Annotated in this window: 50 protein-coding genes and 1 other RNA gene (1 of these 51 only partly in view); 38 read left to right on the forward strand and 13 right to left on the reverse strand. The window is 61.2% G+C overall.

The window, feature by feature from the left end:
* The 10 genes from uidA to WMO44_RS06160 all read left to right on the forward strand — a co-directional run.
* On the forward strand, nt 1-675 hold the final stretch of the coding sequence (gene uidA, locus WMO44_RS06115; protein WP_349152080.1) for a beta-glucuronidase. It extends 1,122 nt beyond the left edge of the window; the window shows 675 of its 1,797 coding nt (coding positions 1,123-1,797); its start codon lies beyond the left edge, outside the window; its stop codon occupies nt 673-675.
* 5 nt (nt 676-680) lie between these two features.
* A complete protein-coding gene (locus WMO44_RS06120) occupies nt 681-1,841 on the forward strand; it encodes a glycoside hydrolase family 88 protein (RefSeq protein ID WP_349152081.1) in 1,161 nt (386 codons plus the stop codon).
* The gene (locus WMO44_RS06125) at nt 1,841-3,529 is read left to right on the forward strand and encodes a DUF2264 domain-containing protein (protein WP_349152111.1); all 1,689 of its coding nucleotides are present in this window, start codon (nt 1,841-1,843) and stop codon (nt 3,527-3,529) included. The genes WMO44_RS06120 and WMO44_RS06125 overlap by 1 nt, the downstream gene beginning before the upstream one ends.
* A gap of 95 nt (nt 3,530-3,624) precedes the next feature.
* Nucleotides 3,625-6,645 (forward strand): beta-galactosidase, LacZ type, encoded by a 3,021-nt coding sequence (lacZ, locus tag WMO44_RS06130; RefSeq protein ID WP_349152082.1) that lies wholly within the window; start codon nt 3,625-3,627, stop codon nt 6,643-6,645.
* 211 nt (nt 6,646-6,856) lie between these two features.
* Entirely contained in the window at nt 6,857-8,233 is a 1,377-nt protein-coding gene (gene mgtE / locus WMO44_RS06135) for a magnesium transporter (protein WP_118658129.1), read from the forward strand.
* 660 nt (nt 8,234-8,893) lie between these two features.
* Nucleotides 8,894-10,270, forward strand: coding sequence for an MATE family efflux transporter (locus tag WMO44_RS06140; protein WP_349152083.1), 1,377 nt, complete (start codon nt 8,894-8,896; stop codon nt 10,268-10,270).
* Between the two features lie 16 nt (nt 10,271-10,286).
* Nucleotides 10,287-11,039 carry an exodeoxyribonuclease III gene (locus WMO44_RS06145; RefSeq protein WP_349152084.1) on the forward strand — a complete coding sequence of 251 codons (753 nt, stop codon included), beginning with the start codon at nt 10,287-10,289 and terminating at the stop codon, nt 11,037-11,039.
* A 15-nt stretch (nt 11,040-11,054) separates the two neighbouring features.
* Complete coding sequence (locus tag WMO44_RS06150; RefSeq protein WP_055185843.1) at nt 11,055-11,540, forward strand: COG2426 family protein; 486 nt, start codon at nt 11,055-11,057, stop codon at nt 11,538-11,540.
* Nucleotides 11,541-11,662: 122 nt separating this feature from the next.
* Nucleotides 11,663-13,051 (forward strand): Sapep family Mn(2+)-dependent dipeptidase, encoded by a 1,389-nt coding sequence (locus WMO44_RS06155; RefSeq protein ID WP_349152085.1) that lies wholly within the window; start codon nt 11,663-11,665, stop codon nt 13,049-13,051.
* An 8-nt stretch (nt 13,052-13,059) separates the two neighbouring features.
* Nucleotides 13,060-13,479 (forward strand): DUF3842 family protein, encoded by a 420-nt coding sequence (locus WMO44_RS06160; protein WP_349152086.1) that lies wholly within the window; start codon nt 13,060-13,062, stop codon nt 13,477-13,479.
* Between the two features lie 61 nt (nt 13,480-13,540).
* Here WMO44_RS06160 and WMO44_RS06165 read toward each other — a convergent pair whose 3' ends face one another.
* The 9 genes from WMO44_RS06165 to WMO44_RS06205 all read right to left on the reverse strand — a co-directional run bounded on the left by WMO44_RS06165 (nt 13,541) and on the right by WMO44_RS06205 (nt 21,966).
* Complete coding sequence (locus WMO44_RS06165; RefSeq protein WP_223452008.1) at nt 13,541-14,128, reverse strand: hydrolase; 588 nt, start codon at nt 14,126-14,128, stop codon at nt 13,541-13,543.
* Nucleotides 14,125-14,346, reverse strand: coding sequence for a YdbC family protein (locus WMO44_RS06170; RefSeq protein WP_015536721.1), 222 nt, complete (start codon nt 14,344-14,346; stop codon nt 14,125-14,127). Before WMO44_RS06170 ends, WMO44_RS06165 begins: the two co-directional genes overlap by 4 nt.
* Before the next feature lie 101 nt (nt 14,347-14,447).
* Complete coding sequence (locus WMO44_RS06175; RefSeq protein WP_349152087.1) at nt 14,448-14,849, reverse strand: hypothetical protein; 402 nt, start codon at nt 14,847-14,849, stop codon at nt 14,448-14,450.
* Nucleotides 14,850-14,891: 42 nt separating this feature from the next.
* Entirely contained in the window at nt 14,892-17,696 is a 2,805-nt protein-coding gene (locus WMO44_RS06180) for an AAA family ATPase (protein WP_349152088.1), read from the reverse strand.
* Nucleotides 17,693-18,835: an exonuclease SbcCD subunit D gene (locus WMO44_RS06185; protein ID WP_349152089.1), complete on the reverse strand. Its 1,143-nt coding sequence runs from the start codon at nt 18,833-18,835 to the stop codon at nt 17,693-17,695. The genes WMO44_RS06180 and WMO44_RS06185 overlap by 4 nt, the downstream gene beginning before the upstream one ends.
* Before the next feature lie 242 nt (nt 18,836-19,077).
* A complete protein-coding gene (locus WMO44_RS06190; RefSeq protein WP_349152090.1) occupies nt 19,078-19,548 on the reverse strand; it encodes a peptidoglycan-binding domain-containing protein in 471 nt (156 codons plus the stop codon).
* Nucleotides 19,549-19,597: 49 nt separating this feature from the next.
* Nucleotides 19,598-20,233: a stage II sporulation protein R gene (locus tag WMO44_RS06195; RefSeq protein WP_349152091.1), complete on the reverse strand. Its 636-nt coding sequence runs from the start codon at nt 20,231-20,233 to the stop codon at nt 19,598-19,600.
* 71 nt (nt 20,234-20,304) lie between these two features.
* Nucleotides 20,305-21,666, reverse strand: coding sequence for a PFL family protein (locus WMO44_RS06200; protein ID WP_044960914.1), 1,362 nt, complete (start codon nt 21,664-21,666; stop codon nt 20,305-20,307).
* Between the two features lie 30 nt (nt 21,667-21,696).
* Nucleotides 21,697-21,966 (reverse strand): ACT domain-containing protein, encoded by a 270-nt coding sequence (locus WMO44_RS06205; protein ID WP_005928182.1) that lies wholly within the window; start codon nt 21,964-21,966, stop codon nt 21,697-21,699.
* Between the two features lie 238 nt (nt 21,967-22,204).
* On the opposite strand from WMO44_RS06205, the gene WMO44_RS06210 reads away from it, so the two are divergent.
* The 4 genes from WMO44_RS06210 to WMO44_RS06225 are packed head-to-tail and all read left to right on the forward strand — an operon-like array spanning nt 22,205 to nt 25,031.
* Nucleotides 22,205-22,684, forward strand: coding sequence for an Lrp/AsnC family transcriptional regulator (locus WMO44_RS06210; RefSeq protein ID WP_015536725.1), 480 nt, complete (start codon nt 22,205-22,207; stop codon nt 22,682-22,684).
* On the forward strand, nt 22,684-23,868 hold the full coding sequence (locus WMO44_RS06215; protein ID WP_097778699.1) for a pyridoxal phosphate-dependent aminotransferase: 1,185 nt from the start codon (nt 22,684-22,686) through the stop codon (nt 23,866-23,868). The genes WMO44_RS06210 and WMO44_RS06215 overlap by 1 nt, the downstream gene beginning before the upstream one ends.
* 12 nt (nt 23,869-23,880) lie before the next feature.
* Nucleotides 23,881-24,765 (forward strand): 4-(cytidine 5'-diphospho)-2-C-methyl-D-erythritol kinase, encoded by an 885-nt coding sequence (ispE, locus tag WMO44_RS06220; protein ID WP_113621398.1) that lies wholly within the window; start codon nt 23,881-23,883, stop codon nt 24,763-24,765.
* A 59-nt stretch (nt 24,766-24,824) separates the two neighbouring features.
* Complete coding sequence (locus tag WMO44_RS06225) at nt 24,825-25,031, forward strand: DUF378 domain-containing protein (protein ID WP_055185854.1); 207 nt, start codon at nt 24,825-24,827, stop codon at nt 25,029-25,031.
* Between the two features lie 127 nt (nt 25,032-25,158).
* Here WMO44_RS06225 and WMO44_RS06230 read toward each other — a convergent pair whose 3' ends face one another.
* The 3 genes from WMO44_RS06230 to WMO44_RS06240 form a co-directional block, all read right to left on the reverse strand.
* The gene (locus tag WMO44_RS06230; RefSeq protein WP_349152092.1) at nt 25,159-25,803 is read right to left on the reverse strand and encodes an AhpC/TSA family protein; all 645 of its coding nucleotides are present in this window, start codon (nt 25,801-25,803) and stop codon (nt 25,159-25,161) included.
* A gap of 92 nt (nt 25,804-25,895) precedes the next feature.
* A non-coding RNA gene (ssrS, locus tag WMO44_RS06235) (6S RNA) lies at nt 25,896-26,100 on the reverse strand.
* 25 nt (nt 26,101-26,125) lie between these two features.
* Nucleotides 26,126-26,443, reverse strand: a complete 318-nt coding sequence (locus tag WMO44_RS06240) for a DUF1292 domain-containing protein (protein WP_055185856.1) — start codon at nt 26,441-26,443, stop codon at nt 26,126-26,128.
* Between the two features lie 248 nt (nt 26,444-26,691).
* Between WMO44_RS06240 and WMO44_RS06245 the strand changes: the two genes are divergently transcribed.
* Entirely contained in the window at nt 26,692-27,414 is a 723-nt protein-coding gene (locus tag WMO44_RS06245) for a peptidylprolyl isomerase (protein WP_349152093.1), read from the forward strand.
* A 49-nt stretch (nt 27,415-27,463) separates the two neighbouring features.
* On the opposite strand, the gene ruvX is transcribed toward WMO44_RS06245, so the two are convergent.
* Nucleotides 27,464-27,895: a Holliday junction resolvase RuvX gene (gene ruvX / locus WMO44_RS06250; RefSeq protein ID WP_015536729.1), complete on the reverse strand. Its 432-nt coding sequence runs from the start codon at nt 27,893-27,895 to the stop codon at nt 27,464-27,466.
* Between the two features lie 138 nt (nt 27,896-28,033).
* Here ruvX and WMO44_RS06255 point away from each other — a divergent pair, with 138 nt between their 5' ends.
* The 23 genes from WMO44_RS06255 to WMO44_RS06365 all read left to right on the forward strand — a co-directional run bounded on the left by WMO44_RS06255 (nt 28,034) and on the right by WMO44_RS06365 (nt 57,632).
* A complete protein-coding gene (locus WMO44_RS06255) occupies nt 28,034-31,396 on the forward strand; it encodes a PD-(D/E)XK nuclease family protein (RefSeq protein WP_349152094.1) in 3,363 nt (1,120 codons plus the stop codon).
* Nucleotides 31,393-35,079, forward strand: a complete 3,687-nt coding sequence (locus tag WMO44_RS06260; protein WP_349152095.1) for a UvrD-helicase domain-containing protein — start codon at nt 31,393-31,395, stop codon at nt 35,077-35,079. The genes WMO44_RS06255 and WMO44_RS06260 overlap by 4 nt, the downstream gene beginning before the upstream one ends.
* Before the next feature lie 229 nt (nt 35,080-35,308).
* Nucleotides 35,309-35,887, forward strand: a complete 579-nt coding sequence (infC, locus tag WMO44_RS06265) for a translation initiation factor IF-3 (protein ID WP_055185860.1) — start codon at nt 35,309-35,311, stop codon at nt 35,885-35,887.
* A gap of 18 nt (nt 35,888-35,905) precedes the next feature.
* Entirely contained in the window at nt 35,906-36,109 is a 204-nt protein-coding gene (rpmI, locus tag WMO44_RS06270; RefSeq protein ID WP_005928215.1) for a 50S ribosomal protein L35, read from the forward strand.
* A gap of 55 nt (nt 36,110-36,164) precedes the next feature.
* Nucleotides 36,165-36,515 (forward strand): 50S ribosomal protein L20, encoded by a 351-nt coding sequence (gene rplT, locus WMO44_RS06275; RefSeq protein WP_005935552.1) that lies wholly within the window; start codon nt 36,165-36,167, stop codon nt 36,513-36,515.
* 183 nt (nt 36,516-36,698) lie between these two features.
* Nucleotides 36,699-37,481 (forward strand): TrmH family RNA methyltransferase, encoded by a 783-nt coding sequence (locus tag WMO44_RS06280; protein ID WP_349152096.1) that lies wholly within the window; start codon nt 36,699-36,701, stop codon nt 37,479-37,481.
* Nucleotides 37,478-38,605, forward strand: a complete 1,128-nt coding sequence (gene dprA, locus WMO44_RS06285) for a DNA-processing protein DprA (protein ID WP_349152097.1) — start codon at nt 37,478-37,480, stop codon at nt 38,603-38,605. The genes WMO44_RS06280 and dprA overlap by 4 nt, the downstream gene beginning before the upstream one ends.
* 113 nt (nt 38,606-38,718) lie before the next feature.
* Nucleotides 38,719-40,803 (forward strand): type I DNA topoisomerase, encoded by a 2,085-nt coding sequence (gene topA / locus WMO44_RS06290; RefSeq protein WP_349152098.1) that lies wholly within the window; start codon nt 38,719-38,721, stop codon nt 40,801-40,803.
* Between the two features lie 12 nt (nt 40,804-40,815).
* On the forward strand, nt 40,816-42,192 hold the full coding sequence (trmFO, locus tag WMO44_RS06295) for a methylenetetrahydrofolate--tRNA-(uracil(54)-C(5))-methyltransferase (FADH(2)-oxidizing) TrmFO (protein ID WP_349152099.1): 1,377 nt from the start codon (nt 40,816-40,818) through the stop codon (nt 42,190-42,192).
* Between the two features lie 29 nt (nt 42,193-42,221).
* Nucleotides 42,222-43,238: a phosphate acyltransferase PlsX gene (gene plsX / locus WMO44_RS06300; RefSeq protein WP_349152100.1), complete on the forward strand. Its 1,017-nt coding sequence runs from the start codon at nt 42,222-42,224 to the stop codon at nt 43,236-43,238.
* Between the two features lie 18 nt (nt 43,239-43,256).
* Nucleotides 43,257-43,931: a ribonuclease III gene (rnc, locus tag WMO44_RS06305; RefSeq protein ID WP_055185866.1), complete on the forward strand. Its 675-nt coding sequence runs from the start codon at nt 43,257-43,259 to the stop codon at nt 43,929-43,931.
* Nucleotides 43,932-47,489: a chromosome segregation protein SMC gene (gene smc, locus WMO44_RS06310; RefSeq protein ID WP_349152101.1), complete on the forward strand. Its 3,558-nt coding sequence runs from the start codon at nt 43,932-43,934 to the stop codon at nt 47,487-47,489.
* A 35-nt stretch (nt 47,490-47,524) separates the two neighbouring features.
* Complete coding sequence (ftsY, locus tag WMO44_RS06315; protein WP_005928244.1) at nt 47,525-48,463, forward strand: signal recognition particle-docking protein FtsY; 939 nt, start codon at nt 47,525-47,527, stop codon at nt 48,461-48,463.
* A 143-nt stretch (nt 48,464-48,606) separates the two neighbouring features.
* Nucleotides 48,607-49,242, forward strand: coding sequence for an RdgB/HAM1 family non-canonical purine NTP pyrophosphatase (rdgB, locus tag WMO44_RS06320; RefSeq protein ID WP_349152102.1), 636 nt, complete (start codon nt 48,607-48,609; stop codon nt 49,240-49,242).
* Nucleotides 49,243-49,498: 256 nt separating this feature from the next.
* Entirely contained in the window at nt 49,499-49,795 is a 297-nt protein-coding gene (locus WMO44_RS06325) for a YhbY family RNA-binding protein (RefSeq protein ID WP_005928250.1), read from the forward strand.
* A 1-nt stretch (nt 49,796) separates the two neighbouring features.
* On the forward strand, nt 49,797-50,435 hold the full coding sequence (gene nadD / locus WMO44_RS06330) for a nicotinate (nicotinamide) nucleotide adenylyltransferase (RefSeq protein ID WP_349152103.1): 639 nt from the start codon (nt 49,797-49,799) through the stop codon (nt 50,433-50,435).
* Entirely contained in the window at nt 50,436-51,014 is a 579-nt protein-coding gene (yqeK, locus tag WMO44_RS06335) for a bis(5'-nucleosyl)-tetraphosphatase (symmetrical) YqeK (RefSeq protein ID WP_349152104.1), read from the forward strand. It begins immediately after the preceding gene.
* A gap of 146 nt (nt 51,015-51,160) precedes the next feature.
* The gene (locus tag WMO44_RS06340; protein WP_349152105.1) at nt 51,161-52,534 is read left to right on the forward strand and encodes an LCP family protein; all 1,374 of its coding nucleotides are present in this window, start codon (nt 51,161-51,163) and stop codon (nt 52,532-52,534) included.
* Nucleotides 52,535-52,594: 60 nt separating this feature from the next.
* Nucleotides 52,595-52,978: a ribosome silencing factor gene (rsfS, locus tag WMO44_RS06345; RefSeq protein WP_015536738.1), complete on the forward strand. Its 384-nt coding sequence runs from the start codon at nt 52,595-52,597 to the stop codon at nt 52,976-52,978.
* Between the two features lie 200 nt (nt 52,979-53,178).
* Complete coding sequence (leuS, locus tag WMO44_RS06350) at nt 53,179-55,728, forward strand: leucine--tRNA ligase (protein ID WP_112121657.1); 2,550 nt, start codon at nt 53,179-53,181, stop codon at nt 55,726-55,728.
* 221 nt (nt 55,729-55,949) lie between these two features.
* Complete coding sequence (gene rpsU, locus WMO44_RS06355; RefSeq protein ID WP_005928271.1) at nt 55,950-56,126, forward strand: 30S ribosomal protein S21; 177 nt, start codon at nt 55,950-55,952, stop codon at nt 56,124-56,126.
* A gap of 136 nt (nt 56,127-56,262) precedes the next feature.
* Nucleotides 56,263-56,766, forward strand: a complete 504-nt coding sequence (locus tag WMO44_RS06360; RefSeq protein ID WP_005928274.1) for a YqeG family HAD IIIA-type phosphatase — start codon at nt 56,263-56,265, stop codon at nt 56,764-56,766.
* Nucleotides 56,763-57,632 carry a TIM barrel protein gene (locus WMO44_RS06365; protein WP_349152106.1) on the forward strand — a complete coding sequence of 290 codons (870 nt, stop codon included), beginning with the start codon at nt 56,763-56,765 and terminating at the stop codon, nt 57,630-57,632. Before WMO44_RS06360 ends, WMO44_RS06365 begins: the two co-directional genes overlap by 4 nt.
* The last annotated feature ends 39 nt before the right edge of the window (nt 57,633-57,671 follow it).

The raw sequence follows: 57,671 nt of genomic DNA on the forward strand, positions 1-57,671 counted from the left end.
GTGAATCCTTACAAGGAATACCCCCTTGCGGAGCATCACCGGCAGGTGCTTGCTGAGATGATCCATCGGGACAAAAACCACCCCTGCGTGGTGCTGTGGAGCCTTGGCAACGAGCCGGATCTGGAGCACTTCCCGCAGGATGCCTACGATTACTGGCACCCGCTGTATGAGCTGGCGCATCAGCTGGACCCGCAGAACCGCCCGGTCACCCTCGTCTGCTGCCAGAACGACTATACGAAGGATATCACCACCCGCACCATGGATATCGTCTGCATCAACCGCTACTACGGCTGGTACAACCTTTCCGGCGACATGGACGCCGCCTGCTACGGTTTGAATCAGGAACTGGATTTCTGGGCAGAGCAGCACAAGCCCGTGATGATGAGCGAGTACGGTGCAGACACTGTGGCAGGTCTGCACACTGCCGGAGCCGAGATGTTCAGCGAGGAGTTTCAGGTGGAATTCTACCGCCGTCTGGATGCAGAGTTTGACAAGCGCCCGTGGTTTGTGGGAGAATTTGTCTGGAACTTTGCAGACTACGACACCGTGCAGGGCCCCATGCGGGTGGACGGCAACAAAAAGGGTCTGTTCACCCGGGACCGCCGCCCCAAGCTGGGTATGCACTTTCTGCGCCAGCGCTGGCACGATATCCCGACCTTTGGATTTAAGGAGTGACTATAATGAAAACCTACCAGAACCACGCCATGACCGATGCCGAGGCACGGCAGGCACTGGTCGATGCCTGCAGGCAGGTGGAGACCAATCTGCCCCTGTACACCTACCAGTGCCAGAACCATTCCAGCGTCAACAATATCTACCCCGGCTGCGCCAATAATCAGTGGACCTGCGGCTTTTGGCCGGGGGAGATCTGGCTGGCCTACGAAGCCACCGGGGAGGAAAAATTCAAGACCGCCGCCCTCATTCAAGTGGACAGCTTTGCGGACCGCATTGCCCGCAAGGTGGAGGTGGACCACCACGATATGGGCTTTTTGTACAGCCCCACCTGCGTGGCAGCGTGGAAGCTGGTGGGCAGCGAAAAGGGCAAAAACGCCGCCATTGCCGCCGCCGACCAGCTGCTGACCCGCTACCAGCCCAGCGGCCGCTTCTTGCAGGCATGGGGCACCATGGACGACCCCGGCAACTACCGCTATATCATCGACTGTATGCTCAATGTGCCGCTGCTGTACTGGGCGGCGCAGGTGACCGGCAGCGACCACTACCGCGAGATCGCCGCTGCCCACACCGCCACCACGCTGGCGAACTCCTTCCGGCCGGACGGCAGCACCTACCACACCTTCTTTATGAATCCGGACGGCACCCCCAAGGGCGGCCGCACCTGTCAGGGCTATAAGGACGACAGCTTCTGGGCGCGGGGACAGGCGTGGGGCGTGTACGGCAGCGCCATTGGCTACACCTACACCCACGACGAAAAGTTTTTGGATGTGTTCCGCAAGGCGCTGGCGTTTTACCTCTCCCGCCTGCCGGAGGATATGATCCCCTGCTGGGATATGCTCTTTGCCCCGGAAAGCGGCGAACCCCGGGATTCCTCCTCTGCGGCCATCGTGGCCTGCGGCCTGCTGGAAGCGGCAAAATATGTGGACGAAACAGAGGCTGCCCAGTGGCGCACACTGGCACGGCAGATGCTGGCCAGCCTTGCCGCAAACTACGCAGTAAAACCCGGCACCCTCGGCTCCGGCCAGCTGCTGCACGGCACTTACAGCAAAAAAAGCCCCTACAACACCTGCACCCCGGAGGGCGTGGATGAATGCACGAGCTGGGGCGATTATTTCTACATGGAGGCGCTGACCCGCCTGACCAAAGATTGGGAGATGTACTGGTGATGAACTTGCAGACCAAAGCGGATTTTACCGCACTGATGCACAAATTTCTCGACCCGCTCAAGCCTTATTATTCCGCAGGCTGTGCCCGGCTGCATCTGGGCGAGACGGGCGTGACCTACAACCAAAATGCCATTGAGCTGGAAGCCTTCAGCCGCCCGCTGTGGGCGCTGGTGCCCTTCTGGGTGGGCGGCGGTTCCGACCCGGAATTTGAAAAAATCTATCGCAAGGGTCTTGCTGCCGGTACTGACCCGGAAAACCCCGAATACTGGGGCACCACCGGGGAGTACGACCAGTGTTATGTGGAGATGGCTGCCATTGCCTGCGGCATCCTCACCGCACCGGAAAAGCTGTGGGTGCCGCTTTCTGATGCCGAAAAACAGAACCTTGCTGCATGGCTGGGGCAGATCAACGCCCACACCATCCCGGATTGCAACTGGCAGTTTTTCCGCATCCTTGTAAATCTTGCCCTGAAAAGCGTGGGGATGCCTTTCAGCCCGGAGCTGCTGGAGGACGGCCTTTGCAAGATCGACAGCTATTACAGCGGCGACGGCTGGTCCACCGATGGCGCCTCCGTGCAAAAGGATTACTACATCCCGTGGGCCATCCAGTATTACGGGCTGCTCTACTCTAAATTTGCCGCAGACATCGACCCCCGGCGTGCTGCACTCTACCGCCAGCGCGCCCAGCTGTTCGCGCAGCAGTTCGTCTATTGGTTCGATGCCAATGGCGCAGCGCTGCCCTTTGGCCGCAGCCTGACCTACCGCTTTGCTCAGAACAGCTTCTGGGCGGCCTGCATCTGGGCAGGGCTGGAGCCGCTGCCCCTGCCGGTGATGAAAGGGCTCATCGTCCGCAACTTCAACTGGTGGCTGGGGCAGAAAATGTTCGACCGGGATGGCATCCTGACCATCGGCTACTGCTACCCGCAGATGTACATGGCTGAGCGGTACAACGCCCCCGGCAGCCCTTACTGGGGCATGAAGAGCTTTTTGCTGCTTGCTTTGCCGGACGACCACCCCTTCTGGTCTGCCGAAGCCGCGCCCATGCCCGCATTGGAGCGGCTCAAGCCCATGCCCTACGCCAATATGCTGGTGCAGCGCCGGGCGGGGCGGGTAACGGCCTATGCCGCCGGTGTCAACGAGGGGCACGGCCACGGACAGTTCCCGGAAAAGTACGCAAAATTTGCCTACGATACCCGCTTTGGCTTCTGCGCCTCCCGCAGCCGGGAGGTGCTCAATCAGGCCGCGCCGGACAGTATGCTGGCCTTTGTCATGGACGATAACGTGTTTGTGCGCAAGGTGAGCAAAACGTGGAAAATTGAAGCCGGGGCTGTGACCGCGCAGTGGTCGCCCTTCCCCGGCATTGAGGTCACCACCACCATCACCCCCATTGCCACCGGTCACCGCCGCCATCACGAGATTGACAGCAGTTTCGACTGCGAAGCCTACGACTGCGGTTTTGCCGTGCCCAATTTTGCACCGGGCTATGCCGAAAGTGTGGAAAATGACACCGCCGAAGCCCATTGCGACACCCTGCGCTGCACCGTGCGCGGCAGGGGAGAGGCAGTGGTCATCGGCTGCGACCCCAACACCAGCTTGTACTTCACCAACGTCCATCTGCCCGCCGTGAAGTACCACATCCCCAAGGGGCACACAGAACTGGACACCGAGGTCTTTGACGAAGCAGACTGATGCCGCTTCTTTCCAGAAAAACAGTCGTTTTGTGCGGCTGTTTTTCTTATATCCTGTGCTATAATAAAAGCAGAAAATGCTGCGAGGTGACATTTATGCCTTTGAATCATCCCATTACCCCGGCGCTTCTGGCCGACCCGGAAATTTTCCAGCAGAACCGTCTGCCCTTCCACGCCCACTTTGCCGACCAGACCAGCCCCGAACTGCCCCTGACCGTCAACTTGGACGGCGAATGGGCTTTCCGCTATGCGGAAAACCTGACAGCGCCCTTCTCGGAGTGGGACACCCTGACCGTACCCGGCTTCATCCAGATGCAGAGCCTGCAAAAGCCCGGCCAGCCCTACGGCGCGCCCCATTACGTCAACACCCAGTACCCGTGGGACGGCCACGAAAAGCTGCACCCCGGTCAGATTCCGCAGGATTATAACCCCATCGGAGAGTACCAGCGTAGTTTCGCCCTGCCGGAAAGCTGGGCAAGCTGTTACTTGCGCCTGAACGGTGCCGACAGCGCCGCCGCCGTCTGGTGCAATGGCGTTTACATCGGCTACTCTGAGGATACCTTCACCCCCGCTGAATTTGACATGACTGCTGCCGTCCACCCCGGCGAAAATACCCTGACGGTACAGGTGTACCGTTTCTCCTCCGGCAGCTGGCTGGAGGATCAGGATTTCTGGCGCATGAGCGGCTTATTCCGCTCCGTGGAGCTGTTCACCAAGCCGGAGCTCCATCTGGAAGATGTCTTTGTGAAGCAGAGCTTTGCAGAGGAATTTTCCAGCGCTACTGTCACCTTTGATTGCAGAGTCAGCGGTGCTGGTCGGGTGTCGGTGGTGTTCAATGGGCAGGAACAGTCTGCCGAGGTGGGCGAGCCCGCCGAATACGATAGCGGTGTGGTGTTCGGCAAGGGCGAGGCCGATCCGGACGTGGAGGAGGACGTGCAGGACGTTTCCTTCACCTTTGCGGTGGAGCATCCCGCCCTGTGGAGCGCCGAGCAGCCGAACCTGTACGAGGCCGAAATTGCCCTGCTGCGCAAGGGTGCTCTCATGGAGCGCACCGGGTTGAAAGTCGGTCTGCGCAGGTTTGAGCTGAAAGGCCGCCAGATGCTTTTGAACGGCAAGCGCATCGTGTTCAAGGGCGTCAACCGCCACGAGTGGAGCTGCAAAACAGGCCGCACCGTCAGCCGGGAAGAGATGCTGTGGGACGTGAAAAACCTGAAAGCCCATAATGTCAACGCCGTGCGCACCAGCCACTACCCGGACGACCCGTATTTTTTACAGCTCTGCGATGAATACGGCCTGTATGTCATCGGGGAGACGAATCTGGAGACTCACGGCACATGGCAGAAGCTGGGTGCGGACGGTTCGGACGAATGGACGCTGCCCGGTGCACGCCCGGAGTGGCGGGAAAATGTGCTGGCCCGGGCCGAAGCCATGCTGGAACGGGACAAAAACCACCCCGCTATCCTCATCTGGTCTTGCGGCAACGAGAGCCACGGCGGCAAGACCCTGTGGGAGATGAGCGAGTATTTCCGCCGCACCGACCCCAGCCGCCTTGTGCACTACGAGGGCATTTTCTGGAACCGGGAATACCCTGCCACCTCCGATATGGAAAGCCAGATGTATACCCCGGTGGCAGACATCCAAAAGTTTTTGGCAGAGCACCCGGAAAAGCCCTTTATCATGTGCGAGTACAGCCACGCCATGGGCAACAGCTGCGGCGGCATCACCGACTACACCGAGTATGCCTACGAAGAGCCGCTGTATCAGGGCGGGTTTATCTGGGAGTACATGGACCACGGCATCGCGGTCACTGACCCGGACGGCAAGCCCGGCTTTGCCTACGGCGGCGACTTTGGCGACCGCCCCACCGACCGGGAATTCTGCGTGGACGGCCTTGTGCTGCCCGACCGCCGCAACACCCCTAAAATGGACGCCGTCAAGGCGGCCTACGCACCGCTGAAAATCACCCTGACCGACACCGAAGCCGTGATTGAAAACCGGAATCTTTTTACCGACCTGAGCGCCTACGACCTTGTGTTTGCGTCCTCGGTCAACGGCAAGCCGGAGCGCCGCGCGGTGCTGCGGGCAGACGGCAAGCCCGGCAAGACTGTGCGCATTCCGTTCCCGTTTGCTCTGCCGGAGACAGGGCTTGCCTGCATGACCGTTACCGCTATCCAGCGGGCTGCAAAGCCCGGCATCCCGGCGGGCTATGAAGCTGCCTTTGGGCAGGTATGGCATAACCACGCTGCCGCCCGGCTGACCCTGCCCGCCCCGCAGCTGGTGGCAATGGACTGCAACATCGGCGTGAAGGGCAAGGGTTTCGAGTATATTTTCGGCCGCGGCAAGGGGCTTGTGTCCATCCGTTATAACGGTGTGCAGCTGCTGGACGATAATGTGCGCCCCAACTTCTGGCGTGCGCCCACCAACAACGACGAGGGCTGCGCAGAACCCTTCGAGTTTGCCTTCTGGAAAACTGCGGGTCTCTACGCCCGGTGCGATAATCTGACTGCCGAAGCAAAGGATGAGTTCGTCATCGTCCGCGCAAACTACACCCTGCCAGATGGGCAGACGCTGCCCATTGATTTTGCCATTGACGGCGCAGGCCGCTGCGACATCACCATGACATGGCAGGGCGAACACACCGAGCTGCCGGAGTTCGGTCTGCTCTTCCCGCTGCGCCGGGAGCTGACGGAGGTCTCTTATCTGGGTCTTGGCCCCCAGGAGACCACCGCCGACCGCACCGCAGGCGGCAAAATGGGCGCTTGGAGCTACAATGTCCGGCAGGACTTTGCCCAGAACAGTCCCGTCTACCCGCAGGAGTGCGGCAGCCGTACCGGCGTGTACCGCGCAGTGCTCACCGGCAGCGGATTGAATATAGGCATCGGCTTTGCAGGGGACGGCATGACCTTCTCGGCGCTGCCCTACACCCCCCATGAACTGGAAAACGCCCGCCATCTCTATGAACTGCCCCGGGATGATAACAAGACTGTCGTCCGGTGTGCTGCTTTCCAGCGCGGCGTGGGCGGCGACAACAGCTGGGGCGCAAAGCCCCATGCAGACGACTGCTTTGCGGTGGAGAAGGGCATGACCTTTGCATTTACCATCCAGAAGCAGGGATAAATAGCTTTTTGACCAAAGCGGTGGGTACCGTAAGGACTGCCGCTTTGGTCTTTTTTGCTTTGGCGGGGATTTTTGCGCCCGATTTTTTTACAAAAAATTCACGCGGGCAGGGTTGCCGCCGCATACCGGATGTGCTATGATGAGGTGCAAAATTTGAAGCGGAGCGATAGATTTTGATTTGTCGAGCTCGCGGAATCAGGAGGAACTACCCATGCAGAAGAATTATGTACAGGAAATTCTGAGCATCATTCACAGCGGTCTGCCCAAGGCAGAGCTGGCCGAAAAACTGTCGGATTACCATGAAAAGGATCTGGCGGATGCGTTGGAGGTACTGACCCCCGCTGAACGTCAATCGCTCTATTCCATTCTGGGCGTGGATACCGTTGCCGAGATCTTTACCTATCTAGACGATGCCGAGCCGTACCTGAAGGAGCTGCCCAGCCACGAGGCTGCAAAGGTCATTTCCAACATGGACTCGGACGATGCGGTGGACGCACTGGAAGACCTTGACGATACCGATAAAAACGAGATCGTCAACAAGCTGGACAAAGACTCGGTGGAAGATGTGAAGATGCTGCTCTCTTATGACGAGGATGAGATCGGCAGCAGAATGACCACCAACTACATCTCCATCAAAAACGATATGACCATCCGGCAGGCGATGAGCGAGCTGGTAAAGCAGGCCGGAGAAAACGACAACATCTCCACCCTGTATGTGGTGGATGAAAACGAGCACTTCTACGGTGCCATCGACCTGAAAGACCTCATCATTGCCCGGGCAGAGGAGAGCTTGGAAAGCCTGATCGTCCGCTCCTATCCCTATGTCACCGACCGGGAGCAGATCAGCGATTGTATCGACCGCATCGTGGACTACGCGGAGCGCAGTCTGCCCGTGCTGAACGATGCCGGTAAGCTGGTGGGCATCATCACCTCGTCCGATGTGGTCGAGCTGGTCGATGATGAGATGGGCGATGATTACGCAAAGCTGGGCGGTCTGACCGGCGAGGAAGATCTGAACGAAAGCGTATTTGAAAGTGTGAAAAAGCGTCTCCCGTGGCTGATCGCTTTGCTGTTCCTCGGGATGCTGGTCTCCTCGGTCGTCGGCGCGTTTGAATCGGTGGTAGCGGTGCTGCCGGTGGTCATCTGTTTCCAGTCCATGGTGCTGGATATGGCCGGTAATGTTGGCACCCAGTCGCTGGCTGTGACCATCCGCGTGCTGGTGGACGAAAACCTGACCCTTTCCAAAAAATTGCAGCTGCTCTGGAAGGAGACCCGCGTGGGTCTTTTGAACGGTGCTATTCTGGCTGTGATGGCCTTGGGCTTTCTGGGCTGCTACATCCACTTTTTCAAGGGCTATGTCTGGACCTCGGCCTTTTTGCTGTCCGGCTGTGTCGGGCTGTCGCTGATCGTGTCCATGGTCATTTCCAGTCTGGTGGGCACGCTGATCCCGATGCTGTTCCACAAGATCCATATCGACCCGGCGGTCGCTTCCGGCCCGCTGATCACCACGATCAACGATCTGGTGGCGGTCGTGGTCTACTATGGTCTTGCCATGGTTGTGCTGATCGATCTGTTCCACCTTGCATAACGGGGTGCATCCAGCAGGGCGTTCCCGACGAGGGAGCGCCCTGTTTTGCGTTAAGATGTTTTTCCGCTGAAAATGCTCAGAGGGCATTCAGGCTCGTCCCAGACAAAAGGACAGTCGTGAACAAAAGAAAAAGCGACGACCCGTGCAGGTGGGTCATCGCTTTTCTCGTCCCTTGCGGGACAGGCAGGGTAAATGATAAGAAGGTAAATGAAGAAAATAGCAAGGTGAAAAACAAAAGCGTGTGCGGAGCCGAAGTTGCTGCTCCAAAGTGAAGATGTATCCAAGTTTCACTTTTGTTGGATACAACATACCACTTTGGAACAGAAATTGCAAGAGGTTTTTTAAAATTTCTCCCCAAAAATACGCGGGAAATCGCATTTTTGTAGAAACGCACAAATTTTATGGAAAGTTCCCGGCAAACTGACGAACAAGCATAAAAACGGAAAGCCTGCCGGAAAACCGTGCAGGATACCTTTATAAAACCGGCGGGCAATGGGAGATAGGCATGGAAAGCGGATTTTCGTGGGATATAGCCTGCACCGCTTTACAAGCAGCCGGTGGTGTGTTAAGATGGACACATCTGCTGCAACCGGAAAAATGCACGCGCCGGGCAGCGGCGGCGTACCGGAAAAGTGCTCGGTGCCGGGAGGAGAGAAACGGATGACAAAGCTACTGCATGGCAATGAAAAAAGCAGCCTGAACGGCGGGCGGGAGCCGCTGTTCAGCCAGAAGGAACTGCTGGTATTGGCCGTTCCGCTGCTGGTGGAGCAGCTGCTGGAAGTGACGGTGGGCATGGCCGACACCATGATGGTGTCCCGCTGCGGCGAGGCGGCCATCTCCGGCGTCAGTCTGGTAGATATGATCAATAACCTTATCATCGTGCTGTTTGCAGCGCTGGCTACCGGCGGCGCGGTGGTGGTAAGCCAGTATCTGGGGGCAAAGGATCGCCCGGATGCCGACAAAAGCGCCGGTCAGCTGCTGCTGCTCAGCGGACTGTCCGGCGTGGTGATCGGCGCAGTATGCTTTGTGCTGGCACGCCCCATGATCCGGCTATTCTACGGCTCTATTGACGCTGACGTGCTGGACGCGGGCGTGAAGTACCTGCAGATCATCGCCCTCAGCTATCCGTTTCTGGCGCTGTACAACGGCGGTGCGGCACTGTTCCGCAGCATTGGCAACTCCAAGATCTCCATGCAGATCAGCTTTCTGATGAACATTATCAACATCGTGGGCAACGCGGTGTGCATCTTCGGCTTCAAAATGGGGGTGGACGGTGTTGCGTGGCCCAGTGTGGCATCCCGCGTGGTGGCTGCAGCGCTGATTTTACGTAAGTGCTACCGGGAGGATGCGGTGCTTACCGTGCCCAAGACCCTGCGGCTGGACGGCGGCATGGCAAAGCGCATTCTGGGCATCGGTATCCCCTCGGCCTTTGAAAACAGCCTGTTCGAGGCCGGACGCATTCTGGTGGTGAGCATGATCTCCACCTTCGGCACGGTGCAGATCGCAGCCAACGCCGTGGCCAACAATCTGGACGGCATGGGCGTCATCCCGGGCAAGGCCATCAGTCTTGCCATGATCACGGTGGTGGGGCGCTGCATCGGTGCCGGCGACCACGAACAGACCGTTTACTACACCCGCAAGCTGCTGTTGTGGGCTTACATTACGATGGGGCTTTCCAATGGCGCGATCCTGCTGTTCCTCCGGCAGCTGGTGGGCATCTACGCCCTTTCCGGCGAGACCATGGAGCTGGCTATTACGCTGGTCACCATCCACGCGGGCTGCGCCATTATCTTCTGGCCGCTGTCCTTCGTGCTGCCCAACGCCCTGCGCGCGGCCAACGACGTAAAATTTACCATGGTGGTGTCCATCCTCAGCATGGCGTGCTGGCGGCTGGGCTTCAGCTATCTGCTGTGCGTCCGCATGGGCTGGGGCGCTGTGGGCGTGTGGGTGGCTATGGTCATCGACTGGACCTGCCGCGTGACCTGCTTTGTGCTGCGCTTCCGCAGCGGTGCATGGAAAACAAAATATCAGGCATAACAATAAGGAGAAAAGCATGAAACTGATCAGCTGGAATGTGAACGGCCTGCGCGCCTGCCTGACCCACGGCTTTGCCGAAAGCTTTGCCGCGCTGGACGCGGACATCTTCTCGGTGCAGGAGACCAAGATGCAGCCGGGACAGGCAGATTTTGCGCCGGAGGGCTACACCGAATACACCTATTCGGCCGAGAAAAAGGGATACTCCGGCACAGCCTGCTGGTGCAAAATGGCACCGCTGGCAGTGACCACCGGCATCGGGCTGGAACAGCACGACCACGAGGGGCGGGTGCTGACGCTGGAATACCCCGGCTTTTATCTGGTAAACTGCTACACCCCCAACAGTCAGGACGGGCTGAAGCGGCTGGACTACCGCATGGAGTGGGAGGACGCTTTCCGGGCGTACTTGCTGGCGCTGGACGCAAAAAAGCCGGTGATCCTGTGCGGCGATCTGAACGTAGCACACACTGAGATGGACATCAAAAACGCCAAGACCAACCGCATGAGCGCGGGCTTTACCGATCAGGAGCGTGCTAAAATGACCGAGCTGCTGGCGGCGGGTTTTGCGGACAGCTTCCGGGTGGTGCACCCGGACGAGGTGAAGTACAGCTGGTGGAGCTACCGCTTCCACGCACGGGAAAAGAACGCGGGCTGGCGCATCGACTATTTTATCGTTTCCCGGCGCATTGCCGACCGCATCCGCGCCGCCGAGATCCACAACGAGATCTTTGGCTCCGACCATTGCCCGGTGGAGCTGCAGATCGACCTGTAATATAAGGAGAAGCCAATGCTGAAAAATTATCTTCTGATCTTCCTTATCTCCATGGTGCCCATCATCGAGCTCCGCGGGGCCATCCCCATCGGGCTGGGCATGGGGCTGCCGGTGCTGCCCACCTACCTTTTGTGCGTGCTGGGCAACATGATCCCGGTGCCTTTCATCTACCTGTTTGCCCGCAAATTCCTCATCTGGGGCTACTACAAGCCCCTCATCGGCCCCATCTGCCGCTTTTGCATCAATAAGGGCGAAAAGGGCGGCCGCGCACTGGAAGCCAAGGCAGGCAAGGGCCTGACCGTGGCACTGCTGCTGTTCGTGGGCATCCCGCTGCCGGGCACCGGTGCGTGGACGGGCACGCTGGCAGCCTCCATTCTGGATATGAAGTTCAAGGACGTGCTGATTGCCTGCATGGGCGGTGTGTTGCTGGCGGGCATCATCATGGGCTTGGCAAGCGCCGGGCTGCTGGGTGCGCTCAGCGGGCTGTTTGCGGCAGGCTGACAAAACGCGGACGCTTTTGTCGTGAAAAATGCCGGTAGCTTTTCCGCCCGGAGTGTGTTAAACTAAGTAACAGTTGTGTAAAGACAGGGATCTGCTCCCGGTCAGAAAGGACGTTATAGAACATGGATCAGGCACTGAATCAGAAAATTGACGCATATATTGCGGAAAATAAGGAGCAGCTGCTGCAGGACATTGCAGCGCTGGTCGCCATCGACAGCGTGGAGGGCACCCCGGAGGAGGGCGCACCCTTCGGCGCAGGCCCTCGGGCCGCGCTGGACAAGACGCTGGAGCTGGCAGCAGGCATGGGCTTTGCCACCCGCAACTGCGAAAACTACATCGGCTATGCCGAGCTGGCCGGTGCAGACCCGGAAAAATATCTGGCCACCATCTGTCATGTGGACGTTGTGCCCGTGGGCAACGGCTGGACGGCAGACCCCTTTAAGATGCGCATTCAGGACGGCTGGCTGCTGGGCCGCGGCGTCTCGGACGATAAGGGCCCGATGATCGTTACCCTGTACGCGCTGAAGTTCCTCAAGGAGCAGGGCTACCAGCTGCGCTACCCTATCCGTGCCATCGTGGGCGACAACGAGGAGACCCACATGAACGATGTGAAGTACTATCTGGAGAACTACCCCGCCCCGGTGTTCTGCTTTACCCCGGATGCGGAGTTCCCGGTGTGCAACGGCGAAAAAGGCCACTTCGGCGGCAAGATCGTCAGCCCGGTGTGCAACGGCGTCATTGCAGAGTTTGAGGGCGGTGTTGCCAACAACGCGGTGCCGGACCGCGCCAGCGCACTGGTCAAGACCGATATCCGCAAGCTGAAGAACGCCCCCAACATCACGCTGGAACCGGAAGGGGATGGCGTGCGGGTGCGCGGCTGGGGCAAATCCGGCCACGCCGCTATGCCGGAGGGCACGGTGAATGCCATTGGTCTGGTGGTGGAGTATCTGCTGGACAACGGCCTGTGCAACGATGTCGAGCGCGCTTATCTGGAGGCACTGCGCAAACTGCACAGCTCCACCGCAGGCACCGGCCTTGGCATCGACTGCGCCGATGGCCCCTTTGGCCCGCTGACCATCATCGGCGGCCGCATCTATATGGAGGACGGCAAGCTGGTGCAGACCATCGACAGCCGCTTCCCCACCTGCACCGACGGCGAAAAGCTGACCGCACAGATCACCGCTGCGCTGGGTGATGGCGCAAAGCTGGAGGATGTGGACGCAGCCGAGCCTTTCTACATCGAGGCCGACAGCCCCGCCATCCGCGCCTGCATCGACACCTACAACGAGGTGACCGGCGAGAATGCCACCCCCTTCACCATGGGCGGCGGCACCTATGCCCGCCACTTCCCCTATGCCGTCAGCTTCGGCCCGGAGCATGAGGATGTGAAGCTGCCGGAGTTCGGCGGCCCGATGCACGGTGCCAACGAGGCTGCCCCCATCGACAAGCTGCTGGAGGCCGTCAAGATCTACATTCTGGCGCTGCTGCGTCTGGAAGAGGTCGACTTCTGAGGTACAGCATGAACGTGCTTGTCATTGACGGGCAGGGCGGGGGACTGGGCCGCCAGCTGGTGGCGGCTCTCAGCGCCCAGTGCCCGGACATCCGGCTGGTGGCCGTGGGCACCAACAGTGTGGCTGCGCAGGCCATGCACAAGGCCGGGGCGCAGCGCGCCGCCACCGGTGAGAACGCCGTGGTGGTGAACTGCCGCAATGCGGATATCATCGTGGGGCCCATCGGTATCGTCATTGCAGATGCGCTGCTGGGAGAGATCACCCCCGCCATGGCCACGGCGGTGTGCCAGAGCAGCGCCACCCGGGTGCTGATCCCGGTGAACCACTGTGAAAACTATATCGTCGGCGTGCCCGACCAGCCCATCGGCAGCCTTGTAGCTGCCGCCGTGCAGAAGGTGAAAGCCCTCTGCACCGGGGAAGGCTGCTGAAAATTTCTACAAACAAACAGGCGGCTGTACAAAATGTTGTACAGCCGCCTGTTTTGTTTATTCAGCGCATATTGCTGGTGCGGTGCTCCATCAGGTAGGTAGCCTGCAGGTCTGCGATGTGCAGCTTGACCGCCAGCGGGTACTTGTCGTAGGCTTCCGAGATGGCAAAACAGCCGCCCCGGGCAGCATCGTCAAAGCCGCCCATGTGCCAGCGGATGGCAACCGCTTCCTCCACCTTCAGCTTCATGAACCGCTCGATGAGAAACACGCTCTTTTCGCCGTGACCGTAGGGAAACAGATCCTCTACACTGTAAAAGGGCGCTTTTTCCCACTGTCCGGTGGCTTCGTTCTTCACGTTGCGGGTGCCCAGCTTGTAGTAGTTGGCCTTGCACAGATCGTGCAGCAGGGCACAGATGGCGTAGCTCTCCTCGCTTTCGCCCTCGGTGAAAAAGCTGTCGTGCAGCGCGTGGTAGACGTTCAGGCTGTGCATACACAGCCCGCCCTCACAGGCTCCGTGAAAGCGAGTAGAAGCCGGTGCGGTGAAAAAATCCGTCTTTTTGTCCAGCCAGTCCAACAGCTTTTCGCTGCCCGGGCGGGTGACGTGCTGCTGCCACACGTCCAGAAACTCTGCACGGTCGCCCCCGCTCACAGCTCCATGTCCTCCAGAATGCCCTTGAGGATGGCCAGCTCGTCGTGGCTCAGGGAGATACCCTTGCCCATGCGGGTGCCGTCCGGGGACCAGTCGCGGATGTCGTACTTGGGCTCGCCGTCGTTCCAGCTGATAAGGTTCAGCTGGCGCTCCCAGCCGCGGGGACGCTGGCTCAGCACGGCCACACGCTGGACAACTTCGTATTTGATCTCTGCCATATTGCAAAACCTGCCTTTATGTTTGTATGCTACCATAATAAGGGAAGTGCGGCGAGATTTCAACAGGTAAACTGAAATATTTTAAAAAATTTTTGTTACACTCAGCCGTAAGGGGCGTCCTCGCGCCATTCCACCAGCTCCAAAACGGCGGTCGTGTCCTCGTCCGGGGCAGGATGGCGGCTGTGCAGCTTCTGCTTTGTGCTGAACAGTTCCGGTGCGTAGTGTGCCATTACGCTGGTCTGCACGTCCCCAGCCAAAAAGGCGGCGGCGTTCTTCTGGCGGCAGGCCATGGGGGTGCCGTCGGTCATGGGGACGCCGGGCTTTTCCGGCTGCGGCTCCTCCGGCGGGGGCAGCTGGGTGCCGGGTGTGTCCGGCGCAGCAGGGGGCTGCAGGGGCATACTGCCCAGCGGCGGGGCGATGCGGGTGCTGTTTGCCTGTGGGGCGGCAGCGGTGCCGGACTGGTTTTCCAGTTCGTGGCGGATGAAGGGTTCCAGAGAATTCATCAAAATTCACCTCCGCCCCTAGTGTGCCCCGTCGGCGGCGTTTTACACCCGCAGCTCTACGGTGGAGCCGCCGGTACGGGCCTTGTGCACCACCACCTGCCGGTCGATGCGGTCCTTGAGCGCCCCCACATGGGAGATGATGCCCACCAGCCGGTCGCCCTCGGTCAGGCCGGAGAGCACCCGGATGGCCAGCTCCAGCGATTCCTCGTCCAGCGAGCCGAAGCCCTCGTCGAGGAATAGGGTGTCCAGCCGGATGCCGCCGGCGCTGCTCTGCACCTCGTCCGAAAGGCCAAGCGCCAGTGCCAGCGAAGCCTTGAAGCTTTCGCCGCCGGAAAGGGTCTTTACGCTGCGGCGGGTGCCGTTGTAGTGATCGATGACGCCAAGGTCCAGCCCGGACTGGCTGCGCTGGTTCTCTGCGCCGATGCGTTCCAGCTCGTACTGCCCGGCGGTCATCTGCATCAGGCGGGTGTTGGCGTAGCGCAAAATGCGGTCCAGATAGTTCATCTGGATGTAGGCTTCCAGTTTGATCTTTTGCTTGCTGGTCAAAGTGCCGCCCGCTGTGGCAGCCAGCGCGCTGACCCACTGCCACCGGCTTTCCAGCGTCTGCCGCGCTTCGGCGGCAGCGCGGTACTGCGCCGCCGTTTTGCGGTTGGGCAGCAATTGTGCCGAAAGCTGCTTTTCCCGGCTGCGCAAAGCCTCCCGCGCGGCGGTCAGTTCGGTCTGCTGTGCGGTAAGCTCCTCGGCGCTGCGGGCGGGCAGTTCCTTTTGGGCGGCGGTCTGCTGTGCGGTCAGCGCCTCCACGGCGGCTTCAGCGGCGGCAACAGCCTGCTCGGCCTGTTTCAGCTTGCGTTGCGCCGTGTCCATACCGGTGCGCAGGGCGCGGCGGTCGGCTTCCAGCTTGTCCAGCGCCGCCTGTGCGTCCGCGCGCCGGGGGTAGGGCAGGGCGGCGCGCCGCTCTGCGATTTGACTCTCCAGCGCGTCTGCACTTGCATTCTGGGCGGCGGCGCTGCGGTCTGCTTCGGCGGCGGACTGTTCCAGTGCCGGGCGCTGGCGGGTCTTTGCCTGCCGGTCGGCCTCCAGCTGTGCCTTGCGGCGGCAGTCGGCATCTGCCTGTCGGCACTGGGTGGTACAGTCTGCCTGTTCCGTCTGCAAAGCAGCAGTCTCCTCGGCCAGAACGTTGGTCATCAGGGCAAAGGTGAGGGGCACCGTACCCTCGGGGGCGGTAAAGCGCTCCGGCAGCAGGGTCTCGGCGTCCCGCCGGAGAGAAGTTTTCGCCTCGTTGGCAGCGGCAAGGGCGCTCTGAGCGGCAGCGCTGGCGTTCTGCGCCTGTCGGTCAGCGGCGGCAGCGGTCTGCCGTGCAGCTTCCACCTGTGCCTGCGTGGGCGCAGTATGGGGCAACAGGGCGCGGGCGGGGTGATGGGTACTGCCGCACACCGGGCAGGGTGCGCCCTCGACAAGGTTCTCGGCCAGCAGCCCGGCCTGTGCATCCAGGAATGCTCGTTCCAGCGTATTCTGCCGGGCGCGGGCTTCGTCCTGTGCAGTGGCAGCGGCGCGGTAGCTTTCTTGCGCCTTGTGGGCGCGTTTGGCTTGATGCTGGCATTCCGTAAGGCGCTGTTCCAGCTTTGCCAGCGCTTCGCCGCGCTGTGTCAACTGGGCGCTGCGGTTTTGCAGCGCCAAAAGCCGGGTGTCCGCGTCTGCCAGTGCGACAAGTTCGGTCTCAGCGGCGGCAAGGGCTGCGTTCAGGCTGTCCAGCTGGGTGCGCCGCTTGTGCGCCTGTGCTGTTGCCAGCCGGGCGGCGGCCCGCGCTTCGGTCTGCTGACGGCAGAGCGCGTCCAGCGCGTCATAGGCCGCAAGGGCGCTCTGCGCCTGCGTCACCTGCGCGGTCAGGGCATCCAGCTGCGCAGCGTCCCCGGCGTGGCGGTTGGCCTCGGCGCGGGCAGCATCCAGTGCGGGCTTTGCGGCGGCAAGCTCTGCCTGACGGGCAGCCAGCTGCTGCGCCAGCCGCTGCGCCTGTGCGGCGGCACCCAGCTGCTGCTGTACTTTGTCCAGCTGCGCTTCGGTGGTATGCAGGGCGTTGCCGATTTCTTCCAGCGCCGCAGCCTGCCGTGCGGTCAGGGCGTCCAGTAAAGCAAGCGCCGTTTCCGGCACGGTCTGGGCGCACAGGGCGCGCAGCGCCTCGGCGTCTGGGTCCTCCGGGCTGAATTGCAGCCCGCCCAGCAGGCTGTCCAGTTTGGCGTTCTGGGCGGTGCGCTGCTGGTTCAGCGCGGCGGCTTCGGCCTGTAAGCGCTCCTGTAACTGAGCATAGCGCTGGGTGCGGAACAGCTTGCGGAAGATGCGGCTGCGCTCCTCGGTGGAGGCATTGAGCAGCTTTGTGAACTGTCCCTGCGCGATGAGCACGATCTGAGAAAACTGGTTGTAGTCCAGCCCGATGATCTCCTGCACGGCGGCGGTCACGTCCTTGGCTTTGGTCACCGGCAGGCGGGTGTCCGGGTAGGTCAGGGTGGCATCTGCCTTTTCGGTGGTCATGCCCTCGCCCCGGGTTTTGGGACGCTGATATTCCGGGTTGCGGCGCACCGTGTAGCGCACGCCGTGCACCTCAAATTCCAGCTCCACATAGGTGGGGGTCTTGTCGTCTGCGTACTTGCAGCGCAGCATGGAGCCCTCCCGGATGCCGCTGCTGGAATGATCGTACAGCGCATAGGTGATGGCGTCAAAAAGGGTAGTCTTGCCCGCACCGGTGTCGCCGGTAATGAGGTATAGCCCGCCTTTGCCCAGCTTTTCAAGGTCGAGCGTAGTCTCGGCGGCATAGGGGCCAAAGGCCGAAAGGGTCAGTCGCAGCGGTCTCATACAGTGTCGCCCTCCTTCCAGATCTCCTCGATCAGTTCCTGGCAGAATGCCGTCTGCTCGGCGGTCAGGGGCTGGTTATTTTGCAGTTGGTAAAAGGCAGCCAGATGTTCCAGCGGGGAGATGCTCTCGGTGCGCTCCGGGGCGCTGATCTCCTGCTGCTGGCGGGTGCGCTGGTTGTCGTAGTCCAGCTGCATCAGGTTGGGGTAGATGACCCGCAGCCGCGCCAGCGCATCCGGTACATCCTGCTCGTCGGTCAGGGTGATGTACAGGTAGTCGTCCACGGCGGTGCCCTCGTAGCAGCGGCGGTCGGTCAGTTCCATGTAGCTGCCCCGCAGCCCGCGCAGCTCGTGCCGGGGGGTCAGGGGCGCGGTGGTGATGTGTACCTCGCCCTTTGCGCCCAGCTCCACAAAGGTAGCGCTTTTGCGCTGCCCCGCCTCCGAGAAGGAATATTTCAGCGGTGTGCCGCAGTAGCGCAGGGTCTCCCGCCCCACCTTCTGCGGGCTGTGCAGATGCCCCAGCGCCACATAGTCAAAGGCATCGAACAGGGCGGCGTCCACGCTGTCCACCCCGCCCACCGAGGGCTCCTCGCTCTCGCAGGCGGCAGCACCCGCCACAAACTGATGCGCCACCAGTACGCTGCGGTGGCCGGGGTCCGGGGTGCAGTGCCGCAGCACGCAGGCAAGGGCGTCGTTGTAGCTCTCAATAGGCTCGTCCGGCCAGACGTGCCGCACCATAGCGGGCTTCAAAAAGGGCAGTAAGTACACATCCACCGTGCCGTGGGCATCCTGCAAGGGGATGGGCTGCGGCGCACCGGTGAACACCGGGCTGACGTAGACCCGGCTGTCGGCCAGCAGGGCAGAGCCAAAAGCCACCCGGTCAGCGGAATCGTGGTTGCCGCTGATGGCGAACACCGGCAGCTTCCGCGCCGCCAGTTGGGTAAGGAACCAGTCCAGCAACCGCACCGCTTCGGCAGGGGGAACGGGCTTGTCGTAAAGGTCGCCTGCCAGCAGCACGCCGTCCACAGGGGTCTCATCCAGCAGGGTCAGAATTTCTTCCAGAATATACCGCTGGTCCTCCAGCATGGAAAACTCGCACACCCGCTTGCCCAGATGCAGGTCGGACAAATGCAGAAAACGCAAACAGGAACACCGCCTTTCAAAAAATGCTTTGTCCTATTATAACGCAGCCGCCGCTGCACGCGCAACCAAGGAGAACAGAAAAACGGACAACTGCTGTTTGCTGTTGCGACCCCTTCTGTGAAAATGGGACACCGGAGCGTCCGCAGACGCTCCGGTGTCCCGAAATTTAAAATGATTTTTCCGCTGAATATGGCCAAAGCGCACGCGGAGGCCATTCCAAATCGTTTTACGGCCTGCGTATATCAGAACATCTTTTCCCAAGTGGCGTAGCCCACGCTGCCGTCTGCTGTCAGACCGTTGCGCCGCTGGAACCGCTGTACGGCGGCAGCGGTGGCTGCACCATACTTGCCGTCATCCTTCAGTCGCTCGCCCAGAGAGTTGAGCTTTTGCTGCACCAGCCGTACTGTGCCGCCGGAGGAGCCGGTGTGCAGCACGATGCCGGGGTATGGCACCTTCAGCCCGTGCTTTGCGGTGTAGCGGGTGTAGAGCACGTTCCATGTGTTCTGCCCCACCTTGCCGTCCATGTTCATCTTGTTCTTCAGCTGGAACTCCTGTACGGCACGCTGGGTGCTTGCGCCGAACTTGCCGTCCGGATTCAGCGCATCGTACCATGTGCACGCATCGCGTACGCCGTTGAGCCACGTCTGCACAAGTGCCACGTCCGGCCCGGAGGAGCCGCGCTGGAGCAGGGAATAATAACCGGGAATCGCCATAGAGGGATCCCTCCTTTCCCTCCATGCTATGCTCCGGCGGAGTGCAGCGTCACCCCGCCAGCAGCACCGTCTGCCGCCGGGCGGTCAGCCGGTGCGCCCAGTCCACCAGCCGGAAGCGCAGGATGTACTGCCCGCAGACAAGATCGTTCTCCGCAGGCAGGGCGTAGCCGCCCTGCGCAAAGCTGCACAGTCCCGGGTACAGCACACACCACCAGTTGCGCCCGCCGCCGCTGCCAATGTCGATGCGCACGGCATCGTACCGCCCGGCGGGCAGCTGACCGGTGGGGTAGCGCCGGGCGGGAAAGTACATATTCACGAGATACACCCGCACCGGGGCACGGATGCCTTGTGCGGTCAGCGCCCGCTGCGCTGCCAGCTGAAACTGCAAAAGCCGCCCCGCCGCCCATGCCCGCGCCTCCGGTGCGCTTTGCGCCGGGCATTGCTGCATCACGGCCAGCACTGCATCCCGCACCCGGAGCTTGGCGCTCTGGTCAGCCACGGCATCGCTGGCCGCCCGGATGTGCAGCCGCAGGGTGTCGGCGCACAGCGCTGCCCCGGCATCCAGCTGGGTGCGCCCCCAGCACAGCCCCTGCAAAGCGCCGCACAGCGCAAAGCCCGCCAGCAAGCTGGCGCACAGCAGCCGCATCTGCCGGACGGAAAGCGGCTTTAAGAAAAAACGCACCATAAAAAACAGACCCCTCTTCTGGAAATGATAACCAGAGGATGGGTCTGTTGCAGCGGGGTTATACGATTTTTTTAGTTCTTCAACGACTGCATGGGTGCGGGCAGGCGGCCGCCGCGGTTGATGAACACCGAGGGATCGTGGCTGTTCACCGGCATGATGGGGCCGTAGCCCAGCAGGCCGCCGAAGTCCAGCACCTCACCGGCCTTGCGGCCGATGGCGGGGATCACGCGCACGGCGGTGGTCTTGCTGTTCACCATGCCAATGGCGGCTTCATCCGCGATCAGAGCGCTGATAACGGCGGGGGTGGTGTCGCCGGGGATGATGACCATATCGATGCCCACAGAGCAGACAGCGGTCATAGCTTCCAGCTTCTCAATGGTCAGACAGCCGATCTCGGCAGCGTGGATCATACCGGCATCCTCGCTGACCGGGATAAAGGCACCGGACAGACCGCCAACGTGGTTGGAGGCCATCACGCCGCCCTTCTTCACGGCATCGTTCAGCAGGGCAAGGCAAGCAGTGGTGCCGCAGCAGCCGCAGGTCTCCAGACCCATCTCTTCCAGAATGTTGGCCACGCTGTCGCCGATGGCAGGGGTGGGAGCCAGAGAAAGGTCGATGATACCGGCGGGCACGCCCAGTGCCTTGGAGGCAAGGTTTGCCACCAGCTGGCCCACGCGGGTGATCTTGAAGGCGGTGCGTTTTACAAGCTCTGCCACCTCGTCGATGGGGGCATCCTTGGGCAGGCGTGCCAGCGCGGCGCGCACAGCGCCCGGGCCGGAAACACCTACATGGATCTCGCAGTCCGGCTCGCCGGGGCCGTGGAAAGCACCGGCCATGAAGGGGTTATCTTCCGGTGCATTGCAGAACACCACCAGCTTGGCAGCGCCGATGCACTGACGGTCGGCGGTCAGCTCGCTGGCCTTCTTCACGGCTTCACCCATCAGCTTGATGGCGTCCATGTTCAGACCGGCCTTGGTGGCACCGATGTTCACCGAGCTGCACACGATGTCGGTCTCGGCCAGTGCGCGGGGGATGGACTCGATCAGGCGGCGGTCACCAGCAGAAAAGCCCTTGTGCACCAGTGCGCTGTAGCCGCCCACAAAGTTGACGCCCACCTTTTTACCGGCGGCGTCCAGCGTCTTTGCAAAGTCCACAGGGTCTGCCTCCGGGCAGGCACCCAGCAGCATGGCAATGGGGGTAACGCTGATGCGCTTGTTGATGATGGGAATACCGTACTCGGCGCTGATGTGCTCCACGGTGGAAACAAGGTTCGCAGCCTTGGTGGTGATCTTGTTGTAGATGTTCTCGCAGGCCTTCTTGGGGTCCGGGTCGATGCAGTCCAGCAGGCTGATGCCCATGGTCACGGTGCGCACGTCCAGATTATCCTGCGTGAACATCTCGATGGTCTCCAGGATATCCCCGGTGTTAAACATACTCATAGCGGTTGCGGGCTCCTTTCCGGCTCAGATGGTGTGCATGGCGTCAAAAACTTCCTGACGGGTCACATTGATCTGCATCCCCATCTCGGCGGCAAGTGCATCGGTGCGCTTGTGCAGCTGGTCGTGGTCAACATTGCAGTTGGAAAGATCCACCAGCATGATCATGGCAAACATCCCCTGCAGGATGCTCTGGGTCACATCCTCGATGTTGATGTTCAGTTCGGTGCACAGACCGGCCACCTTTGCGACAACGCCCACGGTATCGTGTCCAATGACGGTAATGAAAGCTTTCATGGTTTCCACCCTCGTTTTCCTTATAGTGATTGGTGCCGCCAAAGACCCGGCACACGCTTACCCTTTCAGTATAGCAGATTTAGCAAAATTTGAACACACTTTTTGTAAAAAAGAGCAGAATACGGGGGCAAAAGACATTCTATATAAAAATCAAGTGCAATCTGCCGGGGCTTGTGCTATACTTATATTTAATTTCCCGCGGATTTCCGTGTAGAGGGTTGATAAGGAGTATATGACAATGGAACAGCTTTTGAAGATTCTGGAAAACAACGCCCGTCTGCCCGTGGAGGACATTGCCACCATGCTGAACAAATCCCCCGCCGAGGTGGCGGCGATGATGGATCTTGCCCGGGCGCAGGGCATCATCAAGGGCTACAAGACCCTTGTGGACTGGGAAAAGGCCAAGGTGAACCGCGTGGAGGCGGTCATCGAGCTGAACGTCAGCCCCAAAAAGAGCCGCGGCTTTGATGAGATCGCTGCCACCATCGCCGCCTTTGACGAGGTGGAGAGCGTGCTGCTGATGAGCGGCGGGTACGACCTGCAGCTGGTGATCAAGGGACAGACCTTCCAGGAGATCGCCCTGTTTGTGGCAAAGCGGCTGTCGCCGCTGGACGATGTGCTGTCCACCGCCACCCATTTTGTGCTGCGCACCTACAAAAAAGAGGGGCGGCTGTATCAGGATGAAGAAATTGATGAAAGAGAGTGCACGGTGCTGTGATGGATTATGATAAACTGATCGCGCCTGCCGCCAAGGCCATGCGCCCCTCCGGCATCCGCAAATTTTTCGATCTGGCCGCCGAAATGCCCGAGTGCATCAGCCTTGGCGTAGGCGAGCCGGACTTTAAGACCCCGTGGGCTGTGCGCGAAGCCGGTATCGAAAGCCTTGAGCATGGCCGCACCCGCTATACCTCCAACGCCGGCTTAAAAGAGCTGCGCGCCGAGATCAGCCGGTATCTGGAGCGGCGCATGAACCTGCGCTACGACCCCATGCGGCAGATCCTTGTGACCGTGGGCGGCAGCGAAGCCATTGATATGTGCATCCGCACACTGGTCAAGCCCGGGGACGAGGTGATCATCCCGGAGCCCTGCTTTGTGTGCTACGAGCCCATCACCACCCTGTCCGGCGGCGTGCCGGTGCACGTTGCCTGCCGTCAGGAGGACGAGTTCCGTCTGCGTGCCGATGCGCTGAAGGCAGCCATCACCCCCAAGACCAAGCTGGTCATTATGCCCTTCCCCAATAACCCCACCGGTGCGGTGATGGAGCGGGAGGACCTGGAAGCAGTGGCCGAGGTGCTGCGCGGCACCGATATCATGGTGCTGTCTGATGAAATTTACGCCGAGCTGAACTACGGCCTGCGTCCGCACGTTTCCATTGCCACCCTGCCCGGTATGGCAGAGCGCACCATCGTGGTGAACGGCTTTTCCAAGAGCTACGCCATGACAGGCTGGCGGCTGGGCTACGCCTGCGGCCCGGAGGCTGTCATTAAAATTATGACCAAGATCCACCAGAGCGCCATCATGAGCGCCCCCACCACCAGCCAGTACGCCGCCATCACCGCCCTGAAAGAGTGTGACGGCGAGATCGACCGGATGCGGGACGAGTACAATATGCGCCGCCGTTTGGTGGTGCGCAGCTTCAACGATATGGGTCTGACCTGCTTTGAGCCCCGGGGTGCGTTCTACGCCTTCCCCTGCATCAAGAGCACCGGCATGAGCAGTCAGGAGTTCTGCACAAAACTTTTGGAGCAAAAGCACGTTGCCATCATCCCCGGCGATGCCTTTGGCGCTTCCGGCGAGGGGTACTGCCGCGTTTCCTACGCTTACAGCGTGGAGCACCTGACCGAGGCACTGAAGCGCATCCGGGAGTTTTTGGTGGAAAACAACATCTACCACGGCAACTGAGGAGGAACACAGATGGAACGGCGAGAGCGGAAAAACGCAGTGACCGTGCTGGCCCCGGCCAAGCTCAATCTGGCACTGGATGTAGTGGGCTTGCTGCCCAACGGCTACCATGCGCTGGACATGACCATGCAGACCATCACCCTGTACGAGCGGGTGATGCTGCGCCGCAGCGCCGGGCTCAGTCTGCGTCTGCCGGGCAGCCTTGTGCAGCCCAACGATAAAAATACCGCCATCAAGGCGGCGCTGGCGTTCTTCCACTACACCGGCCTGCTGGCGGGGGTGGATATCACCATCTACAAAAATACCCCGGTGCGGGCGGGTATGGCGGGTGGCAGCGCAGACGCCGCCGCCGTGCTGGTGGGTCTGAATGCCCTGTACGGCGCAAAGCTTTCCATGAGCGAATTGTGCGCGCTGGGCGCAGGCATCGGTGCGGACGTGCCCTTTGCCCTGATGGGCGGCACCTGCCGGGTGCAGGGCGTGGGTGACCTGCTCAAGGCGCTGCCCCCTGTGCCGGACTGCTGGTTCACGGTGGTGATGCCGGACTACGGCGTGTCCACACCGGAGGCCTTTGCCGCTTACGATACCGTGGGCAGCAGCACCCACCCGGACTGTGAGGCGCAGGAAAAGGCCATCCGCGCCGGAGACTTGGACGCCGTATGTGCTGCCGCCGGGAATGCGCTGGAAGAGTGCAGCGGCGCAAAGGACAACGAAGCGATCAAAGCCCTGCTCCGGGCGCACGGCGCTGTTACCGCCCTGATGACCGGCAGCGGCGCGGCAGTGTTCGGCGTGTTCCGGGACGAAGCTGCCGCCAGAGCCGCTGCAGCGGCAGCAAAGCGGCAGTGGCCGCAGGTCTACGTTGCCAAGCCCGACCGCGGCGGTGCCCGGGTGATCCGCTAAAAAAGTATAAACCTCCTTCCCGCAGGGCATACTGTCCCCAAAGGAAGGAGGTCTTTTTTGTGCAGACCTTTTACAAAATCTGCCTGCTGCTGCTCATCGTGGGCGGTGTGAACTGGGGGCTCGTGGGGCTTTTTCAGTTCGACCTTGTGGGCTGGCTGCTGGGCGGCAGTACCTCGGTGTGGTCCCGTATCGTGTTTGCGCTGGTGGGCTTGGCTGCTCTTGGCTGCATTCCGAATCTGTTCAGCGAGGAACCGGAGGAAGAATAACAAAACGGCTGCTGCACTTTTGCGTGCAGCAGCCGTTTGCGCGTTGCAGCGCTTCCGGTAAAAAAATCAGGTCTGGAAGATTCTTGGATTTTCCAGACCTGATAATAAAAAGCGTTTTCTGCGTGGATTACTGGTCGTTGTCCACATCATCCCAGCCGATGAGGTCGGGCAGGGTCAGTGTCTCGTCCGAGCAGTGGTGGCTTGCGCGGCGCTGGTCGGCAGCTTTCGTATGAATCACCTCGCGGGCAAGCTCCCGGATGGCAACGCAGTCCTCCGGCAGGTCGGTCTGGCTGCGGCCGGAATGGGTGAACAGGATCTTGCCCTCGTGGCCGACGATCAGGGTCATGGGCAAAATCTGCGGGGCATTGCGGTCGTAGTGATAACCGGCATCCCGGGCGCTTTTGTAGATGCGCTGGGCAGAAAAGCTCCAGCTCAAAAGCCCGCGCGCCTGCTCCACCCCCAGATAACTGTATAGCACACCCGGCGCATCGCAGATGATGGGGAAGGGAAACTCCTTCCCCTGCGTAGCCTCGGCCACCGCGCGGGGCGCTGAGCGCACCACGCAGGCCAGCCGCACACCCCGCAGCCGCGGCAGGGTTTTTAAGTAGCGGGTCAGGTATTCCCGGGTGACCGGGTGGTCGAACCCGGGCAGAAAGATCATGCACAGGGGTTCGGTGCCCGCACACAGGGCGTAAAAATCGTTGCCCGGGGTGGTAGGGGTGTCAAAGGTGAACCGGGGAATGGAAGTACCAACCAGATGCTCAGAACTCATGCCGCAATTGCACATCCTTTCAAATGGTGATAAAAAAATCCACAGCCGTGCCCTGTGTTTGCAGGGGCACAAGCGGTGGATTGGATTACTATAAAGATCCCGCCCGGTCGTCTGCGGCCAATCAAACCTACCCTTACGGACAGGTGGGTGCCCTGTCTCCGGAATCACGCTTCCTCATCGAACCTCCATGGTCGACCCATGGCGGGGAGGTCTGCAATCCACCGGAGAACTCCGGGCTCCCGTTGAATGATTAGTAGGATCATACAAACCGCAACAAATCGAGCCGGGCAGGAAGTCTTGCACGGTCAATCCGTCAAAGGACTTACTCGATATCGTAGTCCTCGCTCAGACGCTGCTCAAACAGCTTGCTGACTTCCATCAGCACCTCGTCGTCCTCTACAACGTCCAGATATTCGCCTTCGTCATCTTCCCCGACACTCAGGATCACCAGCTGGGCGTCCTCGTTCAGGTCCTCTTCGTTCTCGGCGTATTCCACAACAGCCAGATAATGCACACCCTTGTGGTCCAGCGCGTCGATCACCTCAAAGGTGACCTCGTTGCCGTCCTCGTCCTCAAGGGTCATCAGGTCGGGCTGATATTCTTCCTCGTCGGTATTGGGATTCTTGATCTCGTCAGACATAATACGCTCCTGTATTGCTTCATCACAAAAAGCAGTTGATGCTGCGGGCTGTACCCCGCTTTGTCTGCTTATAGTGTAGCGTGTTTTGCCCGGTTCGTCAAGATGCTTTTTCGCACAGAAATCATTGGATAAATTTTCACGCATTTTCCTCTCGCACTGCCGCGCAGAATATGGTATACTACTGGTTGAATCTTTTGCGCTGCGCTGTGCAGCGTTGTAGTACAGTATATGGAACAGGGAGCGGGAGTATGTTGAAAAAATTAGGGGCAGTCTGTCTTGCGGCGGTGCTGCTGCTTACCGGCTGCAGTCTGCGGCCGCAGGAAAACGGCAGTAAAGTCCAGAGCATCAGCCGCCCGGCGGTGGAATCGGCAGAGCTGCAATTCACCCACCCGGCAGCGGGGGACACGGTTGCGGTGTTCGATACCTCTGCGGGCGTTTTCCGGGCGGTGCTCTTCCCGGAAAAGGCCCCGCAGGCCTGCGATAACTTTATCGGCCTTGTGCAGCAGGGCTACTACAACGGCCTTACCGTAAGCCGGGTGGAGAATCAGTTCGTGGTGGAAGCCGGGCAGGGCGCAGACGGCAAGGGCTCTACCATCTGGAAGGGCAGCCGCTACCCGGTGGAGACATCGGACAGCCTGCACCACTACGCCGGGGCGCTGTGCATGGGCGTGGATGCTTCCGGCGCGTGCGCCAGCGTGTTCTATGTGGTGGAATCGCTGCCGGGAGACCAGTCGGTAACGCAGGAGCTGGTGGACCAGATGAACGCCGCTGGTTACCGCGCCGAGGTGGTATCCGCTTACCAGACGGCGGGCGGCGCGCCCTATCTGGACTACACCGATACCGTGTTCGGGCAGGTGTACGAGGGCATGGACATCGTGGACACCATCGCCCAGACCGCCGTGGACGAAAACCAGAAGCCCACCACCGAGATCACCATCAACAGCGTGAGCATCGAAACCTATCAGGGATAAATAGTAAAGTCAAAAAATGATGCCTGTGCGTGAGCACAGGCATCATTTTTTATATCTCCCCGGGGTGCTCCTTGCGCCATGCAAGGTAGTCCTCCAGAATCACTGTGGCACTGACCGAATCCAGAATCTCCTTGCGGCGGCTGCCGTAGGTGCCGCTTTCGTCCAGAAGGTCGGCGGCGGCACAGGTGGTCTGACGCTCGTCCCACATCCGCACCGGCAGGCCGCTCCAAAGCTCCACGGTCTTTGCCAGCTTGCGGCTCTTGGCGGCGCGCTCACCCTCGGTGCCGTCCATATTCAGCGGCAGGCCAATCAAAATCATCTCGGCTTCGATCTCCTTCGCCACCTCGCATACCCGGGCGGCTACCTTGTTGCGTGCCTTTAAGGTGATCTGGGGCGTGATGGCGGTGGTCAGAAATTCGGTGCGGTCGCAGGTGGCAAGGCCGGTGCGGCTGTCCCCGTAGTCAACGGCTAAAATCTTCATACAAAATCCCTTTCCGGTGTGCAGAATGTTTTTTTCAGTGTACCACAGCGGCGGCGGGATTGCAAAGAAAAGCGGTGGTTTTATCTCCGGTTTCGTGTTACAATAAAGGCAAAAATCAACAAGCGGGAGGAGACCGAAATGCTGAAACTGGTTCTGGGCACTTCCGGCAGCGGCAAAACCACCCTGCTGTATGCCCGCATCCGTGCCCGTGCCGAGGCGGGAAAGCGCAGTATCCTGCTGGTGCCGGAGCAGTTTACTTCCAGCACCGAGGCGCGCATCTACCGGGAGCTGGGGGATGCCCTTTCCGGCATGGTGGAAAGCTATTCCTTCACCAGTCTGGCCGAGCATATCCTTGCGGCTCTTGGCGGCGCGGCGGTGCAGACCCTGACCGATGCCGGGCGGGCGGTGCTGGTGCGCCGTGCGCTGGAAGAATTGCAGGATAACGTGCACTACTACTACCGCCACCGGCGCAGCGCGGCCTTTTGCCAGATGGCGGCAGAGACCATCGACGAGCTGAAAAGCGTCGGGCTTTCCGGGCAGCAATTGCAGGAGCTTGCCCGGGACTGCGGCACCGAGAGCGCAAAGCTGGGCGAGCTGGCACTCATCTTTCAGGGCTACGAGAGCCTGCTGGCGGGCACCGGCATGGACCCCGCCGATCGTCTGGAGCTGGCTGCCGACCGTCTGGAAGCCGCGCTTGCCCGGGACGAATTGCCGGACTTTCTGTGCGAGCGCGAGGTGTTCATTGACGAGTTTGACACCTTCAACGCGCCCAAAAAGCGGCTGATGGGCGCGATGCTGGCCGCCCTGCCCGCCGTGACGGTGGCACTGTGCGAGGACGGCGCACCCATGCAGCCCGGGGACCTGGAACTGTTCTCCGGTGCAAAGCAGGTGGCGGCGCAGCTGCGCCAGCTGGCGCGCAAAAACGGCGCACAGGTGGCCGCGCCGGAGCTGCTGCGGCGGGACCTGCGCCATAAAGATGCCCCGGGGCTTGCCGCCCTGACCGAGCTGCTGGAGACCGGCAGCTGCACCCCGCCGGAAAGGGCCACGGAGCTGCGGCTGTTTGCCGCCGCCAGCCGGGAAGAGGAAGCACGCTGTGCCGCAGCCGCTATCCGCCGCCTGATGCGGCAGGGGGTGCGCTGCGGAAAAATTGCGGTGGTCTGCCGCGATATCAGCCTGTACCGGGCTGCGGTGCGGTACGAGTTCCGCATGGCAGAGATCCCTCTGTACTGCGATGAACCCACCACCCCGGAGTTCAGTGCTCCCGCCACGGCGGTGCGGGCACTGCTGGCATTGCTGCGGGGCGCGGACATGACCGAGCAGCTGACCGTGCTGGCTAAGACCGGCCTGTGCGGCCTGACCGAGCCGGAAGTCTGCGCGCTGGAAAACTACGCCTACACATGGTCGCCCAATGCAGCGGCGTGGCGGGCAGAGTTTACCAAAAGCCCCCGGGGCTTCGGTGACGCCGAACTGACCGAGGAAGATACGCTGAACCTGACCCGCGCCGAAAACGCCCGCAAAAAGCTGGTGACGGCGGTGGATACCCTGCGCAGCAAGGTGCGCAGCGCCAACGCGGAACAGATCAGCCGGGCGCTGTATTTCTGCCTGAAGGAACTGGGCGCAGAGGGACAGCAAGCCGCGCAGGTGGAGGATATCCGCGCCGCCCGGGGCATCCCGGCGGCAGAGGAAGCCGCCCGCGAGTGGAACGTGGTGATGCAGCTGCTGGACGAGATGGCGCGGCTGCTGGGCAGTCAGGGCATCACTGTGCCGGAGTACGAGGATCTTTTCAGCCTGCTGCTGCGCTCCTCCGACCTTGGGCACATCCCGCAGACGCTGGATGCGGTGGTGCTGGCAAGTGCCGGCAAAATGCGTCTGGATGCACCGGACTATGTATTTGTGCTGGGGCTTGCGGAGGGAGAATTTCCCTGTACCCCCGCAGAAAGCGGCCTGCTGACCCACGCCGACCGCGACCTGCTGATGGCAAAACAGATCGACCTGCCGGACTGCTTTGAAAACCGCGTGGTGCGCGAGCAGGTCTGTTTTTATAAAGCCCTTACTGCCCCGGCAAAGGGGCTGTGGATGAGCTGGCCGAAAGGGCAGGGGCAGACCCTGTGCGCTGCGCTGGAGCCCATCGTGGAGGCGTTGCAGCCCGCCGCGCCGCAGCTGGAACTCATTGACCTTGCCGCCACCCCCGCAGACGGCTTAGACGTGCTGGGCGGCGGCTGGCCGCTGACCGAGCTGGAGCGCGCCAGCCTGACCGAGGCGCTGCGCGCCCCCGGCGAAGGGGTACAGGCGCCACGGGGGCTTGCCCTGTTGCAGCGCATGGAGCAGGACCCGCCCCGGCAGGTGCAGGATCTGCCCACGCTGGAAATGCTGCTGGGCAGGCGGCTGCACATCTCGCCCAGCCAGCTGGAAAAATATTATACCTGCCGCTACGGCTACTTTTTGCAGTATGTGCTGGGGCTCAAACCCCGCCGCCGTGCAGAGCTTTCGGCCGACCAGAGCGGTACCCTGATGCACTGGGTCTTGCAGATGGCACTGGACCCCCACCCAGGGGCAGACAACCCCTGTGCCGGGCTGCGCCCCTTTTTGGAGCTGGATGATGCCGCCATGGCTGACCTTGCCGCTGCGCTGGTGGACGAGTACGCGCGGCGCTATCTGCCGGAGGATACCGCGCGCTTTGCCTATCTGCTCTCCCGGCTGAAAAAGAGCATGACCAGCCTGTTATGTTACCTGCGGGACGAGCAGAACCAGTCCCAATTCAAGCCCGTGGCCTGTGAGCTGAAAATAGGCCGGGGCGAGGATGCCGTGCCCGGGCAGGTGTACCGCCTGTCAGATGGGCGCACGGTGCAGCTGGTGGGCACGGTGGACCGCGCGGACGAGTGGATCGAGGACGACGGCACCCGCTGGGTGCGGGTGGTGGACTACAAGACCGGCAGCAAAAAGCTGGACTTAAAAGAAGTCTACTGCGGGCTGGACTGCCAGATGCTGCTGTATCTGTTCAGCCTGACCCGGGATTCCGGCGGGCGCTTTACCGGCGCACAGCCGGCGGGCGTGTTGTATCTGCTGGCCGACCCCGCCCCCCAGACCCTGCCCCGCGGGCAGGCTGCCCGGGCGGTGGAATACCAGCTGGACGGCCTTGTGCGGGACGAGCAGAAGATCTTTGACGCAATGGATGCGGACGAAACGGGCAAGTATCTGCCTTTCGGCTACCGCAACGGCGCACCCAGCCCCTACCAGAAGGACAAACGGGCCGACAGCGCCAAACTCAGCCGCATCCAGCTGCATCTGGACGACCTTGTTACCCAGATGGGCGAGCAGCTCTACGGCGGGCAGATCGACGCCGAGCCGCTGGTGGTGAGCAGCAGCAAAAGCCCCTGTACTTGGTGCGATTACAGCTTTATCTGCTGCCACGAGACCGGGGTGCACGAGCGTGCGCTGGAAGCCCCTGCAAAGCCCTTTGAACCCGAGGAAGAACCCGAAGAAAAGGAGGAACAGCCGTGAGCGGACCCAAATGGACCCCGGCGCAGCAGGCTGCCATTGCCGACCGGGGCGGTGCGCTGCTGGTAAGCGCAGCCGCAGGCAGCGGCAAGACCGCCGTGCTGACCGAGCGTGCGGTGCAATTGATCACCGACCCGGAGCACCCGGTCAACGCCGACCGGCTGCTCATTGTCACCTTTACCAATGCGGCGGCGGCAGAGCTGCGCGCCCGCATCGGGCAGGCGCTGCTGCACCGCAGCCAGCTGCAGCCCGGCAATGCCATGCTGCGCCGCCAGCGGATGCTGTTGCAACGCGCGCCCATCTGCACCATTGATGCTTTTTGTCTGAACCTGCTGCACAAGTATTTTCAGGCACTGGATATCCCGCCGGATTTTGCCCCGGCAGACCCCGGCACCGTGCAGCTGCTGCGGGGGGCGGCGTTGGCTGAAACGCTGGAAAACGCTTACCGCGACCCGGATTTCTGCGCCTTTGCAGACCTGTACGGCAAGGGACGCACGGATAAACCGGCAGGCGATGCCATTTTGCAGATCTACGACTTTTTGCGGGCGCTGCCGGATTATGACCGCAAGCTGGACGAATTTCTTGCGCCATACGAGCAGGAAAACGGCTTTGCCGCCACCTGCTGGCATGATCTGCTGCTGGCCGATGCTGCCCGCTGCGCCAAGGCTGCGCGGGAGCTGTTGAAGGCAGCACTGGCCGACTGCCATGCGGATTTTGACCAAGAACAGGCAGCTGCTGAGGAAAAAAAGACTCCATCCGCCCGGGCAAAGGTACAGGCCGCGGTGGCAGAAAAATACGAGGAAGCCGGTACAAGACTAGAAAAAGCCGCCGCCCTCTTTGCGCAGGCAGAGCAGCTGGCTGCTGCCGGGCAGTGGGACCCGCTGTACGACTTGCTCACCCCCTATGTGCTGGGCATGGAGGAAGCGCCCGGGCTGAAAGGCATGAAAAAGCGTCTGGGCGGCGACCACAAGGCGGAGATCAAGACCCGCTCGGACGAAGCCGCCGCTTTGTTTGAGCAGATGACCCAGCTCATCTGCTGCTCCGAGGCCGAAGCTGAGACCGATCGGCAGATCACCCTGCCCCGGCTGCGGGCGCTGTTTGCTGCCGTGCGGGACTTCGATGCCCGGTTCACGGACAGAAAACGGGAGCGCAAGCTGCTGGAATTCAGCGATTTTGAACACCTTGCCCTGCGTCTGCTGCGCACCCCGGAGGGCACGCCCACCCCCCTGTGCGAGAACATCCGGCAGGACTACGCCGCCGTGATGGTGGACGAATATCAGGACACGAACGCCCTGCAGGATGCCCTTTACCGCTGCCTTGCCGCCCCGGCGGGGGACAACCTCTTCCTAGTGGGCGACCTGAAACAGAGCATCTACCGCTTCCGGCAGGCAGAGCCGGGCATCTTCCGGCAAAAGCTGGACAGCTGGCCGCTGCTGCCGGGCGCAAAAGCCCGTCCCCGCCCGCCGGAGGGCACCCCGGGCACGGACGCACTGCTGGCGCTGGATGCAAACTTCCGCTCCGCACCGCAGGTGGTGGCGGGCATCAACTATCTCTTTGAGCAGCTCATGACCCCGGAGCTGGGCGATACCGCCTACGGTGACGGGCAGCGTCTGGCCTGCGGCGCGCCCGGGGAATATCAGGGCAGCGTGGAGGTACAGTTTCTGCCGGACGATGAGACGGAAACCGATGCGGGATGGATCGCCGAACGCATCGCGCAGCTGGTTTCTGCCGGGGAGCCGGTGCGGGAGGGCAGCACCACCCGCCCGGTGCGGTACGAGGACTGCTGCATTCTGCTGGCGGCGCGCACCGAGTTCCCGGCGTATGTGGAGGCTCTGACCGCCCGGGGCATCCCGGTATACGCCGACGCCCGGGAGAACCTGATGCTTGCGCCCCACATCCGCCCCCTCATCGCCCTGCTCAAGGTCATCGACGACCCCTCGCAGGATATCTATCTGGCCGCTGCCATGCTGGGCCCCATGTTCGGCTTTACCGAGGACGACCTTGTGCGGCTGCGCGCCCGCAGCCGTCAGGTACAGGCCGAACCGGACAAAAAGCCCGCCCGCATCAGTCTGTACGGCGCGCTGCTGCTGACGCTGGAGGACCCGGCAGAGGATCCCTTTACCGAGAAGGTGAAGGACTTCTACGCCCACCTCACTGCCCTGCGGCAGATGGCGCGCAGCGCCCCGGCGGAGCAGCTGCTGGAAGAAATTTTTGCCTCCACCGGCTATCTGGCGGCGCTGGGTGTGCTGGAAAACGGCGCCCGCCGCCGGGAGGATGCCCGCCGCTTTGCCAACTTCTGCGCCACTTCCGGTACAGGGGGCATCTCGGCGCTGGTGCGCGCTATTGATGCCGCCGCACAGGCCGGCAGCACCGGACAGGACACCGTACCCAGCGGAGTGCACCCGGGGTGCGTGTCCATCATGACCATCCACCGCTCCAAGGGCTTGCAGTTCCCGGTAGTGTTCGTGGGGGATACAGCCCGCAAGTTCAATGCTTCGGATATCCGTCAGCCGGTGCTGGTGCACCGCACTTTCGGCGCAGGGCTGCGGCTGCGGCCGGAAAACGGCGAGGGCGCCTACAAGACCGCCGCCTACACCGCGCTGGCCGCTGTCCACGCCAAGGAGCTGCGCAGCGAACAGATGCGCCTTTTGTATGTGGCGCTCACCCGTGCACAGGATAAGCTCATCCTCACCGCACCTCTGAGCAACGGCAAGGGCACAAAGCCCTTTGCCAAGGCAGCGGCTTTTCTGGCTGCCGGGGCGGGGGCCACACTGCACCAGCAGGCCAACAGCTTTGCCGACTGGCTGCGGGCGGCGCTGCTGGTGCACCCGGACGGCGGGGTGCTGCGGCAGCTTTCCGGCAACCGGGAGCTGCTGTTTGTGCAGACCGAAAGCGTGATGGCTATCAGGGTGTGTGACGATGCCGTGCAGCTGTCCGAGGAAATAGATACGGATACACCGGACGAAACGCCGGAGACCGACCCGGCACTGGTGGAGAAACTGCGGCAGAACTTTGCGTGGCAGTACCCGGCGGCAGCGCTTGCGCAGGTGCCCGCCAAGGTCAGCGTGACCAGCATCGTGCACAAGACCGAACAGACCACGCTGGAGCGCCCGGGCTTCCTTTCCAAGGACGGCCTGACCGCCGCCGAGATGGGCACCGCGCTGCACGCCTTTCTGGAGCATGCGGACTTTGCCTGGCTGGCTGCGGCCAAGGCTGCGGGCACGCTGGACAAGGCCATCCCGGCAGAGCGGGACCGTCAGGTGGCATTGCAGCTGACCGCCCCGGAGATCGCGGAAAAGCTGGATGCGGTGTGCATCCGCCGTTTTGTGGAAAGCGAAGCCTTTGCAAAGATCTGCGCCGCCGAGCAGGTGCTGCGGGAGCTGCCCTTCATCACGGCGCTGCCCGCCGGTGCAGTGCTGGCGGCGCAGGGGCACGAGGAACTGCCCGCCGCCGCAGACGCGCAGGTGCTGGTGCAGGGCATTGCCGACCTTGTGCTGGTGTACCCGGATCATCTGGAACTGCTGGACTACAAGACCGACCGCCGCAAGGCGGAAAGCGATTTCCTGCGCGCCTACCGCGCCCAGCTGAACCTCTACGCCATTGCCATCGAAAAGCGCTTTGCGCCTAAAAAGGTGACCTATAAGGGCATCTACTCCTTTGCACTGGGCAAACTGATCGAGGCATAAAAGGGAAAAGTCATATTTTTTCCAAAGAACGCATAAAAAGTGCTTGACAGGGCGGGCTGAACGTGGTAGAATGGCTGGGTAAAGAAAGCAGCTACGGCCTGTGCCGCGCTCGCCTTGTGGGAGAATGTCCCCGGGCTATACCCGAAACAGCAGCTTATTCCTTTGCGAACGCTGCGGCTTTGTGTGAAATTTCGCGCGGCTGTCCAGAATATGGGCGGCCGCGTTTTCTATGCCAAATATTGCAACACTATGGATTTTGTTTGGAGGTGCATTCATTATCGCTACCGCTGGAAAGTCGAAGGAACTGGAGATCAACGGCCAGATCCGTGATCGTGAGGTTCGCCTGATCGGTGCTGACGGCGAGCAGAAGGGCGTTGTGTCCATTCAGGTGGCCATGCGCGCTGCAGAAGAAGCCGGGCTCGATCTGGTAAAGATCGCACCGCAGGCTGTGCCGCCTGTGTGCAAGGTGCTGGACTACGGTAAATACCGTTTTGAACAGCAGAAGAAGGAGAAGGAAGCCAAGAAGAACCAGAAGGTTGTCGAGGTCAAGGAGACCCGCCTTTCGCTCAATATTGACACCAACGACTTCAACACCAAGCTCAACCAGACTGCCAAGTTCCTGGCAGCCGGACACAAGGTAAAGGTTTCGATCCGTTTCCGCGGCCGCGAAATGGCGCACAGTGCTCTGGGCGCAGACGTGCTGAAGCGGTTTGCCGAGGCGCTGCCTCAGGCATCCACCGATAAGCCGCCCGTGCTCGAGGGCCGCACGATGTCCATTCTGCTGATCCCGAAACCCAATAAGGACTAATTTTAGGAGGAAACTAAAATGGCTAAGATGAAACTGAAGACGCACTCCGGCGCTAAGAAGCGCTTTAAGCTGACCAAGAACGGCAAGATCAAGCGTGGTCATGCATTCCGCAGCCACATCCTGACCAAGAAGACCACCAAGCTGACCCGTGGCTACCGTCAGCCCAGCTACGTTGATAAGACCAACGCAGCTACCATCAAGAGCATGCTGCCCTACGCCTAAGAGCGAGCCGCAGGTACACAAAACTTTCTACGAGATACTAAAGGAGATATAAAAAATGGCACGTATCAAAGGCGCAACCATGACCCACAAACGTCGTAAGAAGATGCTGAAGCTGGCCAAGGGCTTTTACGGCTGCAAGAGCAAGCACTTTAAGATGGCCAAGCAGCAGGTCATGAAGAGCGGTAACTACGCTCTGGCTGGCCGCCGCATGAAGAAGCGTCAGTTCCGCAACCTGTGGATCTGCCGTATCAACAACGCAGTTCGTCCTCTGGGCATGAACTACTCCACCTTCATGGCTGGCCTGAAGAAGGCAGGCATCGAGCTGAACCGCAAGATGCTGTCCGAGATGGCCATCAACGATCCTCAGAGCTTTGCCGCTCTGGTCGAGACCGTGAAGAACGCCTGATAAAGACCTTGCATCGTGACGCCCGCGCGTATACGCGGGCGTCCGTTTTGTATCCGGGCATTTTTTGCGGCCAGGGAAACAAGGCAACGGGGCAGCGCCCTGCCGCAGAAACCTGCGGCAGACGCTGCCCTTTTTCTATTATATCCAAAGCAGAACGCATACACACCTGTTCAGGAGGAACGCATGGACGAAAAGATCACCAGCCGGGAAAACGCAAAAATAAAATATGCCTGCCGCCTTGCTTCCAGTACAGCATTCCGCCGCACTGAGGGGCGTTTTCTGGCCGAAGGGCGCAAGCTGTGCCCGGAGCTTTGCCGCGGTGCAGAGCTGGAGACCCTGTTTTATACCGAAAATGCGCTGGAAAAGTGCCCGGAGCTTGCCGCTTTGCCGGGCGAGCATTATCTGGTAGAGGATCATGTGGCGGACAAGCTGGCAGACGTGGGCACCCATCAGGGCGTGTTCGGGGTGTTCCGCACCCCGGTGCATACCTTGGAGGAGGTGCGCCCCGGCGGGCGGTATCTGGCACTGGAGCGGGTGCAGGACCCCGGCAATGTGGGTACTTTGCTGCGCAGCGCAGCGGCCTTTGGCTTTGACGGCGTTATCCTGAGCGAGGGCTGTGCCAGTGTCTACGCCCCCAAGACCCTGCGCGCCTCCATGGGCGCAGCGGTGCGCATCCCGGTCATTGAGACCGGTGCCATGCCGCAGGCCATCGCCCTGCTGCGGGAAAAAGGCATCACCTGCCTTGCGGCGGCGCTGTACCAGTCCCAGCCGCTCAGCGCGGCAAAGGCCGGGTATCCCGGCGGTGTCTGCGTGGTCATCGGCAGCGAGGGACAGGGTCTGACTGACCAGACCATCGCCGCCTGCAACAGCACGGTGCGCATCCCCATGACCGACCGGGTGGAAAGCCTGAACGCCGGCATCGCGGGCAGCATCCTGCTGTGGCATTTCCGGGAGGAGAGCCTGTGACCGGGCAGACCAGCCTGTTCCCGCCGGAGCCTGCACCCGACCCGCTGCTGTGCTGGCTGTGGCTGTCGCAGGTGCTGGGACCCGCCAGCCTCCACGCCGGAAAGGTGCTGGACGCCTTTGGCGGCGCACAGGAGGCGTGGGAAGCACGGGAGACCGAGGAATTCCGGCAGGCGGCAGGGGACGCAGCCTTTAAGCGGGCAGCGCAGCTGGATGCAGAAAGCTGCCACACGCTGGTGATGCAGTGCGATGCTCTGCGGGTGCGCATCCTGCCCTTTGACGACCCGGATTACCCGCTGGCCTTTTCCCGCATCCCGGATATGCCGCTGGTGCTCTACTGCACCGGCGACCCCCGCTGGCTCAACGAGCCCGGGGCGGTGGGCATCGTGGGCAGCCGCAAACCTACGGAATACGGTCTGAACGCAGCGGCAGATATCGGCGGGGAACTGGCAAAAAACGGCGCCATCATCGTCAGTGGTCTGGCCGATGGGCTGGACAGCGCCGGACACCGGGCGGCAGTGAAAAACGACTGTCCCACCATTGCGGTGATGGGCGTACCCATCGACCGTACCTACCCGGCAGCCAATGCCGCTCTGCGGCAGAAAATCGAGCACAAGGGCTGCGTCATCAGCGAGTACCCTCCCTGCGGCGAGGGCGTAGGCCCCAACGGCTTTTTGCAGCGTAACCGGCTTATCGCGGCGCTTTCCTCTGCCGTACTGGTGGTGGAAGCGCGGGAAAAAAGCGGCACCATGTCCACCGTTGCCCACGCCGAGCGCTACGGCAAGCCGGTGTATGCCGTGCCGGGGAGTATCTACTCCCCCAACTCCGCAGGCACGAACGGCCTGCTGCGGGACGGCCGCGCCCGGGCCGTGGCGGGCGCAGCCGACCTGCTGGCGGCGCTGGGACTGCATACCCGGCAGGCAGCACCGGCAGCTGCAAAGCAGCCTGCACCCCTGAGCGATACCGAGCGCCGGGTGCTGGCGTGCATCGGACCAAAGCCCGTGGGCATCGAGGAACTGTGCGTGAGCACCGGCCTGTCCATGTCCGCGCTGCTGGGCACCCTGATGAAGCTGGAACTGACCGGCCGGGTGTACAAGCAGCCGGGGCAGCGGTATGTGCTGCGGTAAAATTGTGGAATATTTCCGCTGGTAAAGCACACAACAGCTGTGGTACAATAATATGAGCGAATGACCGTGCATCCCTTTGGGGGGCACGTTGCAGATAGAGGAGAAAAGAAGAAATGGCGAAACTGGTTATCGTGGAGTCGCCTGCAAAGGCGAAAACCATCGGCAAATATCTGGGCGATGACTACGAGGTCACCGCCAGCATGGGTCATATCCGCGATCTGCCCGCATCTCAGCTGGGCATCGATGTGGAGCATGGCTATACCCCGCAATACATCAGCATCAAGGGCAAGGAAAAGCTCATCAAGGAACTGAAGAGCAAGGCCAAACACGCCGACGGCGTGCTGCTGGCGACCGACCCGGACCGCGAGGGTGAGGCCATCAGCTGGCATCTGGCCAATATTCTGGGGCTGGACCCCCACGAGCCCAACCGCGTCACCTTTGACGAGATCACCAAAAAGGGCGTGAAGGAGGGCATGTCCCACCCCCGCGCCATTGACGAAGATCTGTTCAACGCCCAGCAGGCGCGCCGCGTGCTGGACCGTCTGGTGGGCTATAAGCTCAGTCCGTTCCTGTGGCGCAAGGTGCGCCGCGGCCTGTCCGCAGGCCGTGTGCAGAGCGTGGCGGTGCGGCTGATCGACGACCGGGAAAAGGAGATCGAAAACTTTAAGCCCGATGAATACTGGAACGTGGACGCCACCTTGGGTGCCGGGCACAAAAGCTTTGTGGCACGCCTTGCCACGGACGCCAACGGCAAAAAGCTGCTGCCCAAAAGCGAGGCCGAGGCACGCGCCATTGAAAAGGGTTTGGAGGGCGCAAGCTATGTGGTGAGCGAGCTCAAGCGCGGCAAGCGCGCAAAGCAGCCCACCCCGGCCTTTATCACCAGTACCCTGCAGCAGGAGGCCTCCCGCCGCTTAGGCTTTACGGCCACCCGCACCATGCGCGCCGCCCAGACCTTGTACGAAGGCGTGGATATTGCCGGGCACGGCATGATGGGTCTGATCACCTATATGCGTACCGACAGTCTGCGTATCTCGGACGAGGCTGTGGCTGCCGCCAAGGAGTATATCGCCGGTGCTTACGGCGAGGCGTATATCTGCCCCTATAAGCGCACATGGAAGACCAAGAGCGCCACGGCAGCACAGGACGCCCACGAAGCCATCCGTCCCTCTGTGCCCTCCCTGACCCCGGACGAGGTGGACAAGAGCATCAGCGGCGACACCGCAAAGCTGTACCGCATGATCTGGAGCCGCTTTATGGCCAGCCAGATGGCAGACTGCCAGCAGGACACCGTGTCGGTCACCGTCAGCGCGGCGGATTACCACTTCAAAGCCAGCGGCTACACCGTGACCTTTGACGGCTTTACCGCCCTGTACGAGGAAGCAACCGACGAAAAGGAAAAAAAGAAAACCAACCTTCCCCCGCTGGAGCAGGGACAGGTGCTCAAGCTGCGGGAGCTGAAGAGCGAGCAGAAGTTCACCCAGCCGCCCGCCCGCTACACCGAAGCCACCCTCATCAAGGCGCTGGAGGAAAACGGCATCGGCCGTCCCTCCACCTATGCGCCCATCATCACCACCATCATCGACCGCGGCTATGTGGAGCGCGACCAGAAAAAGCTTAAACCCACCCTGCTGGGACGGGCTGTGGACGGGCTGATGCTGGAACAGTTCCCCCACATCGTGGACGTGGATTTCTCCGCGCAGATGGAGAAGAATCTGGATAAGGTGGAAAGCGGCAAGGCCGACTGGCGCAAGACCGTGGACGACTTCTATCAGGGCTTTGAAGCCAGTCTGGAGCAGGCCGAAAAGAACATGGAGGGCAAAAAGGTCAAGGTGCCGGACGAGCCATCCAGCGAGGTGTGCGACCTGTGCGGCCGCCCCATGGTCATCAAGGTGGGCAAGTACGGCAAGTTCTTGGCGTGCAGCGGCTTCCCGGAGTGCCGGGGCACCAAGCGCCTTGTCAAGGATACCGGCGGCATCTGCCCCAAGTGCGGCAAGGGACGTCTGCTGGAACGCAAGAGCTCCAAGGGACGCATCTACTACGGCTGCGAGCGCTACCCGGACTGCGACTTTATGACTTGGGATATGCCAGTGGCTACCAAATGTGAAAAGTGCGGCAGCACCCTGTTCCGCAAGGGCGGCAAGCTGTACTGCGCCAAGGAGGGCTGCGGCTTTGAGATGCCGGTGCCCAAAAAGGATTAAAGGAAAGACTAAATGAACGAATATAAAGTAACCATTCTGGGCGCGGGTCTGGCGGGCTGCGAAGCGGCTCTCTGGCTGGCGGGCAAGGGCGTGCAGGTAGATCTATACGAGCAGAAGCCCGTCCACTTTTCCCCCGCCCACAAAAGCGAGGGATTTGCGGAGCTGATCTGCTCCAACAGCCTGAAGGCTGAGCGGCTGGACTCTGCCTCCGGTCTGCTGAAGGAAGAGATGCGCCGCATGGGCAGCCGGCTGCTGACTGCCGCCGAGGAGACCCGCGTGGCCGCCGGCGGTGCGCTGGCGGTAGACCGCGATGCCTTCAGCGCCGCTGTCACCCGCATGGTGGAGCAGTGCGAGAATATCACCGTCCACCGGGAGCAGGTGGAAACCATCGACGAGAGCGCTCCCATTCTGGTGGCCACCGGCCCCCTGACCGACGGCGCACTGGCCGATGAGATCGGACGCCTGACCGGGGACGAGCGGCTGCATTTCTACGATGCCGTTGCGCCCATCGTCACTGCTGAAAGTCTGGACTACGGCAAGGTATTTGCTGCCTCCCGCTACGACCGGGGCGAAGCCGACTACCTGAACTGTCCCTTCAACAAGGCAGAATATGAGGCTTTCCATGCGGCACTTGCCAGTGCGGAACGTGCCCCCCTGCACGATTTTGACACCGGTGCAGAGCAGGGCGCAAAGCCCGACCCGGACGCCCACGGCAAAAAGGCCGATACCGTCACCGTGTACGAGGGCTGTATGCCCATTGAGATCATGGCTGCCCGGGGCGCCGACACCATGCGGTTCGGCCCGCTGCGCCCGGTGGGTCTGGTAGACCCCAACACCGGCCACCGTCCTTGGGCGAATGTGCAGCTGCGCGCAGAAAATAAGGAGCGCACCCTGTATAACATCGTGGGCTTCCAGACAAACCTCAAATGGGGCGAGCAGAAGCGGGTGTTCAGCATGATTCCCGGGCTGGAAAATGCGGAGTTTGTGCGCTATGGCGTGATGCACCGCAACACCTTTCTGGATGCGCCCCGGGTGCTCAGTGCCCAGCTGTGCCTGAAAGCACACCCCAACGTGTTTTTTGCAGGGCAGATCACCGGTTTTGAGGGCTATATGGAAAGCGCCGCCTGCGGTCTGCTGGCGGCACGCAATCTCTACGCCCGCTTGGAGGGCAGACAGCTGCCCCCGCCGCCCGCCGAGACCATGTGCGGTGCGCTGGTTCAGTACCTGACCACCGAGAACAAGAACTTCCAGCCCATGGGCGCAAACATGGGCATTCTGCCGCCGCTGCCCGCCGAGACCCGTCCCCGGGACAAGCGGCTGCGTTACATGGCACAGGCTGAGCGCGCTGTTGCCAGCTTCCAGCACTGGCTGGAGGAAACTGCTCTGTAAGGCAAACCACCTGAAAGGAGAAAACAGGTATGAAGATCATTGTGGACATGATGGGCGGCGACAACGCCCCGCTGGCTGTTCTGGAAGGCGCTGCACAGGCCGTCAAGGAGTACGGCGTGCAGCTGATCGGTGTGGGCAACGAGGCGCTGGTGCGCAAGACCGCCGCCGAGCACAACATTTCGCTGGACGGCATCGAGCTGGTGAACTGCACCGAGACCATCGAGATGTGCGACGAGCCCGCCCGCGCCATCCGCCAGAAGAAGGATTCCTCCATCGTGGTGGGTCTGAATATGCTTAAAGAGGGCAAAGGCGATGCCTTTGTCTCTGCCGGCAGCACCGGTGCGCTGCACGTTGGCGCCAGCCTCATCGTGCGCACCCTGCGGGGCGTCAAGCGCCCGGCACTGGCTACCATGGTGCCTGCAAAGCGGCAGGCTTATCTGCTGCTGGACTGCGGTGCCAATGTGGAGTGCCGCCCGGAGATGCTGGCCGCTTTTGCGGTCATGGGCAGCTGCTATGTGAACAAAGTAGAGGGACGCAAAAACCCCAGCGTAGCACTGGCCAACAACGGCGCCGAGGAGAGCAAGGGCACCCCCGTGCTGCGGGACGCTCATCAGCTGCTCAAGACTACCCCGGGCATCCGCTTTGTGGGCAATATCGAGCCGCGTGACGTGCCCAACGGCGAGGTGGACGTGGTGGTCTGCGACGGTTTTACCGGCAATGTCATCCTCAAGCTGACCGAAGGCGTGGCAAAGATGCTGCTGGGTATGCTCAAGCAGATGTTCCTTGCAAACCTTGGCGGCAAGCTGGCATATCTGCTGCTCAAGGGCGGCGTGACCGACCTGAAGCACCAGATGGACAGCGAGGAGTACGGCGGCGCACCCTTCCTTGGCGCAAAGCAGCCGGTCATCAAGGCACACGGCTCCTCCAAGGCAAAGGGCATCAAAAACGCCATCCGGCAGGCAAAGATCTGCGTGGAGAACGACCTGTGCGGCACCATGCAGTCCGCACTGGACGAGCTGGCCGCAGCGCAGAAAACTGAGGAATAAAAGGGAGTAAAAACGACCATGAGCCATCAGTTGGAAACTATCATCGGTTACAAATTCAAAAATCCGGAGCTGCTGGAGACCGCGCTTACCCACACCAGCTACGCCAACGAGAGCCGTACCCCGGTCAAGCACAACGAGCGGCTGGAGTTTCTGGGTGACAGCGTGTTGCAGATCGTGTCCGCAGACTACCTGTTCCACGCCTACGCCGACCGTCCGGAGGGCGATCTGACCCGCATCCGCGCCAGCCTTGTCAGCGAGGGTGCGCTGTTCCAGTTCGCACAGGAGATCGACCTTGGCGAGTATCTGCGTCTTGGCCGCGGCGAGGAGCGCTGCGGCGGCCGCACCCGTCCCAGCGTGGTGTCGGACGCCTTCGAGGCCGTTATTGCCGCCTTGTATCTGGACGGCGGCATGGAGGTGGCGCGCAAGTTTATCCTGCCCTTCATCACCGAGGGTAAGCACGCCGAGGCGGACTACAAGACCCGTCTGCAGGAGATCGTGCAGCAGAACCCGGAAGAGCGCCTGAGCTATGTGGTGGAAAGCGAGTCCGGCCCGGATCACGACAAGCATTTTGTGGTGGCAGTGCGCTTTAACTCCGACCGCGTGGCGCGGGGCGAGGGACGCAGCAAAAAAGCCGCCGAGCAGTGCGCCGCCAAGGAAGCGCTCAAGCTGCTGGGCGTGATAAAGGAAAAGTAAATGGTATTCAAGGAACTGGAGATCCAGGGCTTTAAAAGTTTTCCCGATAAAGTAAAGATCAGCTTTGATACCGGCGTTACCGGCGTGGTGGGACCCAACGGCTCCGGCAAGTCCAACCTTTCGGATGCAGTGCGCTGGGTGCTGGGCGAGACCAGCTCCCGCCAGCTGCGCGCTGCCGGCAAGATGGAGGACGTTATCTTTGGCGGCACCCGCAAGCGCAGCCCCATGGGCTTTGCGCAGGTGCGGCTGACGCTGGACAACACCGCCCACACGCTGGATGTGGACGCGGACGAGGTGACCATCGGACGCAAATACTACCGCTCCGGCGACAGCGAGTACACCATCAACGGGCAGGTATGCCGTCTGCGGGACGTGTACGAGCTGCTGCTGGATACCGGCATCGGCAGGGACGGATATTCGGTCATCGGTCAGGGACGCATTGCGGAGATCGTGGCAGCCAAAAGCAGCGAGCGCCGCGAGATCTTTGAAGAAGCCTGCGGCATTGCCAAGTATCGCTACCGCAAGACCGAAGCCGAGCGCCGTCTGGCTGCGGCGGGCGAGAACCTGAAACGGCTGCGGGATATCCTTGGCGAACTGGAAAGCCGGGTGGGCCCGCTGGAGAAAGAAAGCGCCAAGGCGCAGAAGTTTCTGGAACTGAGTGCCCAGCGCAAAACGCTGGAAGTGACCCTGTGGACCGATGGGGTGCACCGCGCCCGGGAAGCTGTGCGCCAGCAGGTGCGGGACTACGAGACCGCCCAGACCGACTACGAGCGTTTTGACCGGGAGACCAAAGCCGCCGAGCAGGAGGCTGAGGAGATCCGTATGCAGGCACAGCAGCTGACGGTTGCTGTCGAGCGCCTGAATGGGGATATCCGCAGCATCACCCAGCAGATCAGCGGCTCCGAAAGCCGCATCGCCGTGCTGGAAAACGATATTCTGCGCAACGACGAGAGCGCGGCTTCCTTACAACAGGAGATCGCCGCCGGGCAGCAGGACACCGCCGAAGCGGATGCCGCTTTGCAGCGCCACCGTGCCGTGGCAAAGACCATGGAAGCTGCGGGCGAAAAGCTTGCGGCAGAGATCGAAGCGCTGAATGCCGAACTTGCCCGGCTGGCAGATGCCAGTACCGCCAGCGGTGCCCGCAAGGACAGCCTGCGGGCAGAGCTTGCCGACCGCACCGCAAAGCGTACCGAGGCACAGGTGGCACAGGCGGCCGCCGAAGCAGCCGGAGACACCGCCCGGCAGCGTCTGCCTGCGCTGGAACAGAGCGCCCGGGACGCCGCCGCACAGTTGGAAGAGACAAAACAGGATCTGGCTGATACCGTAAAGTACCGGCAGACGCTGGAGGAAAACGAAAAGCAGCTGGGCAACATCCGCTCCGGTTTGGAGCTCAAGCTGCGCAGCCGCAAGGCCGCACTGGACGAAGCCGATGCCGCCGAGCAGCGGCTGGGCAGGGAACTGGATGCTGCCCGGCAGCGCCTTTCGGTGCTGCGGGAGCTGGAAAAGAATATGGACGGCTACCAGAACTCGGTGCGCGCGGTCATGCGCGCCGCCGGAGCCCGCCGTCTGCGGGGCGTTCTGGGGCCGGTATCCACCATCCTGAAAGTCGAGCCCGGGTGCGAGGTTGCCATCGAGACCGCACTGGGCGGTGCGCTGCAGAATATCGTGGTGGAAAACGAAGCCGCCGCGAAAGCCGCTATCGCTCTGCTGCGCAATGACCATGCAGGCCGCGCCACCTTTTTACCGCTGGATACCGTGCAGCCCGGCGTGTTCCGGGGGCGGCTGTCCGGCACGGCACGGCTGGCGTCTGCGCTGGTGCAGGCCGACCCCCGGTACGAGAATATCGTCTCGAACCTGCTGGGGCGTATCATCGTGGTGGAGGACATCAACGAAGCCTCCCGCGTGGCGCGGGACAACGGCTACCACAACAAGGTGGTCACCATGGACGGACAGGTGATCAATGCAGGCGGCAGCTTTACCGGCGGCAGCGTGCAGCGCAGCGCCGGTCTGTTCACCCGCAAGCAGGAAATGGAAGAGCTGCGCCTGAAGGCGGCCAAGCTGCAAAAGGACTGCCTTGCCGCACAGGAAAAGACCGACCAGTGCAAAGAGCAGGCGGACGCGTTGCAGGCAGAGCTGACCGCCACCGCCAGCGAGCAGATCACCGCCGCCAACGACCGGGTGCGTGCAGAGGCGGAGCAGAAGCGGCTGGAAGCCGCCGCTGCCCAGCTGGAAACTGCCGTGCAGAATGCGCAGCAGCAGATGGACGCCTTGCAGGTTGCGTTGAACGACAGCCGCGCCAAGGCCGATGCCGCTGCCTTGCAGCAGGCAGAGCTGACGGCGCAGATCGAGCAGCTGACTGCCGAGCTGAGCCGCATTGCAGAGGGCAGCGACAGCTTTCTGACCCAGCAGAACCAGCTGGCACAGGCGCTCAGCGCCAAGCGGCTGGAACAGGTGACCCGCCGCAAGGATGCGGAGCTGGCTTACAGCCAGATCGCTGCGCTGGAACAGCGTGCCAAGGACGCCGCTGCCCGCCGCACCGCGCTGGAAGAAAGCCTTGCCGCCCTTGCCGCCCGCAGCGAAGCCTGCCGCACCGAGATCGCGGCCATCCGCAAGGCCAAGACAGACAGCCAGACCACCATCACCCAAAAGGAGCAGGCCATCCGCGAAGCCACTGAAAAGCGGCTTGCCTGCCAGCAGAAGGAAACGGAAGCGCTGGCAAAGGCCCGCACCGCCTCCGACAGCCGCGAGGAGGTGGGCCGGGAGATGGCGCGCCTTGCCGAGCGCAAGACCGCTGCCGAGACCGAGTACGACCAGACCGTGGCAAAGCTGTGGGACGAGTACCAGCTCTCGGTCAGTCAGGCCGAGGAGCTGTGTGTAGAGTTCGACAGCCTGACCGCGCTGCGGGCACAGGTGGCAGACCTGCGCGGCAAGATCCGCGCCCTTGGCAGCGTGAATGTGAGCGCTATCGAGGAATACAAGGAGGTCAAAGCCCGCTACGATGAACTGTCCCGTCAGGTGACCGACGTAGAGGAGAGCCGCAACGAGCTGGGACGTATGATCGCAAAGCTTTCTGCCCAGATGCGGGAGATCTTCACCGACAGCTTCCGCGCCATCAACGAAAACTTCAGCCGTGTGTTCACCGAGCTGTTCGGCGGCGGCGAAGCCAGCCTTGTGCTGGAGGACGAAAGCGATGTGCTGGCCTGCGGCATCGGCATCCGGGTAGCCCCGCCGGGCAAGGTCATCAAGAATCTGGAAGCCCTTTCCGGCGGCGAGCAGGCGCTGGTGGCGATCAGCATCTACTTTGCCATTCTGGCGGTGAACCCCGCGCCCTTCTGCATTCTGGACGAGATCGAAGCCGCCTTGGACGATGCCAACGTGGTGCGGTTTGCCCAGTATCTGCGCCGCATCAGCGACAAGACCCAGTTCATCGTCATCACCCACCGCCGCGGCACCATGGAAGCCGCCAACGTGCTGTATGGCGTTACCATGCAGGAGGACGGCGTGTCCAAACTGCTCAAGCTGGATCTGGAACAGGTTGACGCAACGCTGGTTTCCTGATATAAAATAAACAGAAAATAGATAGGAGGACCACTATGGCGTTCTTCGGATTTGGAAAAAAAGAAAAAGACAAGATGAAAACGGGTCTGGAAAAGACCCGCACCGGTTTCTGGGGCAGCATTATGAACACCCTGACCGGCAGCGTCATCGACGATGAAATGTACGATGATCTGGAGGAGCAGCTGATCCTTGCCGATGTTGGCGGTGAGGTGGCGGTGCATCTGGTGGACAAGCTCCGCGATCGTGTGCGTGACAAGGGGCTGAAAACCGGTGAGCAAGCCGCAGATGCTCTGCGCGACATCATTGCCGAGGAGATGACCCCGGAGGCCGAGATGGCGCTGGACGGCAAGCCCGCCGTCATTCTGGTCATCGGCGTCAACGGCGTGGGCAAGACCACCAGCATTGCAAAGCTGGCTGATTACTACACCCGGCAGGGCAAGCGGGTCATGCTGGCCGCCGGTGATACCTTCCGTGCCGCTGCCAGCGAGCAGCTGGAGATCTGGGCAAGCCGTGCCGGTGTACCCATCGTCAGCGCGGGCGAGGGCGCAGACCCCGCCGCCGTCATCTTTGATACGGTCAAGTCTGCCACCGCACGCGGCTATGATATGGTCATTGCGGACACCGCAGGCCGTCTGCACAACAAATCAAACCTGATGGCAGAGCTTTCCAAGATCAGCCGCAGCGTCAAAAAGGCAAGCCCGGAGGCCAGCCTGGAGACCCTGCTGGTGCTGGATGCCATCACCGGGCAGAACGCCATCAGTCAGGCCAAGGAGTTCTGCAAGGCTGCCGATGCCACCGGCATCATCCTGACCAAGCTGGACGGCACCGCCAAGGGCGGCTGCGTTGTGGCGGTCAAGCAGCGTCTGGGCCTGCCGGTGCGCTTTATCGGCGTGGGCGAGGGCATCGACGACCTGCTGCCCTTTACCCCGGAGGGCTTTGTGGAAGAGCTGCTTCCCCGGGAATGGAAACACTAAAACAGAACCCTCTCACCGTTCCGTCCGCTTACAGCGGCGCGGAAACGGAGATTCCCCTCTCTGGCGCTGGACGCGCCATCTCTCCCCGGCCGGGGAGAGTCTTTCCTCTCAGGGGGAGCTTTGAAAGCGGAAGGAGTATCAAGATGAAAATTTGTGCAGCCACCGGCAACGCCGGTAAGCTCCGCGAGCTGCGCCGCATTCTGGAAGCGCAGGGACACGAGGTGGTCAGCCAGAAAGAGCTGGGCATCACCATCGAGCCGGAGGAGACCGGCACCACCTTTGCCGAGAATGCCCTCATCAAGGCAGAGACCATCTGCAAGGCCAGCGGCCTGCCTACCATCGCCGATGACTCCGGCCTGTGTGTGGACGCGCTGGACGGCGCACCCGGCGTGTACAGCGCCCGCTACTGCGGCCACCACGGCGACGATGAAGCCAACAACGATAAGCTTCTGGCTGCCATGCAGGCGGTGCCTGCCGGGCAGCGGGGGGCAAAGTTCGTCTCGGCGGTATGCTTCATCCTGCCGGACGGCCGGCACCTGACCTGCATGGGCGAGTGCCCGGGCAGAATTGCCTTTACACGGCTGTGCGGCGACTACGGTTTTGGCTACGACCCGCTGTTCATCCCCGCCGATTGCGGCGTGGGCAAAACGGACAAGCGCCCCAACACCGAGAAACGCAGCTACGCCCAGCTGACCCCGGACGAAAAGGACGCCATCAGCCACCGCGGCAACGCGCTGGCGGAGCTGGAAAAGCAGCTGCCCAGCTTTCTGGGAGAGTGAAGAGGCGCAAACTCAGCTGCGTTTGCCCCGGACGGTTGGTACTTTCTCTGAGGACCGTCCGCTGGGGTGGGACCCTGTTGCCCGCAGGGCAATAGGGCGGGCGATGGAATGGCCCGCTTCGTGTCCGAAGAGAAATGTACCAGCCGCCCGCGTCGCCTCCCATGAAAAAGTAAAATTGAAAAATCTGCAGATTTTTCAATTTTACAAAATATAAAAAAATTCCGCAATATCAACCTGAAAATAAAGGAGAAAAACTATGCTGACTAGCAAACAGCGCGCTATTCTGCGCGGCAAGGCAAATACCATGGACCCCGTTTACATCGTGGGTAAGGGCGAGATCGACGAGACCCTGATCCAGGGCGTCAAGGACTGTCTGGACGCCCGGGAGCTGATCAAGCTCAAAGTGCTGGAAAACAGTATGTACAACGCCCGCGAGGCCGCTGCCAAGCTGGCCGAGGCCACCGGCGCAGACTGCGTGCAGGTCATTGGCTCCAAGTTCGTGCTGTATCTGCAGAAGAAAAAGGACAGCGCCTACGCTGCCCTGCTGAAGTAAGATGAAGATCCTTCTCTATGGCGGCAGCTTTGACCCGCCCCATAACGGCCACCTGAATAACCTGCGTGCAGCGGCAGAACGCGTGCGCCCGGATAAGATCGTGGTGATGCCGGCAGGCACTTCTCCCTTTAAGCAGGGAACGAATGCCTCCGGTGCGTTGCGGCTGGAAATGTGCCGGTGCTTTGCGGCACTGGCGCAGGAGCCGGGTATGCCGCCGCTGGAAGTAAGCGGTTGGGAGGTGGCGCAGGCCGCAGCGGGCAGCCGCAATTATACCGTGCTCACGCTGGAAATGCTGGCAAGGGAAAACCCGGGCGCTGTGCTGTACCTTGCCATTGGCAGCGATATGCTGCTCAGCTTTGAGGGCTGGCACCGCTGGCAGGATATCCTGCGCATTGCGCGGGTGGTGGTCACCAGCCGGGATATCGGCGATGCCCCGGCGCTGCACGCAAAGGCAAAGCTGCTGGACCCGTCGGGCGGACGCATCCTGTTTGCCCCCGTGCAGGCGCTGCCTATGGCAAGCAGCCAGCTGCGGGCCCGGCTTGCCGCCGGAGAGGAGTGCAAAACCGAACTGCCGGAGGAAGTGCGCAGCGTCATCCGGCGGGAGGGACTATACCGGAACACAGAAGGAAGTAGCAGATAAATGGAGCTGAAACAGGCAAAGGAGCTTGTGCGCAGCCGGTTGAGCGATAAGCGCTACGAGCATACCATCAACGTGAAAAAAATGGCCGTCAAGCTGGCCAAGCACTACGGCACAGACCCGGAGCAGGCCGCACTGGCGGCGCTTTTGCACGATGCCGCCAAGGAACTGCCCAAGGACGAGATGCGCGTCATCATGCAGGCATACCCGGAATACGCGCAGGGCGGCGAAGCACGCCCCACGCCGGTGTGGCACGGCATCTGCGCCGCCATTCTGGCGCGTACCGAATGGGGCGTTACGGACGAAGCCGTGCTCAGCGCCATCGCCTGCCATACCGCAGGCAAGGCGGGCATGACCCAACTGGATAAGATCCTGTATCTGGCTGATATGACCAGTGCCGAGCGGGACTGGCCCGGGGTGGAAAAGCTGCGCAAGCTGGAAATGAAGGACTTGGACGCCGCCATGCTGGCGGCGCTCAAGCAGACCAACGGTTTTGTGCTGTCCGAGGGCAAGCCCCTTGACCCCGAAAGCAAGGCTGCCTACGAGGATATCTTAGCGCACAGCGGGCAGAATGAAGGATGAAACGCCGGACGCCGGTTAAAAATGGTTCCGGTCATCCCCGGATAAAACATTGCAGATTTTGCCGTACCATGCTATACTGAAGGATATGACAGGTCTGCAAGTAAAAAACTCTGCAGAGCAGTGAAAAGCTGGAGGATACAAAAAGCATGAGCCAGACGCCACGCCATATCAATACAGACCGCTCGCTCAGCCGCCCGGATCAGGCGGCGCGCGCCCCTAAGACTGCCCCGGAGCAGAACACCCGCAGCACCGCCGGGGCACAGCACGCCGCCCCGCCCCGCCGCCCGGCACAGCCCGACATGGGCGGGGATAATGCACCGCGCCGCCGCAAAAAGAAGAAAAAGACCCCGCTGTGGCTGCCCTTTGCCATTGTGATGGGGGTGATCGCCGTGATCTCCGGTGTGGTGGTGTACGGTGTGAGCCTTGTGAACAGGGTGGAGGACAGCATCCGCCCGGCAGAAAGCGCCCCCTCCATCGTGCAGGAGATCCAGACTGCCGAGGAGTACAAGGGCGATGTGGTCAACATTCTGGTCTGCGGCATCGACTTTGAAGAGGGACGCTCTTACAGCGACGCCAGCTCCAACGACGGCATGACGGATATGATCCTGTACTGCCAGTTCGATATCAAGGGCGGTGCGCTGCGGATGCTGCAGATCCCCCGCAATACGCTGGTGACCACCCAGAACCGTAAGCTTACCCTCTCCAACGGCAAGACCTATGCCGTTTCCAACTACCAGATCAACTCGGTGGCACTTTCCAACGGCGGCAGCATTGCCGCGCTGGCAGATGTCATCTACGACCAGTACCACCTGCCCATCGACTACTATGTCACCATCGATATGCAGGCACTGGTGGAAATGGTGGATAACTTCGGCGGCATCGAGGTGTATATCCCCCGGGATATGTCCTACGGCGGCAGTAAGCTGCTGAAGGGCTACCGCAATCTGAACGGTGCCTCGGCAGAGTTCTTTGTGCGCTGCCGCCACGGCGACGGCTACGCAAACTCCGATATCGACCGCTTGAATATGCAGCGCTACTTCTACGCAGGTCTGTTCAAGCGCGCCCGCGCCATGGGCATTACCGATATCCTGAACCAGCTGCCGCTGATATTCAAGGACTATATCCACACGGATATGGATATCACCACCATCGCAAAGCTGCTGGCGTCCTTCCTCAAGATCGACAGTTCCAATATCATTCTGGCGCAGACGCCGGTGTTTATGGGCGTGCCCAACGTGGGCAAGACCGACTCCTTTGCCGGTTATTCCTGCGTGGTGCCGGATGCCGGTTCCATCGCAAACCTGCTCAACCAGTATTTCTGCACCTACACCGGCCCGGTGGAGGTAAGCGAGCTGCACATGGTCACCGACCAGTGGCCCCACGGCAGCGCATCCACCGATGCCAACGTGCAGTATATGGGACGCATCGATAAGGAATCCGACGACGCCATCCTCAGCGGCGATACCGACCTTTCCGGCGCTGTGACCACCGATGGTCAGGCAGCGGGCACCGGACAGTAACAACAAAAACAATGCCCTGCACACCGGGTGCGGGGATGTTCCGACAGAAGGGAGAAACACATGGATAATTTCAACGACAGCAAGGCGCTTGCCATTGAGATCGCCAAGATTTTGGACAAGAAGAAGGCACAGGATGTGCGGGTGCTCAAGGTGGAAAGCCTGACCGTCCTGACCGATTACTTCGTCATCGCCTCCGGTACTTCCACCACACAGGTGGCATCTCTGGCCGACGAGGTGGAGTACGAGCTTTCGCAGAAGGGTCTGGAGCCTTACAGCACCGAGGGTCACGACACCAAGAACTGGGTGCTGCTGGATTACTCCAACGTCATCGTGCACGTCTTTGTGCCCAACAGCCGCGCTTACTATGATCTGGAGCACCTGTGGGCAGACGGCGAGCCGGTGGACATCTCGGAGTACCTGACCCCGGATAGCAGCATTGAATAATTAAGGCAAAAAGGTTTGCTTCTGGCAGAACCCGCTCCGTTATTGCGGCGCAATAGGGAAAGTTGGCAGAAAAGCTCCCCCCTTGGGGGAGCTGGCAGGGCGAATGCCCTGACTGAGAGGGTTTGTACCGGAAGTACCTTAAAAGCATACACACCCCCAAGCAACGGTATTTTGGTTAAAGTCTGGAGCTGATTACAAACATGAAGTATGATTACAAGGCTGTTGAAGCCAAGTGGCAGAAGGTGTGGGAGGACGAAAAGACCTTCCATGTTGAGATCGACCACAAAAAACCCAAGTTCTATGCCCTTGTGGAGTTCCCGTATCCCTCGGGTGCGGGCCTGCACGTCGGCCATCCCCGCAGCTACACCGCGTTGGATGTGGTAAGCCGCAAGCGCCGTAAAAACGGCTACAATGTGCTGTACCCCATGGGCTGGGACGCCTTCGGTCTGCCCACCGAAAACTTCGCCATGAAGAACCACATCCACCCGGCCATCGTCACCAAGAGCAACGTGGATCATTTCCGCAGCCAGCTCAAGGCGCTGGGCTTCTCCTTTGACTGGGATCGTGAGATCAACACCACCGACCCCGAGTACTACAAGTGGACCCAGTGGATCTTCCTGCAGCTGTACAAGCACGGTCTGGCCTACAAGAAGGAAATGAACGTCAACTGGTGCACCGGCTGCAAGTGCGTGTTGGCCAACGAGGAAGTTGTCAACGGCGTGTGCGAGCGCTGCGGCAGCGAGGTAGTGCACCGCGTCAAGAGCCAGTGGATGCTCAAGATCACCGCTTATGCCGATAAGCTGATCGACGGTCTGGACGGTTTGGATTACATCGAGCGCGTGTCCACCCAACAGAAGAACTGGATCGGCCGCAGCCACGGTGCCGAGGTGAACTTCGGCACCACCGCCGGTGACACCCTGACCGTGTACACCACCCGCTGCGATACCCTGTTCGGTGCTACCTACATGGTCATCTCCCCGGAGCATGCCCTGCTCAAGGAATGGCTGGAAAAGGGCATCATCAAGAACGCCGATGCGGTCAAGGCTTATCAGGCTGAAGCTGCCCGCAAGAGCGACTTTGAGCGCAGCGAGCTGAACAAGGAAAAGACCGGCGTGCAGCTGGATGGCGTGATGGGCATCAACCCGGTCAACGAGACCGAGATCCCCATCTTCATCTCCGACTACGTTCTGTCCACCTACGGTACCGGCGCCATCATGGCCGTGCCTGCTCACGATACCCGCGACTGGGAATTCGCCAAGAAGTTCGGCCTGCCCATCATTGAGGTGGTCAAGGGCAACACCCCGTCCAATCTGGACGAAGCTGCCTTTACCGATGTGGCTACCGGTACGCTGGTCAACTCTGGCTTCCTGAACGGCCTGTCCGTGGTCGATGCCAAAAAGAAGATGATCACCTGGCTGGAAGAGAACGGCAAGGGACGCGATAAGGTCAACTACAAGCTGCGCGACTGGGTGTTCAGCCGTCAGCGTTACTGGGGCGAGCCCATCCCCATGGTGCACTGCGACAAGTGCGGCTGGCAGCCCCTGCCCGAGAGCAGCCTGCCGCTGACCCTGCCGGACATCACCGACTTTGAGCCGGGCCCGGACGGCGAGTCCCCGCTGGCACGCCACAAGGACTGGGTCAAGACCACCTGCCCCTGCTGCGGCGGCCCCGCTACCCGCGAGACTGACACCATGCCCCAGTGGGCCGGTTCCTCCTGGTACTTCCTGCGCTACATGGATCCCCACTGCAAGGATGCACTGGCCTCCAAGGAAGCACTGGAATACTGGTCTCCGGTGGACTGGTACAACGGCGGCATGGAGCACACCACCCTGCATTTGCTGTACAGCCGCTTCTGGCATAAGTTCCTGTACGATATCGGTGTGGTGCCCACGGCAGAGCCCTACCAGAAGCGTACTGCCCACGGCATGATCCTTGGCCTGAACCCCCACAGCTTTGTCAATCTGCCCGCTGAGGAGCAGGAGAAGCTGCTCAAGGAGTACGGCAGCCAGAAGGCCGCCGAGAAGGCACTGGAAGAGAAGTACGGCGAGATGGCACGCCATCCCATCGTGAAGATGTCCAAGAGCCTTGGCAACGTCATCAACCCCGACGAGGTGGTGGATCAGTACGGCGCCGACACCATGCGTCTGTACGAGATGTTCATGGGCGACTTTGAACAGGCTGCACCGTGGCAGACCTCCGCCATTGCGGGCTGCAACCGCTTCCTTGACCGCGTGTGGGCACTGAGCGATAAGCTGGTGGAGGGCGAGGGCTACCGTCCCGCTATGGAGACCCTGATGCACCAGACCATCAAGAAGGTCAGCGCAGATATCGAGAGCCTGAAGATGAACACCGCCATTGCCCAGCTGATGACGCTGGTCAACGCCCTGTACGATAACGGCGGCGCCACCAAGGCTGAGTTTGAGACGCTGGTGCAGCTGCTGAACCCCTTTGCTCCCCACATGACCGAGGAGCTGTGGGAGAAGCTGGGGCACAGCCACGACGAGCAGCTGGCCTACTATCCGTGGCCTGCCTACGAGGAAGCCAAGTGCGTGGAGGCTGCTGTGGAGATCGCCGTGCAGGTGAACGGCAAGGTGAAGGCACGCCTGAAGGTACCCGCAGACATCACCGCCGAGGACGCCATTGCCACCGCCAAGGCAGACCCTGCTGTGGCTGCCGCGCTGGAAGGCAAGCAGCTGGTCAAGGAGATCTACGTCAAGGGCCGTCTGGTCAATCTGGCTGCCAAGGGCTGAGAACTGCTGCTCCGCTGAATAAGCGTGAACATATCATCACCCGCAGAGGCGGATTTAGCGCAGGAAACACCCGGGGGCGTCTGTTCAAAAATCTTTCAAAAGTTTTGAGCAAAAACTTTCAAAAAAAGGTTGACGAACCGGATAAAATGCGCTATACTGTCTACTGTTAGTTACCATGTAACAACGAAATTCCTGCCTCACGGTCCAAGGGAGGGAATAAGATGTCGGAAATTCGTGTTAAAGAGGGCGAGTCGCTGGAAAGCGCACTGCGTCGCTTCAAGCGCAGCACTGCTCGCAGCGGTGTGCTCGCAGAGGTTCGTAAGCGCGAGGCTTACGAGAAGCCGTCTGTTAAGCGCAAGAAGAAGTCCGAAGCAGCCCGCAAGCGCAAGTTCAAGTAATCACTTGCTTGGAATCGCACGTTGCTTTAGATTTTAAACGCGTTGCTAACGCCGATGTAGGGGAGCCTGTTTATGCAGGTTCCCCTATTTTCATTTTAAAGCCGCTTTGCGCAGGGCAGACTGAGAGGGTCTATTTATGCTCATTACCCCCGAATATGTTTTCAAGGACGTTACCCATATCACGCCGGAATGGCTTGCCGCCAAGGGCATCACGGCTCTGGTGCTGGATATCGACAACACCCTGACCGCAGACCGCAGTCAGGAACTGCCGGAGGAGGTGGCCGCGTGGCTTGCCGCCATGCGCAAGGCCGGGGTAAAGCTGACCATCGTCTCCAACGGTGCGGAAAAGCGTGTGCGCCCCTTTGCGGAAAAGCTGGGTCTTGCCTACCTGTACCGTGCTGCCAAGCCCCTGCCTTTTGCGCTGATGGTGGCACAGCACCGCATGGGCGTGAAGCACCGCCAGATGGCCATGGTGGGCGACCAGCTTTACGCCGACCGCATGGTGGCGGCGCTGTACGGCATCCCCGGGCTGATGGTCATCCCCCGCGGGCCGGATTTGGGTGCGCAGGTCATCCTCAAGCGCAAGTGGGAAAAGAAACACTGGCAGAAGTACTACGACCGGGGAGGTAAGACCCTATGAGTGAAGCTTGGAACATCCGGTTCGGCACTGCAGGCACCAGCGACAGCTTTGCCGCCCAAGGCTACAAAAGCAGTCTGGATGTGCCGGAGTACACCGCCAAAATGGGGCTGAACGCCTTTGAGTATCAGTGCGGGCGCGGGGTGCGTCTGGGGCTGGATAAGGCCGCCCGCATGGCTACCCTTGCCGCCCAGCGGGATATCCTGTTCAGCGTCCACGCACCTTATTATATTAGCATGTCCAGTCTGGAAGAGGACAAGCGGCTGAACAGCATCCAGTACCTGCTGCAAAGCGCGGCGGTGTGCCGGGCGCTGGGCGGCAGACGCATCATCTTCCACTCCGGCAGCTGCGGCAAACAGAGCCGGGAAGCTGCGCTGGAAAAGGCGCTGGATACCATGCGCCGCGCCGTGTCTGCGCTGGATGAGGCAGGCTTTGGGGATATGACCCTGTGCCCGGAGACCATGGGCAAGGTAGGGCAGCTGGGCACGCTGGACGAGGTGCTGGCGCTGTGCGGCGTGGACAGCCGCATCACCCCCTGTATCGACTTTGGCCACCTGAACGCCCGCACGCTGGGCGGCATCCAGACCAAGGCGGACTATGCCGCCATTCTGGACCGCATGGCTGAGGTACTGGGCGATGACCGCGCCAGGCAGTTCCATGTGCATTTTTCCCGCATCGAGTACTCGGCGGGCGGCGAAAAGCGCCACTGGACCTTTGCCGATACTCAGTTCGGCCCGGAGCCTCAGCCCCTGATGGAGCTGCTGGCAGAGCGGAAGCTTGCGCCGGTAGTCATCTGTGAGAGCGCAGGCACACAGGCCGAGGACGCGCAGACGATGCAGCAAATGTACCGCGCAGCGCGGAATGTGTAAAAAATTTTGTGTTTTTATCGTCTTTTTTGCCCAAACCCC

Origin of the sequence: Faecalibacterium tardum (assembly GCF_040096515.1) — a bacterium.
Lineage (GTDB): Bacteria > Bacillota > Clostridia > Oscillospirales > Ruminococcaceae > Faecalibacterium > Faecalibacterium tardum.

What these genes read in the sequence shown, in the direction of transcription:
- WMO44_RS06120 (WP_349152081.1), top strand. Translation starts at nt 681, where the DNA reads ATGAAAACCTACCAGAACCACGCCATGACCGATGCCGAGGCACGGCAG.
- WMO44_RS06125 (WP_349152111.1), top strand. Translation starts at nt 1,841, where the DNA reads ATGAACTTGCAGACCAAAGCGGATTTTACCGCACTGATGCACAAATTT.
- lacZ (WP_349152082.1), top strand. Translation starts at nt 3,625, where the DNA reads ATGCCTTTGAATCATCCCATTACCCCGGCGCTTCTGGCCGACCCGGAA.
- mgtE (WP_118658129.1), top strand. Translation starts at nt 6,857, where the DNA reads ATGCAGAAGAATTATGTACAGGAAATTCTGAGCATCATTCACAGCGGT.
- WMO44_RS06140 (WP_349152083.1), top strand. Translation starts at nt 8,894, where the DNA reads ATGACAAAGCTACTGCATGGCAATGAAAAAAGCAGCCTGAACGGCGGG.
- WMO44_RS06145 (WP_349152084.1), top strand. Translation starts at nt 10,287, where the DNA reads ATGAAACTGATCAGCTGGAATGTGAACGGCCTGCGCGCCTGCCTGACC.
- WMO44_RS06150 (WP_055185843.1), top strand. Translation starts at nt 11,055, where the DNA reads ATGCTGAAAAATTATCTTCTGATCTTCCTTATCTCCATGGTGCCCATC.
- WMO44_RS06155 (WP_349152085.1), top strand. Translation starts at nt 11,663, where the DNA reads ATGGATCAGGCACTGAATCAGAAAATTGACGCATATATTGCGGAAAAT.
- WMO44_RS06160 (WP_349152086.1), top strand. Translation starts at nt 13,060, where the DNA reads ATGAACGTGCTTGTCATTGACGGGCAGGGCGGGGGACTGGGCCGCCAG.
- WMO44_RS06170 (WP_015536721.1), bottom strand. Translation starts at nt 14,346, where the DNA reads ATGGCAGAGATCAAATACGAAGTTGTCCAGCGTGTGGCCGTGCTGAGC.
- WMO44_RS06175 (WP_349152087.1), bottom strand. Translation starts at nt 14,849, where the DNA reads ATGAATTCTCTGGAACCCTTCATCCGCCACGAACTGGAAAACCAGTCC.
- WMO44_RS06180 (WP_349152088.1), bottom strand. Translation starts at nt 17,696, where the DNA reads ATGAGACCGCTGCGACTGACCCTTTCGGCCTTTGGCCCCTATGCCGCC.
- WMO44_RS06190 (WP_349152090.1), bottom strand. Translation starts at nt 19,548, where the DNA reads ATGGCGATTCCCGGTTATTATTCCCTGCTCCAGCGCGGCTCCTCCGGG.
- WMO44_RS06195 (WP_349152091.1), bottom strand. Translation starts at nt 20,233, where the DNA reads ATGGTGCGTTTTTTCTTAAAGCCGCTTTCCGTCCGGCAGATGCGGCTG.
- WMO44_RS06200 (WP_044960914.1), bottom strand. Translation starts at nt 21,666, where the DNA reads ATGTTTAACACCGGGGATATCCTGGAGACCATCGAGATGTTCACGCAG.
- WMO44_RS06205 (WP_005928182.1), bottom strand. Translation starts at nt 21,966, where the DNA reads ATGAAAGCTTTCATTACCGTCATTGGACACGATACCGTGGGCGTTGTC.
- WMO44_RS06210 (WP_015536725.1), top strand. Translation starts at nt 22,205, where the DNA reads ATGGAACAGCTTTTGAAGATTCTGGAAAACAACGCCCGTCTGCCCGTG.
- WMO44_RS06215 (WP_097778699.1), top strand. Translation starts at nt 22,684, where the DNA reads ATGGATTATGATAAACTGATCGCGCCTGCCGCCAAGGCCATGCGCCCC.
- ispE (WP_113621398.1), top strand. Translation starts at nt 23,881, where the DNA reads ATGGAACGGCGAGAGCGGAAAAACGCAGTGACCGTGCTGGCCCCGGCC.
- WMO44_RS06230 (WP_349152092.1), bottom strand. Translation starts at nt 25,803, where the DNA reads ATGAGTTCTGAGCATCTGGTTGGTACTTCCATTCCCCGGTTCACCTTT.
- WMO44_RS06240 (WP_055185856.1), bottom strand. Translation starts at nt 26,443, where the DNA reads ATGTCTGACGAGATCAAGAATCCCAATACCGACGAGGAAGAATATCAG.
- WMO44_RS06245 (WP_349152093.1), top strand. Translation starts at nt 26,692, where the DNA reads ATGTTGAAAAAATTAGGGGCAGTCTGTCTTGCGGCGGTGCTGCTGCTT.
- ruvX (WP_015536729.1), bottom strand. Translation starts at nt 27,895, where the DNA reads ATGAAGATTTTAGCCGTTGACTACGGGGACAGCCGCACCGGCCTTGCC.
- WMO44_RS06255 (WP_349152094.1), top strand. Translation starts at nt 28,034, where the DNA reads ATGCTGAAACTGGTTCTGGGCACTTCCGGCAGCGGCAAAACCACCCTG.
- infC (WP_055185860.1), top strand. Translation starts at nt 35,309, where the DNA reads ATGCCAAATATTGCAACACTATGGATTTTGTTTGGAGGTGCATTCATT.
- rpmI (WP_005928215.1), top strand. Translation starts at nt 35,906, where the DNA reads ATGGCTAAGATGAAACTGAAGACGCACTCCGGCGCTAAGAAGCGCTTT.
- rplT (WP_005935552.1), top strand. Translation starts at nt 36,165, where the DNA reads ATGGCACGTATCAAAGGCGCAACCATGACCCACAAACGTCGTAAGAAG.
- WMO44_RS06280 (WP_349152096.1), top strand. Translation starts at nt 36,699, where the DNA reads ATGGACGAAAAGATCACCAGCCGGGAAAACGCAAAAATAAAATATGCC.
- topA (WP_349152098.1), top strand. Translation starts at nt 38,719, where the DNA reads ATGGCGAAACTGGTTATCGTGGAGTCGCCTGCAAAGGCGAAAACCATC.
- trmFO (WP_349152099.1), top strand. Translation starts at nt 40,816, where the DNA reads ATGAACGAATATAAAGTAACCATTCTGGGCGCGGGTCTGGCGGGCTGC.
- plsX (WP_349152100.1), top strand. Translation starts at nt 42,222, where the DNA reads ATGAAGATCATTGTGGACATGATGGGCGGCGACAACGCCCCGCTGGCT.
- rnc (WP_055185866.1), top strand. Translation starts at nt 43,257, where the DNA reads ATGAGCCATCAGTTGGAAACTATCATCGGTTACAAATTCAAAAATCCG.
- smc (WP_349152101.1), top strand. Translation starts at nt 43,932, where the DNA reads ATGGTATTCAAGGAACTGGAGATCCAGGGCTTTAAAAGTTTTCCCGAT.
- ftsY (WP_005928244.1), top strand. Translation starts at nt 47,525, where the DNA reads ATGGCGTTCTTCGGATTTGGAAAAAAAGAAAAAGACAAGATGAAAACG.
- rdgB (WP_349152102.1), top strand. Translation starts at nt 48,607, where the DNA reads ATGAAAATTTGTGCAGCCACCGGCAACGCCGGTAAGCTCCGCGAGCTG.
- WMO44_RS06325 (WP_005928250.1), top strand. Translation starts at nt 49,499, where the DNA reads ATGCTGACTAGCAAACAGCGCGCTATTCTGCGCGGCAAGGCAAATACC.
- nadD (WP_349152103.1), top strand. Translation starts at nt 49,797, where the DNA reads ATGAAGATCCTTCTCTATGGCGGCAGCTTTGACCCGCCCCATAACGGC.
- yqeK (WP_349152104.1), top strand. Translation starts at nt 50,436, where the DNA reads ATGGAGCTGAAACAGGCAAAGGAGCTTGTGCGCAGCCGGTTGAGCGAT.
- WMO44_RS06340 (WP_349152105.1), top strand. Translation starts at nt 51,161, where the DNA reads ATGAGCCAGACGCCACGCCATATCAATACAGACCGCTCGCTCAGCCGC.
- rsfS (WP_015536738.1), top strand. Translation starts at nt 52,595, where the DNA reads ATGGATAATTTCAACGACAGCAAGGCGCTTGCCATTGAGATCGCCAAG.
- leuS (WP_112121657.1), top strand. Translation starts at nt 53,179, where the DNA reads ATGAAGTATGATTACAAGGCTGTTGAAGCCAAGTGGCAGAAGGTGTGG.
- rpsU (WP_005928271.1), top strand. Translation starts at nt 55,950, where the DNA reads ATGTCGGAAATTCGTGTTAAAGAGGGCGAGTCGCTGGAAAGCGCACTG.
- WMO44_RS06360 (WP_005928274.1), top strand. Translation starts at nt 56,263, where the DNA reads ATGCTCATTACCCCCGAATATGTTTTCAAGGACGTTACCCATATCACG.
- WMO44_RS06365 (WP_349152106.1), top strand. Translation starts at nt 56,763, where the DNA reads ATGAGTGAAGCTTGGAACATCCGGTTCGGCACTGCAGGCACCAGCGAC.